Origin of the sequence: Streptomyces sp. NPDC056160 (assembly GCF_042268205.1) — a bacterium.
Classification (GTDB): Bacteria; Actinomycetota; Actinomycetes; order Streptomycetales; family Streptomycetaceae; genus Streptomyces.
Genome location: NZ_JBHJUW010000030.1, coordinates 20,336 through 75,984, shown reverse-complemented (window position 1 = coordinate 75,984; position 55,649 = coordinate 20,336). Strand labels below are relative to the sequence as shown.

At 73.3% G+C, this 55,649-nt stretch carries 50 protein-coding genes and 2 pseudogenes (1 of these 52 cut by a window edge); 14 read left to right on the top strand and 38 right to left on the bottom strand.

What is annotated here, in order from left to right; translation table 11 throughout:
• Positions 1 to 46: the end of a DedA family protein gene (locus ACFC02_RS14270; RefSeq protein ID WP_376356310.1), read on the top strand. 596 nt of this gene lie to the left of the window's left edge; only the last 46 of its 642 coding nucleotides appear in the window; its start codon lies off the left edge, out of view; the stop codon is at positions 44 to 46.
• 41 nt (positions 47 to 87) lie between these two features.
• Here the strand turns inward: ACFC02_RS14270 and ACFC02_RS14265 are convergent, their stop codons facing one another.
• The 3 genes from ACFC02_RS14265 to ACFC02_RS14255 form a co-directional block, all read right to left on the bottom strand.
• Positions 88 to 1,173 (bottom strand): MBL fold metallo-hydrolase, encoded by a 1,086-nt coding sequence (locus tag ACFC02_RS14265; RefSeq protein ID WP_376356308.1) that lies wholly within the window; start codon positions 1,171 to 1,173, stop codon positions 88 to 90.
• Positions 1,170 to 2,420 carry an aminotransferase class I/II-fold pyridoxal phosphate-dependent enzyme gene (locus ACFC02_RS14260; protein WP_376356306.1) on the bottom strand — a complete coding sequence of 417 codons (1,251 nt, stop codon included), beginning with the start codon at positions 2,418 to 2,420 and terminating at the stop codon, positions 1,170 to 1,172. Before ACFC02_RS14260 ends, ACFC02_RS14265 begins: the two co-directional genes overlap by 4 nt.
• Before the next feature lie 291 nt (positions 2,421 to 2,711).
• Positions 2,712 to 3,608 carry a hypothetical protein gene (locus tag ACFC02_RS14255; protein WP_376356304.1) on the bottom strand — a complete coding sequence of 299 codons (897 nt, stop codon included), beginning with the start codon at positions 3,606 to 3,608 and terminating at the stop codon, positions 2,712 to 2,714.
• Positions 3,609 to 4,033: 425 nt separating this feature from the next.
• Between ACFC02_RS14255 and ACFC02_RS14250 the strand changes: the two genes are divergently transcribed.
• Positions 4,034 to 4,435 (top strand): DUF2795 domain-containing protein, encoded by a 402-nt coding sequence (locus ACFC02_RS14250; RefSeq protein WP_376356302.1) that lies wholly within the window; start codon positions 4,034 to 4,036, stop codon positions 4,433 to 4,435.
• A 94-nt stretch (positions 4,436 to 4,529) separates the two neighbouring features.
• Complete coding sequence (locus tag ACFC02_RS14245) at positions 4,530 to 5,072, top strand: type 1 glutamine amidotransferase domain-containing protein (protein ID WP_376356300.1); 543 nt, start codon at positions 4,530 to 4,532, stop codon at positions 5,070 to 5,072.
• A gap of 164 nt (positions 5,073 to 5,236) precedes the next feature.
• Here the strand turns inward: ACFC02_RS14245 and ACFC02_RS14240 are convergent, their stop codons facing one another.
• Positions 5,237 to 5,515, bottom strand: coding sequence for a DUF6158 family protein (locus ACFC02_RS14240; RefSeq protein WP_360964609.1), 279 nt, complete (start codon positions 5,513 to 5,515; stop codon positions 5,237 to 5,239).
• A gap of 57 nt (positions 5,516 to 5,572) precedes the next feature.
• Here ACFC02_RS14240 and ACFC02_RS14235 point away from each other — a divergent pair, with 57 nt between their 5' ends.
• The gene (locus ACFC02_RS14235) at positions 5,573 to 6,691 is read left to right on the top strand and encodes a Vms1/Ankzf1 family peptidyl-tRNA hydrolase (protein WP_376356298.1); all 1,119 of its coding nucleotides are present in this window, start codon (positions 5,573 to 5,575) and stop codon (positions 6,689 to 6,691) included.
• Between the two features lie 40 nt (positions 6,692 to 6,731).
• Here ACFC02_RS14235 and ACFC02_RS14230 read toward each other — a convergent pair whose 3' ends face one another.
• The gene (locus ACFC02_RS14230) at positions 6,732 to 8,351 is read right to left on the bottom strand and encodes an ABC-F family ATP-binding cassette domain-containing protein (protein WP_376356296.1); all 1,620 of its coding nucleotides are present in this window, start codon (positions 8,349 to 8,351) and stop codon (positions 6,732 to 6,734) included.
• 141 nt (positions 8,352 to 8,492) lie between these two features.
• Positions 8,493 to 9,152: a histidine phosphatase family protein gene (locus ACFC02_RS14225; protein ID WP_376356294.1), complete on the bottom strand. Its 660-nt coding sequence runs from the start codon at positions 9,150 to 9,152 to the stop codon at positions 8,493 to 8,495.
• A 98-nt stretch (positions 9,153 to 9,250) separates the two neighbouring features.
• Here ACFC02_RS14225 and ACFC02_RS14220 point away from each other — a divergent pair, with 98 nt between their 5' ends.
• The 3 genes from ACFC02_RS14220 (at position 9,251) to ACFC02_RS14210 (ending at position 11,960) form a co-directional block, all read left to right on the top strand.
• A complete protein-coding gene (locus ACFC02_RS14220) occupies positions 9,251 to 10,756 on the top strand; it encodes a bifunctional phosphatase PAP2/diacylglycerol kinase family protein (RefSeq protein WP_376356292.1) in 1,506 nt (501 codons plus the stop codon).
• A gap of 151 nt (positions 10,757 to 10,907) precedes the next feature.
• Positions 10,908 to 11,750, top strand: a complete 843-nt coding sequence (locus ACFC02_RS14215) for a class I SAM-dependent methyltransferase (RefSeq protein WP_376356290.1) — start codon at positions 10,908 to 10,910, stop codon at positions 11,748 to 11,750.
• A 39-nt stretch (positions 11,751 to 11,789) separates the two neighbouring features.
• Positions 11,790 to 11,960, top strand: coding sequence for a hydrophobic protein (locus ACFC02_RS14210; protein WP_360964626.1), 171 nt, complete (start codon positions 11,790 to 11,792; stop codon positions 11,958 to 11,960).
• 43 nt (positions 11,961 to 12,003) lie between these two features.
• On the opposite strand, the gene ACFC02_RS14205 is transcribed toward ACFC02_RS14210, so the two are convergent.
• The 13 genes and pseudogenes from ACFC02_RS14205 to ACFC02_RS14145 all read right to left on the bottom strand — a co-directional run bounded on the left by ACFC02_RS14205 (position 12,004) and on the right by ACFC02_RS14145 (position 22,215).
• Positions 12,004 to 12,285, bottom strand: coding sequence for a gas vesicle protein K (locus tag ACFC02_RS14205; protein WP_189706113.1), 282 nt, complete (start codon positions 12,283 to 12,285; stop codon positions 12,004 to 12,006).
• The gene (locus tag ACFC02_RS14200) at positions 12,282 to 12,479 is read right to left on the bottom strand and encodes a gas vesicle protein (RefSeq protein ID WP_360964629.1); all 198 of its coding nucleotides are present in this window, start codon (positions 12,477 to 12,479) and stop codon (positions 12,282 to 12,284) included. The genes ACFC02_RS14205 and ACFC02_RS14200 overlap by 4 nt, the downstream gene beginning before the upstream one ends.
• Positions 12,476 to 13,324: a GvpL/GvpF family gas vesicle protein gene (locus ACFC02_RS14195; RefSeq protein ID WP_376356287.1), complete on the bottom strand. Its 849-nt coding sequence runs from the start codon at positions 13,322 to 13,324 to the stop codon at positions 12,476 to 12,478. The genes ACFC02_RS14200 and ACFC02_RS14195 overlap by 4 nt, the downstream gene beginning before the upstream one ends.
• The gene (locus tag ACFC02_RS14190) at positions 13,321 to 13,713 is read right to left on the bottom strand and encodes a gas vesicle protein (protein WP_376356286.1); all 393 of its coding nucleotides are present in this window, start codon (positions 13,711 to 13,713) and stop codon (positions 13,321 to 13,323) included. The genes ACFC02_RS14195 and ACFC02_RS14190 overlap by 4 nt, the downstream gene beginning before the upstream one ends.
• A complete protein-coding gene (locus ACFC02_RS14185) occupies positions 13,710 to 14,855 on the bottom strand; it encodes an SRPBCC family protein (protein ID WP_376356284.1) in 1,146 nt (381 codons plus the stop codon). Before ACFC02_RS14185 ends, ACFC02_RS14190 begins: the two co-directional genes overlap by 4 nt.
• Entirely contained in the window at positions 14,852 to 15,691 is an 840-nt protein-coding gene (locus tag ACFC02_RS14180; protein ID WP_376356282.1) for a hypothetical protein, read from the bottom strand. The genes ACFC02_RS14185 and ACFC02_RS14180 overlap by 4 nt, the downstream gene beginning before the upstream one ends.
• A complete protein-coding gene (locus tag ACFC02_RS14175; RefSeq protein ID WP_360964642.1) occupies positions 15,688 to 15,951 on the bottom strand; it encodes a gas vesicle protein GvpG in 264 nt (87 codons plus the stop codon). Before ACFC02_RS14175 ends, ACFC02_RS14180 begins: the two co-directional genes overlap by 4 nt.
• Before the next feature lie 4 nt (positions 15,952 to 15,955).
• The gene (locus ACFC02_RS14170) at positions 15,956 to 16,726 is read right to left on the bottom strand and encodes a GvpL/GvpF family gas vesicle protein (protein ID WP_376356279.1); all 771 of its coding nucleotides are present in this window, start codon (positions 16,724 to 16,726) and stop codon (positions 15,956 to 15,958) included.
• A complete protein-coding gene (locus tag ACFC02_RS14165) occupies positions 16,723 to 17,148 on the bottom strand; it encodes a gas vesicle structural protein GvpA (RefSeq protein WP_360964647.1) in 426 nt (141 codons plus the stop codon). Before ACFC02_RS14165 ends, ACFC02_RS14170 begins: the two co-directional genes overlap by 4 nt.
• 73 nt (positions 17,149 to 17,221) lie before the next feature.
• A pseudogene (locus ACFC02_RS14160) lies at positions 17,222 to 17,506 on the bottom strand (gas vesicle protein); the annotation flags it as partial.
• 298 nt (positions 17,507 to 17,804) lie between these two features.
• Positions 17,805 to 18,725 (bottom strand): non-homologous end-joining DNA ligase, encoded by a 921-nt coding sequence (gene ligD, locus ACFC02_RS14155; RefSeq protein ID WP_376356277.1) that lies wholly within the window; start codon positions 18,723 to 18,725, stop codon positions 17,805 to 17,807.
• The gene (locus tag ACFC02_RS14150; RefSeq protein WP_376356275.1) at positions 18,722 to 20,569 is read right to left on the bottom strand and encodes a transketolase; all 1,848 of its coding nucleotides are present in this window, start codon (positions 20,567 to 20,569) and stop codon (positions 18,722 to 18,724) included. Before ACFC02_RS14150 ends, ligD begins: the two co-directional genes overlap by 4 nt.
• Positions 20,566 to 22,215: an FAD-dependent oxidoreductase gene (locus tag ACFC02_RS14145; RefSeq protein WP_376356316.1), complete on the bottom strand. Its 1,650-nt coding sequence runs from the start codon at positions 22,213 to 22,215 to the stop codon at positions 20,566 to 20,568. Before ACFC02_RS14145 ends, ACFC02_RS14150 begins: the two co-directional genes overlap by 4 nt.
• A 188-nt stretch (positions 22,216 to 22,403) precedes the next feature.
• Here ACFC02_RS14145 and ACFC02_RS14140 point away from each other — a divergent pair, with 188 nt between their 5' ends.
• Positions 22,404 to 23,360: an LLM class F420-dependent oxidoreductase gene (locus ACFC02_RS14140; RefSeq protein ID WP_376356273.1), complete on the top strand. Its 957-nt coding sequence runs from the start codon at positions 22,404 to 22,406 to the stop codon at positions 23,358 to 23,360.
• A 125-nt stretch (positions 23,361 to 23,485) separates the two neighbouring features.
• Here the strand turns inward: ACFC02_RS14140 and ACFC02_RS14135 are convergent, their stop codons facing one another.
• Positions 23,486 to 23,887, bottom strand: a complete 402-nt coding sequence (locus tag ACFC02_RS14135; protein ID WP_376356271.1) for a phage holin family protein — start codon at positions 23,885 to 23,887, stop codon at positions 23,486 to 23,488.
• A 134-nt stretch (positions 23,888 to 24,021) separates the two neighbouring features.
• Between ACFC02_RS14135 and ACFC02_RS14130 the strand changes: the two genes are divergently transcribed.
• A complete protein-coding gene (locus ACFC02_RS14130; RefSeq protein WP_376356269.1) occupies positions 24,022 to 24,369 on the top strand; it encodes a VOC family protein in 348 nt (115 codons plus the stop codon).
• Positions 24,370 to 24,496: 127 nt separating this feature from the next.
• On the opposite strand, the gene ACFC02_RS14125 is transcribed toward ACFC02_RS14130, so the two are convergent.
• A complete protein-coding gene (locus ACFC02_RS14125) occupies positions 24,497 to 26,461 on the bottom strand; it encodes a DUF5107 domain-containing protein (protein WP_376356267.1) in 1,965 nt (654 codons plus the stop codon).
• 202 nt (positions 26,462 to 26,663) lie between these two features.
• Here ACFC02_RS14125 and ACFC02_RS14120 point away from each other — a divergent pair, with 202 nt between their 5' ends.
• Entirely contained in the window at positions 26,664 to 27,011 is a 348-nt protein-coding gene (locus tag ACFC02_RS14120) for a DUF6204 family protein (RefSeq protein WP_376356265.1), read from the top strand.
• On the opposite strand, the gene ACFC02_RS14115 is transcribed toward ACFC02_RS14120, so the two are convergent.
• From ACFC02_RS14115 to ACFC02_RS14090, 6 genes are all read right to left on the bottom strand, one after another.
• Positions 26,983 to 27,747, bottom strand: a complete 765-nt coding sequence (locus ACFC02_RS14115) for a GNAT family N-acetyltransferase (RefSeq protein ID WP_376356263.1) — start codon at positions 27,745 to 27,747, stop codon at positions 26,983 to 26,985. The two genes, ACFC02_RS14120 and ACFC02_RS14115, sit on opposite strands and share 29 nt — an antisense overlap.
• 82 nt (positions 27,748 to 27,829) lie before the next feature.
• Positions 27,830 to 29,611 (bottom strand): CocE/NonD family hydrolase, encoded by a 1,782-nt coding sequence (locus ACFC02_RS14110; protein ID WP_376356262.1) that lies wholly within the window; start codon positions 29,609 to 29,611, stop codon positions 27,830 to 27,832.
• 144 nt (positions 29,612 to 29,755) lie between these two features.
• A complete protein-coding gene (locus tag ACFC02_RS14105) occupies positions 29,756 to 30,679 on the bottom strand; it encodes an LD-carboxypeptidase (protein WP_376356260.1) in 924 nt (307 codons plus the stop codon).
• The gene (locus ACFC02_RS14100; RefSeq protein WP_376356258.1) at positions 30,676 to 32,685 is read right to left on the bottom strand and encodes a prolyl oligopeptidase family serine peptidase; all 2,010 of its coding nucleotides are present in this window, start codon (positions 32,683 to 32,685) and stop codon (positions 30,676 to 30,678) included. Before ACFC02_RS14100 ends, ACFC02_RS14105 begins: the two co-directional genes overlap by 4 nt.
• A 21-nt stretch (positions 32,686 to 32,706) precedes the next feature.
• Positions 32,707 to 34,011 (bottom strand): M20/M25/M40 family metallo-hydrolase, encoded by a 1,305-nt coding sequence (locus tag ACFC02_RS14095; protein WP_376356256.1) that lies wholly within the window; start codon positions 34,009 to 34,011, stop codon positions 32,707 to 32,709.
• Entirely contained in the window at positions 34,004 to 34,837 is an 834-nt protein-coding gene (locus ACFC02_RS14090; protein ID WP_376356254.1) for a M55 family metallopeptidase, read from the bottom strand. Before ACFC02_RS14090 ends, ACFC02_RS14095 begins: the two co-directional genes overlap by 8 nt.
• Before the next feature lie 145 nt (positions 34,838 to 34,982).
• Here ACFC02_RS14090 and ACFC02_RS14085 point away from each other — a divergent pair, with 145 nt between their 5' ends.
• Positions 34,983 to 36,017, top strand: a complete 1,035-nt coding sequence (locus ACFC02_RS14085; RefSeq protein WP_376356252.1) for an NlpC/P60 family protein — start codon at positions 34,983 to 34,985, stop codon at positions 36,015 to 36,017.
• A 46-nt stretch (positions 36,018 to 36,063) separates the two neighbouring features.
• Here the strand turns inward: ACFC02_RS14085 and ACFC02_RS14080 are convergent, their stop codons facing one another.
• The 8 genes from ACFC02_RS14080 to ACFC02_RS14045 form a co-directional block, all read right to left on the bottom strand.
• The gene (locus ACFC02_RS14080) at positions 36,064 to 36,933 is read right to left on the bottom strand and encodes a class II glutamine amidotransferase (protein WP_376356250.1); all 870 of its coding nucleotides are present in this window, start codon (positions 36,931 to 36,933) and stop codon (positions 36,064 to 36,066) included.
• 14 nt (positions 36,934 to 36,947) lie between these two features.
• Entirely contained in the window at positions 36,948 to 38,378 is a 1,431-nt protein-coding gene (locus ACFC02_RS14075) for a glutamate decarboxylase (protein WP_376356248.1), read from the bottom strand.
• A 66-nt stretch (positions 38,379 to 38,444) separates the two neighbouring features.
• On the bottom strand, positions 38,445 to 39,578 hold the full coding sequence (locus ACFC02_RS14070) for a glycosyltransferase (protein WP_376356246.1): 1,134 nt from the start codon (positions 39,576 to 39,578) through the stop codon (positions 38,445 to 38,447).
• Positions 39,575 to 42,457, bottom strand: coding sequence for a CDP-glycerol glycerophosphotransferase family protein (locus tag ACFC02_RS14065; protein WP_376356244.1), 2,883 nt, complete (start codon positions 42,455 to 42,457; stop codon positions 39,575 to 39,577). The genes ACFC02_RS14070 and ACFC02_RS14065 overlap by 4 nt, the downstream gene beginning before the upstream one ends.
• Before the next feature lie 226 nt (positions 42,458 to 42,683).
• A complete protein-coding gene (locus tag ACFC02_RS14060; protein ID WP_376356242.1) occupies positions 42,684 to 43,412 on the bottom strand; it encodes a class I SAM-dependent methyltransferase in 729 nt (242 codons plus the stop codon).
• A gap of 142 nt (positions 43,413 to 43,554) precedes the next feature.
• Positions 43,555 to 46,143 carry a SpoIIE family protein phosphatase gene (locus ACFC02_RS14055; protein WP_376356240.1) on the bottom strand — a complete coding sequence of 863 codons (2,589 nt, stop codon included), beginning with the start codon at positions 46,141 to 46,143 and terminating at the stop codon, positions 43,555 to 43,557.
• A gap of 245 nt (positions 46,144 to 46,388) precedes the next feature.
• Positions 46,389 to 48,809, bottom strand: coding sequence for an MFS transporter (locus tag ACFC02_RS14050; RefSeq protein ID WP_376356238.1), 2,421 nt, complete (start codon positions 48,807 to 48,809; stop codon positions 46,389 to 46,391).
• Positions 48,810 to 48,968: 159 nt separating this feature from the next.
• Positions 48,969 to 49,412, bottom strand: coding sequence for an SRPBCC family protein (locus ACFC02_RS14045; RefSeq protein ID WP_376356235.1), 444 nt, complete (start codon positions 49,410 to 49,412; stop codon positions 48,969 to 48,971).
• Between the two features lie 203 nt (positions 49,413 to 49,615).
• On the opposite strand from ACFC02_RS14045, the pseudogene ACFC02_RS14040 reads away from it, so the two are divergent.
• The 3 genes and pseudogenes from ACFC02_RS14040 to ACFC02_RS14030 form a co-directional block, all read left to right on the top strand.
• Positions 49,616 to 49,888, top strand: a pseudogene (locus ACFC02_RS14040) (radical SAM protein); the annotation flags it as partial.
• 538 nt (positions 49,889 to 50,426) lie between these two features.
• On the top strand, positions 50,427 to 50,657 hold the full coding sequence (locus ACFC02_RS14035) for a helix-turn-helix domain-containing protein (RefSeq protein ID WP_376356233.1): 231 nt from the start codon (positions 50,427 to 50,429) through the stop codon (positions 50,655 to 50,657).
• Between the two features lie 166 nt (positions 50,658 to 50,823).
• Positions 50,824 to 52,071: a glycosyltransferase gene (locus ACFC02_RS14030; RefSeq protein ID WP_376356231.1), complete on the top strand. Its 1,248-nt coding sequence runs from the start codon at positions 50,824 to 50,826 to the stop codon at positions 52,069 to 52,071.
• Here ACFC02_RS14030 and ACFC02_RS14025 read toward each other — a convergent pair.
• The 3 genes from ACFC02_RS14025 to rfbB are packed head-to-tail and all read right to left on the bottom strand — an operon-like array spanning position 52,064 to position 55,435.
• On the bottom strand, positions 52,064 to 53,191 hold the full coding sequence (locus ACFC02_RS14025) for a DegT/DnrJ/EryC1/StrS family aminotransferase (protein WP_376356229.1): 1,128 nt from the start codon (positions 53,189 to 53,191) through the stop codon (positions 52,064 to 52,066). The two genes, ACFC02_RS14030 and ACFC02_RS14025, sit on opposite strands and share 8 nt — an antisense overlap.
• Entirely contained in the window at positions 53,188 to 54,414 is a 1,227-nt protein-coding gene (locus tag ACFC02_RS14020; RefSeq protein WP_376356227.1) for an ATP-grasp domain-containing protein, read from the bottom strand. Before ACFC02_RS14020 ends, ACFC02_RS14025 begins: the two co-directional genes overlap by 4 nt.
• On the bottom strand, positions 54,407 to 55,435 hold the full coding sequence (gene rfbB / locus ACFC02_RS14015; protein WP_376356225.1) for a dTDP-glucose 4,6-dehydratase: 1,029 nt from the start codon (positions 55,433 to 55,435) through the stop codon (positions 54,407 to 54,409). Before rfbB ends, ACFC02_RS14020 begins: the two co-directional genes overlap by 8 nt.
• Between the last annotated feature and the right edge of the window lie 214 nt (positions 55,436 to 55,649).

Below are 55,649 nucleotides of genomic sequence, written 5' to 3'. Positions count from 1 at the left end.
GTGGCGCAGGATCCGCCGGTCGGCACCGGCGCACCGGTCGAACTGACCGGCCGGGGCACGTCGCTTCGGGGCGCCGTCGGCCCGGGCTCAGTCCAGCACCCGTGACGCGCCCACCGGGAGGTCCCACAGGTCCTGCCGGGCCAGGCCCGCCTCCGCCCAGGCCGCGCGGACGCGGGTGAGGGGCTCCAGGACCGGTTCGGCGGACAGGACGAACGTGCCCCAGTGCATCGGGGCCATGCGGCGGGCACCGAGGTCGCGGGCGGCCCGGACCGCCTCCTCGGGGTCGCAGTGGACGTCGCTCAGCCACCAGCGGGGGTCGTAGGCGCCGATGGGCAGCAGCGCGAGGTCGATGCCGGGGTAACGGCGGCCGATGCGCGCGAACCAGTGGCCGTAGCCCGTGTCACCGGCGAAATAGACGCGCTGACCGTCGGGAGCGGTGAGGACCCAGCCGCCCCACAGACTGCGGCAGGTGTCGGTGAGGGTGCGCTTGGACCAGTGGTGGGCGGGCACGAAGTCGAACCGGACCCCGGAGAGCTGGGCCGCCTCCCACCAGTCCAGCTCGGTGACGCGGGTGAAGCGCCTGCGGTGGAACCAGCGCCCGAGCCCGGCCGGGGCGAACACGGGGGTGTCGCGCGGGAGCCTGCGCAGGGTCGGGGCGTCCAGGTGGTCGTAGTGGTTGTGGCTGATGACGACGGCGTCGACGCGCGGCAGGGCCTGCCAGGCGACCCCGACGGGGGTGATGCGGGCCGGGGTGCCGACGATGCGGCGCGACCACACCGGGTCGGTCAGCACGGTCAGTCCGCCGATGCGCACGACCCAACTGGCGTGCCCGGCCCAGGTGACGGCGACGGTGCGGCTGTCCACACGGGGCAGCGGGCCCGGCTCGTAGGGCAGCAGGCCGATGTCGGCCAGCCCGTCCTTGCCCGGCCGGACCGCGCCTTCCCGGGCGAAGCGGGCGAGCGCCTTCAGACCGGGCAGCGGGGCGGTGAGCCGGTCGTGGAAGGCGCGCGGCCACACCCGCCGCTCCCACAGCGGCCGCGGTTCGGCCAGCGGCGGGGACGGCGCGGCCGGCGAGGCGAGCGCGGACGGGGCCGCGGCGCCGTCGGCGTCCCGCAGGGGCGCGGCCGCCGGGGCGGCGCAGGGGGGCGTGGTCGGCTCGGACTGCTGCGTCATCGGGGAGGCTCCCATCGCCGGGCGTCGTCACGGAGATCGTCGAAGACGGACCTCAAGGAGGCCAACGCGCGTCGCGGGTACGGCAGTTCCAGCGGCTCGGGGGACAGCAGGCACTGCGCCCGCTCCTCGTCCGTGCCGCCCAGCAGCTCCGCGCCGGCCAGCCGCACCCGCAGCGCGCCGAGGTCGTCGCCGAAACGGTGGCCGCCGGGCGCGCTCAGGCCCAGGCGCGCGCCGAGGAAGTCCTCCAGTTCCTGCGCGTCGCCGACCCCGTGGGCGGCGAGCGCGGGGCGCAGCGGACCGAGGTCGGCGTAGAGGTGGCGGCCGGCCTGGGGCGGCCTGGCCAGCGCGCCCGCGGCGACCACCGCGGCGTACAGGGCGGCGGCCACGCGCGCGTGCAGGCGCACCGTGGCTCTCAGGCGCGCGGTGACGGGCTCGGGTTCGGCCAGGGCGTAGGCGGCAGCGGCGGCGACGGGTTCGGCGAGGCGGGCGTCCAGCGCGGTGAGGATGTCGAGCACGCGCGCGTGGAGGGCGTCGCCGGTGGCGCCGGCCGGGAAGCGGGCGATCGCGGCGGGCCACCCGCCCGGCAGGAAGGCACCGGCGAGGTCGGTGACGACGGTGACCCGTTCGGGCAGCATCTCGGCGGGGCTGAGCAGCACGGTGGCGTGCGGTGCGTGCACGGTGTCGCGCCAGGTCTCGTCGCTGACCAGGTGCAGGCCCTCGCCCGCGGCGGCCTCGACGGTCTCGTGCAGCACCTCCGGCGGTGCGACGGTGGCGGTCGGGTCGTCGGCGACGGACAGCACCAGCAGCCGCGGGTCGCCGCCCTCGGCGCGGACCCTGCGTACGGTCTCCAGCAGGGCGTAGGGGTCGGGTACGCCGCCGCACTCGGCCGGTGTCACGACGGGGAAGGCGGGTCTGCCGAGCAGCCGTGCGTACGGTGCCCACCAGGCCGCGCAGGGCCGGGGCACGAGGACGTCGCCGCCCAGCGCGGCGGTCAGGGAGAGCAGCAGGGCGGGGGCGCCGGGCGCGGCGGCCACCCGGTCGGGCCTGGTGGCGAGCCCGCGTCGCAGCCAGTAGCCGGCCGCCGCGTCCAGGAGCGCCCTACCGCCGCCGACGGGGCGGTCCGGGCGGCGTCCCGCGGCGGCGGCGAGCGCGGCGGACAGTTCGGGGAGCAGCGGCAGCCCGTCGTCCGGCAGGGCGGACGGCCCGTAGCGGACGGGTCCGTGGCCTTCGGGGGCCGTCCGCCGCATGGGTACCTCCGCGCAGTTCCTGGTGCCGTGCCGTGCCGTCGCCGAGCCGTTCGGGGACGGGCGCCCTGCGCCGGGCCCGACGCGGGTCCGTCCGCGCCGGCGCCCCGGGGCGGTCGGTCGCCCGCTTCCGCCGATCGTGCGGTGGGCCCCGCGGTCGGTGCGGCGGCGCCGGTCGCCACCGGGGTCCCGGCGTGCGGGTACCCCGGCCGGCGGTGTTCCATGACCGCCGGGCCGGGTCGCCGGGGGCGCGGGTGGCCACGGCCGCGGACCCATGCGCTGTCCCGGGCCCGGTCAGCCGTCCGCTCTCCTGTGCCGCCACATCCGGTGCGCGGCGCCGCAGAGCGCGAGGGCGATGAGGGCGCCGCCGCCGATCAGTGCGGGCAGGGACGCGGTGAGGGAGCCGCCGGTGCCGGCCTGCACGCCGTGCTCGGCGGCCGTACCCGGGCAGTCCCCGCCGCCCGCCCTGTCTCCCGCTGCGCCACCCGCTCCCGCTGCGCCACCCGCACGGTCGCCGCAGGCGGAGCCGGAGTCGTGGGTGGCCGGGTCGCGGGGGGCCGAGTCGCGAGCGGCGGGGTCGCGGGTGGCCGGACCGCGCGTGGCCTCGCCCGGGGCGGGCGTGCGCGCCGGCGAGGCGTGCGTCGCCTGGTCGCGGCCGGAGGCGGCCGAGGGGGTGTCGCGAGAGGGCCCGGAGGAGGACCCGCGGGTGGGATCGTACGAGGAGATACCGCCGGCGGGGCGGTCCTGGAGGAGGGCCGGGGAGGAGGCACCGACGGCCGGGTCGTGGGCGAGCGCGTCCTGCAGCAGGGGGTCCTCGGCGGGGTCGAGGAGTACGTCGCCGCCTGGGCCGGAGGCGCGTGGCGCCGGGCCGGGGAGGGCGGGCCCGGCGGGTGCGTCACCCGGGGCGGGGTCGGCGGGAAACCCGGGGAGGCCGTCGCCGGGTACCGGGCCCGGTCCCGGTTCCGCCGCGCCGGGGCCCCGTCGCTCCGTGGCACGGACGGCGCCGTCCGCGCGCATCTTGCCCTCGGGACCTGCGGTCGGGAGCCGCCCGAGGGCGTCGGCGAGGGGGCCGGCGAGCGTCGCGGGGCGGTCCGCCGCCGGGGCGGCCGCGACGGCCGACGCGCCGGAGCCCGCTATGAGGCCGGCCAGGGCGACGGCGGACAGGGCGCGGGGGGCGGCGGTACGGCGCATGGGCGGGACTCCTCGGACCGGCGGACGGACGGCGGACGGCACATCGCGCGTGCCTTCCCCGCCATCACAGCCCCCGCGGTCACGGGCCGCGCGCGGCCGAGCCCCATTCGCGGGAAACCGGGGGCCTATCGGGTGACGGCCGGCCGCCCCCGCAGCCACTCCCCCTCCCGGCCCCGCACCCGCCCGAGCGATCCCGCCGCCGTCGCGCCACCGCCCGGGCAGTCGCCGTACGACCGCACCCGCCGGCCCGCACGGACCACCGCCCCGCGGCAGCCGTGGCGCACGCGCCCGAAGCCGTGCTCGAAGCCGGCCGGGCGCCGCACCGGTGTCCGAGTGGAGCAGGGGCCTCATCCGGCGCGGAAAGGCAGTGTCGGTCGCGCGTGCACGGGTACGCGGCAGCCACCCCCGACGATCTGGAGGGAGACATGCAGCGAGGCAGTGACCGGCTGAGTGTCCACCGTGACGACGAGATGAAGCACGAACTGCAGGGACTGCTCCGGTCCGGCCATCCCACGCGGAGCGAGGAGTGGCACGACCCGGAGCCGACCGCCGAGGACGACCCGGAGGTCTGGGGCGGACCGGTGGCCCCGGGCGGTTCCCGGGCCTCCCTGGAGACCGTGCGCCTTGAGCTGGCCAGGATCCTGGGCCGCAGCGCCTTCCCGGCGGGCCCGGCCGAACTGGCCCGCGTGCTGCGCCGCAAGAACGCCCCCGACGCGCTGACCGACGCGCTGGAGCGGTTGCCGCGCAAGGCGCAGTACGCCAACGTCCAGGAACTGGCCAAGGAACTGACCCACACCGAACGGCCCGCCCGCGAGGACCGCGCGTAGGCCCGGGCCGGGCTGACGCGCGCCGGGGGCACCCCCGGCCGACCGCGAACCGCCCTGCCCACGGGCGAGGGCGACGAAAGGACTCCGAACCATCATGCGCATCGCTTTTCTGACCGCACCCGAGGGCGTGGAGCAGGTCGAGCTGACCGAGCCCTGGAAGGCGGTGAAGGACGCCGGGCACGAACCCGTGCTGGTGTCCACGGCGCCGGGCGAGATCCAGGCGTTCGACCACCTGGACAAGGCGGACACGTTCCCGGTCGACGAGGTCGTCGGGAACACCACGGCCGAATCCTTCGGCGCGCTGGTCCTGCCGGGTGGCGTGGCCAACCCGGACTTCCTGCGCACGGACGAGAAGGCCGTGGCGTTCGTGAAGGGCTTCTTCGAGCAGGGCCGCCCCGTCGCGGCGATCTGCCACGCGCCGTGGACCCTGGTCGAGGCCGACGTCCTGCGCGACCGTGTGCTGACGTCCTGGCCGAGCCTGCGCACGGACATCCGCAACGCGGGCGGCACCTGGGTCGACGAGCAGGTGAAGGTGTGCGGGAACGGCCCGAACACGCTGGTCACCAGCCGCAAGCCGGACGACCTGAAGGCGTTCTGCGAGGCGTTCCTCGACGTGTTCGGACAGCGGACCGGCTGAGCGCGCCGCCACGCCGCCACGCCGCACACGTGCCCGCCGGCCCCCGCAGGAAGCGGGCCGGCGGGCACGACGACGTCACGGGCACGACGACGTGTGGAACCGGATGCGGGGCGGAGCCCGGCCGAGCGGCGTGCGGCGGAGCGCGCCGTGCGGCGGGGCGCGGCTCAGGTGCCCGGTGTCGCCGGCCCCCCGCCGCAGCGCTCCCTGGCGCCTTCCCGGGTCCGGCCGGCGGCGACCGGGCGCCGCGGATTGCGGCGCAGGTACTCGCCCTCCAACTGGGCCATGCGGTCGTTGTGCACCCGCAGCGCGTCGTTGGAGCCGTACAGCAGGGTGTCGTGGCGGGTGCGGTGGATGGTCTCCAGCTCCTTCATGAGCTGCTGATCGTCCAGACGGCCCGGGTCGACTCCGGTCATGGTGGTGCCCCGCTCGTCGTGTTCGTCCATGTCCTCCGGGTACCCGCCCGGCGTGCACTGCCACCGAACGGCACCCGGGAGGGAGCCATGGATCTCGCGTTTCTGCATCCACTGTACGAACACCCGGGTCCCTGGGCCTCCGTGTACGTGGACACCTCCCGGCCCGCGCAGGACACCGCCCGCGAGCTGCACCTGACGGCCCGGGCAATGGCGCGGGAGCTGGCGCAGCGGGGCGCCGACGAGGCGACCTGCCGCGCCGTCCGGGACGCGATCGAGGAGCTGCGGCACTCCCCCGACCCGCACGGGCGGGCCTTCTTCGCGCGGGGCGGGGCGGTCGTCCTCGACCCGCGCCTGGCGCGTCCGCCGCAGGGCGGCAGCCGGGCCGAGTGGGGTCCGCTGCCGCGGGTGGGGCCGCTGCTGGACCTGGCGGGCGAGGACCCGGTCGCGATCGTGGCCTATGTCGACCGCAAGGGTGCCGACTTCGAGCTGCGCAGCGCGCTGGGGCGTCGGGAGGCGGGCGCGGTGGTGGGCCGGCAGTGGCCCGTCCACGGCGCCGGCGGCGCCGACTGGTCGGAGCGGCACTTCCAGTTGAAGGTGGAGAACACCTGGGAGCACAACGCCGCCGAGATCGCGGACGCCCTCAGCGTCTGCCAGGAGGAGACGCGGGCCGATCTGCTGATCATGGTCGGTGACCAGCGGGAGCGGCACGAGGTGCGCGGACGGCTGCCCCGGCGGTTGCACGAGCGTGTGGTGGAGGCCACGCACGGCTTCGGCAGCAGGCTGCTGGACGAGGACGTGGAACAGCTGCGCGCCGAGCACGTGCGCGACCGGATCGACGAGGAGCTGGGCCGCTTCCGGGCCGCCCGCTCCCCCGACGAGGAGGGCCGGTCCGGCGCCGTGGAGGGCGTGCCCGCGCTGGTCGAGGCGGCCCGCGAACACGTTCTGGAGGAGCTGCTGATCCGGCCCGAGGCGGCGGACGCCCACCGTGAGGTGTGGATCGGCGAGGACCCGGACCAGCTGGCCGCGCGCCGTACGGAGCTGAAGGCGCTCGGCGAGCGGCACTCCTGGTCGACGCGGGCCGACGACGCACTGATCCGCTCCGCGGTCGCCACGGACGCCGCCGCCCTGTCGCTGGCCCCGGTGGCGCCCCTGACGGAGGACGACGCGCCGACCGGGGGGCTGGGGGCGATCCTGCGCCGCCGGTGAGCGCAGCGTCCGGTGACGCGCGCCGTCGAGCGCTCCGGCGCTACCGTGCCCGTTCCACCCGGCGTTCGTCCCATACCGGCTCGGGGGTCTCGCGGACCCGGCCGTCGCTGCCGAAGACCAGGTAGCGGTCGAAGGAGCGGGCGAACCAGCGGTCGTGGGTGACGGCGAGGACCGTGCCCTCGTAGGCTTCGAGGCCTTCCTGGAGGGCCTCGGCGGACTCCAGGTCGAGGTTGTCGGTGGGCTCGTCCAGGAACAGGGCGGTGACGCCCGCCAGTTCGAGCAGCAGGATCTGGAAGCGGGCCTGCTGGCCGCCGGAGAGCCGGTCGAAGGACTGTTCGGCCTGCCCGGTCAGCTCGTAGCGGCGCAGCCGGGACATGGCGGCGCCCCGGTCCTGCGCGTGCTGTGCCCACAGGATGTCCAGGAGGGTGCGGCCCTCCAGCTCCGGGTGGGCGTGGGTCTGGGCGAAGTGGCCGGGCACGACGCGGGCGCCGAGCTTCCACGCGCCCGTGTGCGCCACGTCCCCGCCGGCCAGCAGGCGCAGGAAGTGCGACTTGCCGGAGCCGTTGGAGCCCAGCACGGCGACCCGTTCGCCGTAGAAGACCTCCAGGTCGAACGGTTTCATCAGGCCGGTCAGCTCCAGGCCCTGGCAGGTGACGGCCCGGACGCCGGTGCGGCCGCCGCGCAGCCGCATCCGGATGTCCTGCTCGCGCGGCGGCTCGGGCGGCGGGCCGGCCTCCTCGAACTTGCGCAGCCGGGTCTGGGCGGCCTGGTAGCGGGAGGCCAGTTCATGGCTGACGGTGGCGGCCTGCCGCAGGTTCAGCACCAGCTTCTTGAGCTGGGCGTGCTTCTCGTCCCAGCGTCTGCGCAGCTCCTCGAAGCGCGCGAAACGCTCGCGCCGGGCCTCGTGGTAGGTGGCGAAGCCGCCGCCGTGCACCCAGGCGTCGGCGCCGGCCGGGCCGGGTTCGACGGAGACGATCTTCTGGGCGGCGCGGGCGAGCAGTTCGCGGTCGTGGGAGACGAACAGGACCGTCTTGCGGGTCTCCCCGAGCCGTTCCTCCAGCCAGCGCTTGCCCGGCACGTCGAGGTAGTTGTCGGGCTCGTCCAGCAGCAGGACCTCGTCGGTGCCGCGCAGCAGCGCCTCCAGGACCAGTCGCTTCTGCTCGCCGCCCGACAGGGTCCGCACCTGCCGCCACTGCGCCTTCTCGTAGGGCACGCCGAGCGCGGCCGTGGTGCACATGTCCCACAGCGTCTCGGCCTCGTAGCCGCGGGCCTCGGCCCAGTCGGCGAGCGCCTGGGCGTAGCGCAGCTGGGCGGCCTCGTCGTCGACGGTCATGAGGGCGTGCTCGGCCGCGTCGACGGCGCGCGCGGCCTGCCGGATGCGCGGCGGGGCGACCGACACGAGCAGGTCGCGCACGGTCGTCTCGTCCCGTACGGAACCCACGAACTGCCGCATCACGCCGAGGCCGCCGCTGACGGTGACGGCACCGCCGTGCGGTTTCAGCTCGCCGGAGATCAGGCGCAGCAGGGTCGTCTTGCCCGCTCCGTTGGGCCCGACGAGGGCCACGACGGCGCCCTCGCCCACCCGGAAGGAGACGTCGCCGAGCAGCGCCCTCCCGTCGGGCAGGTAGTACTCCAGGTGCGCCGCTTCCAGATGTCCCATGGTCAGGCATTCTGCTGGCGGTCTCACGACGGCGGCAAACCCTTATCCCCTGTCACCCGTCCCGGCGCCTCGCCCGCCCCCGTGCCCCGCCGCCCCCACGTCCCAGCCCCGTCCCCGCGGCGGGCGCTCACGCGCCGTCGCTCATCCCGCCTCGACGGCCCGTCCCGCCGGGCCGCCCTCGCGCGCTGGGGTCACGACGGCGCCCGCCCACGTCAGCGCCTTCCAGCCGTCGTCGGGCATACCCTCGAGGATCACCACGCCGGTGTTCCGCAGCGGGTGGGCGGCGGCGAAGTCCGCGTCGAGGTTGTGGGCGCGCACCGCGGTCCACAGGCGGATGGCCGCGCCGTGGCTGACCATGGCGACGCTCCGGGCACCGCTGCCCGCGGCCTCGGCGACGACGGCGTCGTACCGGGCCAGTGCCTCGGTGCCGCTCTCGCCGCCCGGCCCCGGCATCCGCAGGTCGCGGGCGCCGTCGGCCCAGGCCAGGACCGTACGCATGTAGCGCCGGCCGCGTTCGGTGCCGCCTGGTTCCCCCTCCAGGTCCCCGGCGGCCAGTTCGCGGATGCCGTCGCGGACGGTCACGTCGAGTCCGCGGGCGGCGGCCAGCGGGGCCGCGGTGAGCTGGGTGCGGACGAGGGTGGAGGCGTAGAGGGCGTCGATGTCCTCGTCGGCGAGTGCCTCGGGCAGCGCGGCGGCCTGCCGGGCGCCGAGTTCGGTCAGGCCTGGCCCCGGGGCGGCGGTGTCCAGCAGGGAGGCGACGTTGGACGGGGTCTCGCCGTGGCGGACGAGGATCAGGCGCATAGGACGTTCCCAGGTGGCTCAGGTGCGGTGTGCCGTGCGCGCACGGCCGCGTACAACCCGCGCACAAGAAACGGCCGCTTCAGGGTAACGGTGCCTGTATGAGCCCTGACGTCGACCTCACCACCCCGGACCACACACCGGGCAACGGTGGCCGCGCCGCCCTGACCCGCCTGCTCGCCGCGGACGCGTGGCTGTTCCGGACGGCGGCCGGACGCCGCTGGCCCGGCGCCGAGCCGGTCCTGCCGCGGCTGAGCCGCAGCGCCAACCACGGTGTGCTGTGGTTCGCTACGGCGGCGGCGGTCGCGGCGACCCGCACGCCGCGCGCCCGCCGCGCCGCCGTGCGGGGCCTGGCCTCGCTGGGTCTGGCCTCGCTGACCGTCAACACGCTCGGCAAGTGGTCGGTGCGCCGCCCGCGGCCCGCCCTGGACCCGGTGCCGCTGGTGCGCCGGCTGGGGCGGCAGCCGATCACCACGTCCTTCCCATCCGGGCACGCCGCCTCCGCGGCCGCCTTCGCGACCGGTGTCGCGCTGGAGTCCCCGGGGTGGGGCGCGGCGGTGGCCCCGCTGGCCTTCTCGGTGGCGGCCTCCCGCGTCTACACCGGCGTCCACTTCCCGAGCGACGTGGTGGCGGGCGCGGCCCTCGGCGCGGGGGCCGCGTTCGCCGTACGGGCGCTGGTGCCGGCGCGGGCCCAGATCGTGCCGCCGGCCCGGCCGCGGGCCGACGTGCCGGCGCTGCCGGAGGGCGAGGGTCTGGTGCTCGTGGCCAACAACGCCTCCGGCACCGCGGAGCGGGCCCGCGCGCTGCGGGACACGCTGCCGAAGGCGGAGGTCGTCGAGTGCGCACCGGACGAGGTCCCGGCCGCGCTGGAGGAGGCCGCCGGCCGGGCCCGGGTGCTCGGCGTGTGCGGCGGCGACGGCACGGTGAACGCGGCCGCCGAGGTCGCCCTGCGCCACGGCCTGCCGCTGGCCGTGCTGCCCGGGGGCACGCTCAACCACTTCGCGTACGACCTGGGGGTGGAGGACGCCCGGGACCTGGGCCGGGCCCTGGAGCAGGGGCACGGCGTACGGGTGGACGTGGGCCGTTTCAGCTCCGCGCGCGGGCAGGGCGTCTTCCTGAACACCTTCAGCCTCGGCGTGTACCCGGAGCTGGTGCGCGAGCGCGAGCGCTGGACGGAGCGGATCGGCGGCTGGCCGGCCGGGGTGCTGGCGGCGGTGCGGGTCCTGCGCGCGGACCGTCATCCGGTGGAGGCTGAGGTGCAGGGCCGCCGCCGCCCGCTGTGGCTGCTGTTCGCCGGCAACGGCACGTACCACCGCATGGGGCTCGCGCCGGGCCGCCGAATGGACCTGGCCGACGGGATGCTCGACGTCCGGGTGGTGCACGGGGGCCGCAGGCCGGCCCTGCGCCTGCTGTCGGCCGCGTTCGCGGGCCCGCTGACCCGCTCCCCCGCCCATGCGGCCGTCCAGCTGCCCCGGCTGCGCCTGAACGGCCTGGCACCGGGCACGCTCCTCGCCTACGACGGTGAGGTCACGGAGGTCGAGGGCGAGGTGCGGCTGGAGAAGCTGCCCGGGGCCCTGACGGTGTACCGGCCGCTGCCGGACGCGTGAGCCGACCCGGTCACCACTCCGCCGCCTGACATACCGTCAGTCCACATGGCAATACAGCGATCTCATCATTCGGCATACGCGCGTACCGTGATCCGTACCGCCCCGGGGCCGTGCGGCCCCACGGGGGCAGGGGACGAGAAGGGGTACCGCCATGCCGAAACCGCAGGAGAAGGCCGTCTACACGCACGGGCACCACGAGTCCGTGCTGCGTTCGCACACCTGGCGCACCGCCGCCAACTCGGCGGCCTACCTGCTCGGCTCGCTCAAGCCCCACATGAAGATCCTGGACATCGGCTGCGGGCCCGGCACCATCACCGCCGACCTGGCGGAACTCGTGCCGGACGGGCACGTCACCGGCGTCGACCGGGCGCCGGGCGTGCTGGAGCAGGCCCGCGCCACGGCGGCCGGGCGGGGACTGGACAACGTCGACTTCGCGGTGGCCGACGTGCACGCGCTGGACTACCCGGACGACACGTTCTGCGTGGTCCACGCCCACCAGGTGCTCCAGCACGTCGGCGACCCCGTGCGGGCCCTGCGCGAGATGCGGCGGGTGACGAAGCCCGGCGGGTTCGTCGCGGTCAGGGACGCCGACTACGCGGCGATGACCTGGTACCCGCAGGTGCCGGGGCTGGACGACTGGCTGGAGCTGTACCGGCGGGTGGCCCGGGCCAACGGCGGCGAGCCGGACGCCGGGCGCCGGCTGCGCTCCTGGGCGCTGCGGGCCGGCTTCACGCTCAGCGCCGTCACGGCCGGCTCCAGCACCTGGACGTACACCACCGCCCAGGAGCGCGCGTGGTGGAGCGGGCTGTGGGCCGACCGCACGCTGGCGTCCGCCTACGCCGAGCGGGCCACCGCGGGCGGCCACGCCACCGAGGAGCGGCTGCGGGCCGTCTCCGGGGCGTGGCGCGAGTGGGGCGAGCGGGAGGACGGCTGGTTCGCGGTCCTGCACGGCGAGATCCTGTGCCGCAAGGAGCTGGCCGACGAGCATGCCTGATTCCCGATTTCCGGGAAACCCGGCAAGCAGGAGGTCACGATGGTTCCCATTCTGCTCGTTCTGCTTCTCGCGATCGTCCTCTTCGGGATCGGCTTCGCCGTGAAGGTCCTGTGGTGGATAGCACTGGCAGTACTCGTCATCTGGCTGCTCGGCTTCCTGGTCCGCGGAACGTCCGCGTCCGGTGGCCGGGGCCGCTGGTACAGGTGGTAAAGGGAAAACCGGCAGTCAAGGGGAATGAGGACAAGGGTTTTCCTCATTCCCGGGGAAGCAGCGGTCCCAGCGGCCCGAGGTCCAGATTCAGGTCCTCGGGCCGCAGGCCGTAGCGGTCGCGCAGCTCCGCCATGCGGTCCTCCAGGAGCATCAGCGTCAGGCCGATCCGTTCCTCCTGCTCCTCGGTGAGGTCGCCCACGTCGAAGCGGCGCAGCGCCTGCCGCTCCATGAGCTGGCGCAGCAGTTCGACCACCGTGAGGACGAGCTTCACAAGGTCGCGCTCCACCGTGTCGGGTTCGAGTTCGAGACGCTTGCGCGCGGTCACGAGGGCTCCTTGAGGATCTCGAAAGGCGAGGGCACTTGTGCGTTCACCGAGCTGATCAGCGCGTTCAGGTCGATGCGGACGAGGTCGACGTCGGCGATGCGCAGGGTGAGGTCGCCCGTGATCACGACCCCGCCGGCCAGCAGCCGGTCGAGCAGGTCGACCAGGGCGACCTCACGCCGTTCGACGACCGTCATGTCCGCTCCTTCGACGACGGCGGTACGGCTGTGCCCCCCGCGCTTTCCTCTCCGCCTTCCTCCGCGCCGCCTGGGCTTTCCTCCGGGTTCTCCCCGGCGAAGGAGTACGCCGCCCAGGGCCCCGTGAGTTCCACGCGCAGCCCCGGTGCGTCGTCCTTGGTGCGGTCCACCAGTTCCACGAACTCCTCTGAATGGGCGCGCGGCACCAGATAGGCCGCGTTGAGTACGTTGCGCCCGGTGGCACCGGAGAGCGCGGGGTTCTGCGGGGCGTGCAGCCGGGACTCCTCGGCGAACGCCGAGAGTCTCGCGTGCAGCCGGGACGCGAACGTCTCGGCACGCTCCCACAGGTCCTCGTGCGCGCGGGTCTGCAGGCGGCGCCGGCGCAGGTAGTCACGGCCGGACGCGGGCTTCTGCGCCGGCCCGGAGGCCGCCGCCTCCTCGGACCGCTCGGGCTCCAGATACACCTTGACGCCCCACTCCACCCGGCCCTGGAGGCGCTCCAGGGCCCGGCGGAAGTGCTCCTCGCGGGACTCGATCATCGCGCGCACCCCGCTGTCGTCCCGGAAGACGGTGGCCAGCCGGAGCGGCAGCGGGGTCGTGACGACGGTGAGGGCGTCGATGACGCCCTGATGGGCACGGGCGGTCGCGGCGAGCCAGTCCAGGTCCTCCAGCCGGGCGCGCAGCGCCTCCTCGGAGAAGTCACGCTCCGGTACCTCGCTGACGACGGCGACCAGGCCGTGGTGGGCCAGCGGTTTGGCCGGGGCGCCCGCGACGCCGGTCAGCTGCACCTGCAAGGGTGCCCCGAGGGGGCGGCAGACGGCGTAGACGTACCGCAGTCCGGTCATGGTGCCTCCTTCGGGGCCGTACGGTCCGCACGGTCGGTACGGTCGCTGCGGCCTGTGGTGCCCGCGCTCGTGCCCCGGCCCTGCTCCAGCTCCTCCAACCGGGCCAGCCGCTCCCGCAACTCGGCGTTCTCCCGCGCGAGTTCGTCACGGCGTGCCCGGGAGGAGAGGGCGGGGTCGCTCTCCCACCAGTCGATGCCCATCTCCTTGGCCTTGTCGACCGAGGCGACGACGAGCCGGAGCTTGATCGTGAGCAGTTCGATGTCGAGCAGGTTGATCCGGATGTCACCGGCGATGACGACGCCCTTGTCGAGCACCCGCTCCAGGATGTCGGCGAGATTGGATCCACTGCTCGGGCCGTACGGATCCGGCAGCCTGCTCGGCATCGTCATCGACGGCTCCCGCCCTCGGCGTACTCGTACTCGGCCTCGTCCTCGTCGTCCTCGGGCTCCTCGTCGTCCTCGTACTCGCCCTCCTCGTCGTAGGGCTCGTCCTCGTCCTCTTCCTCGGCCTCCTCGCCGTTCCCGTCCTCGTCGTCGTCCTCGTACTCGTCCTCCGCCTCCTCGCCGTTCTCCTCCTCGTCGCCGTCCTCGTCCTCGTACTCGTCCTCCGGCTCCTCGCCGCCGTTCTCCTCTTCCTCTTCCTCCGCGACCGCGTCCTCGTGGCTGCGGACGACCTCGCCCTCGCGGATCTCGCCGCGCCAGCCCTCGTCCGCCTCGCCCTTGAGAGTGATGAAACGGGCGAAGTTCTTCAGGTCGAGCCGGACCCGGCGGCCCTGCGACCGCCAGATGTTGCCGGTCTTCTCGAACAGGCCACTGGGGTAGTACTCGATGACGAGCAGGACGCGGGTGAGGTCGTCGTCCAGGCGGTGGAAGGACACGACGCCCTTCGTGGTGCCCTTGGCGCCCTCCGAGGTCCACTGGATGCGGTAGTCGGCGATCTGTTCGGTGGTGTGGGCCTTCCAGCTGCGGCTGGACCAGAAGATCTTCGCCTGCCAGTCGGAGTGGGTGTCGTCGGCGCGGCTCGCGCTCTTGACCCCCTTGGCGAAGGTGCTGAAGTCCTGGAACCGGGTCCACTGGTCGTAGGCCGTGCGCCGGGAGACGCCGACGTCGATGGACTCGATGATGACGGTGGGCTTGTTGCCGCCGCCGCTCTTGCGGGAGCCCTTGCCACCGCCGCCGAGGCCCTTGAACGCACCCATCACCTTGTCCTTGGCGTGCGAGGCGCCGACCTCCAGCGCGGAGCGCACCGGCCCCTTGCCCTCGGCCAGCTTCCGGCCGCCTTCGAGGGCCAGTTTCGCGAAGCCCGGGCTGTTGCCCTCGGCGATGTCGTTGAGCTTCCCGGTGGTCTCGCCGAGCTTGCGGCCGAAACCGGCGAGCAGCCGCTCGGCCTGGGCGGAGAGATACTCCTGCGCCTCCTCCTTGAGCCGGTCGGCGGCCTCGCTGTGGGCCAGGTCGCTCAACGGACTGCTCTTGGCCGCTTTGCCCGCCGTCCTGCCCGCGGCGGAGGTCACGGATCCCAGGGCCTCGGTCATCGGTCACCGCCACCCTTCGCCGTCCCGTGGGCCGGCGTCGTCTTCCTGGCCGCCGTCTTCTTGGCGGCTGTCTTCTTGACCGCCGTCTTGCCGGCGGGAGCCTTCTTCGCCGCCTTCCTGGCCGGCGCGCCGGGCTGTGCCTTCTTCACGGCCTTCCGGGCGCCGTGCTCGGCGGTCTTCTTCGCTGGCGCCTTCCCCGCGGCCGCCTTCTTGGCGGGCCTCCTGCCGGGGGGTGCCTTGCGCTCCGTCCGCCCGCGGTCGGACCCGCGGCCCTCACCGGACCTGGAACCCTTGTCCGCGGAACGGGAGCTCTTGTCCCCGTCCGCGGAACGGGAGCCCCTGTCCCCGGCCCCGGAGCCCTCGTCGGCCTCGCGGCCCTCCCGGTCCTCGTACTCGTCCTCGCCCTGGTCCTCGTCCTCCTCCTCGTACCGGTCCTCCTCGTCGGAGCCCTTACGGGAACCGTCCTCGGACTCCGGCCGGCCACCGTCCCCGGCGTCCCGGCCGCCGCCCTGGGGCACGACGCCGGACAGTTCGTCGCGGACCTGCGAGGTGCGCGAGTGCAGCCGGTCGGCGAGCGCGGTCATCTGCCGCTCGACCATCGCCCCGGAGGCCGCCTTGCCGACGCCCCGCAGGTCCTGGCGCAGCTGGTCCCCTATCTCCTTGAACTGAGGGTTGTCCTTCAGCTGCTGGTTGAGCAGGTCGGCGATCGCGCGCGGCCCGAGGTTCAGTTTCTTTCCCGCGACCATGCTGCCGACGGCGAGGGCGAATTTCGCCTTCTTCGTGCGTCCCAGCAGATAGCCGGCCCCTATCGCGAGGCCGAGTCCCATCCGATTCATCGTGCTGTCCCCTCACCCGTCCCCGCGCCGCCGTGCATGCCGGTCTCCAGCCGGTCCAAAAGCGCGTCCTCCTCGCGGTCGAACTCCTCCTCGGTGATCTCTCCCGCCTCCAGACGCTCCTCCAGCCGTGCGAGTTCGGCCCGTACGGTGGCCGGGTCGTAGTAGATGCGCTCCGCCTCGCGCAGCACCTGTCTGATCGCCCAGGCGCTGCCGCGCGCCGGTGCGAACGGCAGCAGCAGCACCTCCGAGATCAGTCCCATGGCCTCACTCCGCTCCCGCGTCCACTCCCGCCGCGCTGCCCGCGGGCTCGGCCGGGCCGGGCTCGACGAAGCTGTAGGGCGGCAACGGGCCGTTGACGCGCAGTTCGAGATGCGGCATGTCCTTGCGGACCTGCTCGACGGCTTCCAGGAACCCGGCCGCCTCGTCGCGGTCGACCAGGAAGGAGGCGTTGACCAGCCAGCCGGTGGACTCCGGGCCCGCGCTGACCGCCGCCGCCTGCGGTTCGACCGCCTGCACCACCAGGGCGCCGTCCTCGGCCTCCCGGGCCTTGACGGCTGCCGCGACCAGCTCGCCCAGCCTGATCTTGTCCTCGTAACTCCCGCCGCCCGCCTGGCGGTTTGCCTCTGCCTGGGCCCTGATGTCCGGGTTCTCGGACATCACACGGTGCAGGACGGCCTCTTCGACGTGGCTGCCCTTGACGTTGTACTCGACCTTGCCGTCCAGCGCCCGCAGGCGTTCCTTGTAGTGCTCGGCGCGCTCGGAGAGCACGCCGGTGACGGCGTCGTCGTCGGGGGCGAGGCTGCCGAACCGCATGGGCAGCACGCAGCCGGCCGCGCCGACCGCGCCGAGCACGTTCTGGTGGGCGAGCAGGTCCCTGCGCTTGGGGCGCAGCCCCTCGGGGGCGTCGCTGACCACGGCGGCCAGTTCGCCCGCCGTGAGGACGCGGAGCGGCAGGGGCGGATCCCCGACGCCGCCGAGTTCCTCGGGCAGGGCAGGGTGCGAGGTGGCGGTGATGCCGTAGACGTACGTGCTCACTCCTGCTCCTCCTTACGGCGCGCCGAGGCGGACTTGCGCGGCCGCGGCCGGGACTCGGACTCGCTCTCGGAGCGGGCCTGCTTGAAGGCGTCGGAGACGGTCTGGGCCGCGCCGGACAGCGCGCCCTTGGACTTGCCTCGCGCGCCGGACTCGGTGACCTCGCCGACGATCTCGGGCAGACCGGGGCTCTTGCGGGGACCGGCCTCCAGGTCGAGGCGGTTGCACGCCTCGGCGAAGCGCAGATAGGTGTCGACGCTGGCGACGACGACCCGCACGTCGATCTTCAGGATCTCGATACCGACCAGGGAGACCCTCACGAACGCGTCGATCACCAGGCCCCTGTCGAGGACGAGTTCCAGTACGTCGTAGAGACCGCTGCTGCCGCCTCCACCGCCGGATGTCTGTGCCGGGACAACGGTCATGCCGACCGTGCCTCCTTGTCTGTGTGTGGGTTGCGTGTCTGTGCGACTTCGGGTGCGCCGCGCGGCGGACGGCCTACCGGCCGCCGGACCTGTGTGCGTCGGCCCGGCCCCGTTCGTAGCGGCCCAGCCGCCGGTACCCGGCGAGCTGTCCCTCGGGGTCGAGTTCCACCAGGTAGCTCGCCATCAGGCTCATCGTGTCGGGCACGCGGGCGAGTTCGAGGACCTCGACCTCCAGCGACCAGCCGTCCTCGGTCCGCTCGAAACTCGTGACGGACTCGGGGGCCAGGCCGGTCAGCTCCGTGAACTGGGCGCGCGCCTCACGCAGCACCTCCATCGGCCGGGGCCGCCGCGCGGTCGCACGGTTGTCGCTGTTGCCGGGGTCGCTGTCGTTGTTGCCGTTATCGCCGTCGTAGTCGGTGTCGGTGTCGGTGTCGGATTCGGTGTCGGATTCGGTGTCGTAGTCGTTTTCGTAGTCGGTGTGGGTGTCGGTATCGCTGTGTGACTCTCGTGATTCGTGAGAGCTGCGGGATCTCTGAGACTTCTGTGAGCGGTGTGATTTCTGCGGCTTGCGTGATTCCTGCGGCTCTTCAGAGCTTTCTGTGTTCGCCATGGCCACCTCTTCCTCTCCGTGTGGCCGCAGGTGCGTTGGCCAAACCTCAACCACGCAGCGCGTCCAGCCGCCGCCGGGCCGGGCGCAGGGAGCGGCCCCGGCCGGGCACATCGGCCCACGGACGCTTCCGCGCCTGGTCGGCCGCGTCGGCGATGGACCAGCGCCGGGGGCCGAGGCGGGGGTCGTCCAGCTGGTCCCAGGAAAGGGGTACGGCCACGGGCGCGCCCGGCCTGGCCCGGACCGCGTAGGGCGCGACCGCGGTCTGGGCGTAGCCGTTGCGCTGCACGTCCAGGTAGAGGCGCTCGCCCCGGTCCTTCTTGCGGGCGGCCGTGGTGAACCGGTCTGGGTGGCGGGCGGCCAGCACGTCGGCGACGTCCCGGGCGAACTCGCGCACCGGGTCGAAGCCGAGCCGGCCGTCGAGGGGCACGATCACGTGCAGGCCGCGCGATCCGGTGGTCATGAGGGCCGAGGGCAGCGCCAGCTCGTCGAGCAGTTCGCCCAACAGCCGGGCCGCCGTGCGCACCGGCGCGAAGTCGTCTCCGGCCGGGTCGAGGTCGAAGACCATCCGGTCCGGCCGCTCGACGTCGGGCGTCCGCGACAGCCAGCGGTGCGGGGTCAGGCAGGCCTGGTCGGCGAGGAGGACGAGGGTGGCGGTGTCGTCACAGACGGTGTGCGTGACCGTGCCGCCCTCCTTGGCGACCTCCACGCGCGAGACCCAGTCCGGGTAGTGCTCCGGCGTGTTCTTCTGCATGAACACGGGGCCGTCCAGACCGTCCGGGCGGCGCTCCAGCATCAGGGGCCGGCCGCGCAGGTGCGGCAGCATGAAGGATGCGACGGAGCGGTAGTAGTCCACCAGGTCGCCCTTGGTGTACTCCTCGTCGTGGGTGGAGGGGAAGAGGACCTTGTCCGGCCGGTGCACCTGGACGGTGCGCCGGCCGGCCCGTACCGTGCGCGTATCGCCGCTCACGGCACCACCGCCTCTTCCACCAGCAGCCGGGCGGAGGCGGCGATGGACTCCGCGTCGATGCCCGCGGCGTGCAGTTGCTCGGCGGGCGTGGCCGAGCCGGGCATGGTGCGGACGGCGAGCCGGACCAGGCGGGGCACCGGGCGCCCGTCGAGGAACGCGTCGAGGACCGCGTCGCCGATCCCGCCCTCCTCCCGGTGGTCCTCGACCGTGAGCAGACAGCCGGTCTCCTCGGCGGCCCGGCGCAGCGTGGCCCGGTCGACGGGCTTGACGGAGTACAGGTCGATCACCCGGACGTCGATGCCCTCCGCGCCGAGGGCGTCGGCGGCGGCCAGCGCCTCGTGCAGGGTGACGCCCGCGGCGACGATCGTCAGCCGGTCCCCGGTGGAGGAGCGCAGCACCTTGCTACCGCCGACGGAGAACTCCTCGTCGGGGCCGTAGAGCACCGGGCTCCCGCCGCGCGAGGTGCGCAGGTAGCGGATGCCGTCCAGCTCGGCCATGGCGGCGACGAGCTTCGCGGTCTGGTTGGCGTCGCACGGGTAGAGCACGGTCGAGCCGTGCACCGTCCGCATCATGGCCAGGTCCTCCAGGCCCATCTGGCTGGGCCCGTCCTGGCCGATCGACACGCCCGAGTGCGAGCCGTTGAGGTTGATCCCGGAGCCGCTGACGGAGGCCATGCGGACGAAGTCGTAGGCGCGGGTCAGGAACGCGGCGAAGGTGGACGCGTAGGGCACCCAGCCGCGCCGGGCCAGCCCGACGGCCGTCGCGACCATCTGCTGCTCGGCGATGTAGCACTCGAAGTAGCGCTCGGGGTGTTCCTCGGCGAAGAACTCCGAGCGCGTGGAGTCACCGACCTCGCCGTCCAGTGCCACCACGTCGGCCCGTGCGGTGCCGAGCGCGGCGAGGGCGCGGCCGTAGGCGTCACGGGTGGCGACCTCCTCCCCCTGTTCCCAGCGGGGCAGGTCGAGAGTGCTGTCCCCGACGGCGTGCAGCGAGCGCACGGACGGCGGCTCGTGCACGCGCACGCGCAGGTCGCGCAGGCCGCCCAGCTCCTCGATGGCCTCGTCGGCGTCCTTGAGCGGCTTGCCGTGCAGCCCCTCGCGGTCCTCGGTCGCCTTGACGCCCTTGCCCTTGAGGGTGCGGGCGATGATCGCGGTGGGCTGGCCCTTGGTGGAGGCCGCCTCGCCGTAGGCCCGGTCGATCGCTTCCACGTCGTGGCCGTCGATCTCGACCGTGTGCCAGTCGAAGGCGCGGAAGCGGCGGGCGTACGCGTCCAGGTCGTGGCCGTGCCGGGTGGGGCCGCGCTGGCCGAGCCGGTTGACGTCCACGATCACGGTCAGGTTGTCCAGGCGCTCGTACCCGGCGTGCTCGGCGGCCTCCCAGATCGAGCCCTCGGCCATCTCGCTGTCACCGCACAGCACCCACACCCGGTAGCCGGCGTGGTCCAGGCGCTTGCCCGCCAGCGCGATGCCGACGCCGATGGGCAGGCCCTGGCCGAGCGATCCCGTGGCCGTCTCGACCCAGGGCAGCCGCTGCGGCGTGGGGTGCCCTTCGAGGCGGCTGCCCAGTTCGCGGAAGGTGAGCAGTTCCTCGTCGTCCACGGCACCGGCCGCCTTGTACGCGGAGTACAGCAGCGGGGAGGCGTGTCCCTTGGAGAGGACGAAGCGGTCGTTGCCGGGGTGCTCGGGCCGGTCGAAGTCGTAGCGCAGGTGGTGGGCGAGGAGTACGGCCATCAGGTCGGCGGCGGACATGGACGACGTGGGGTGCCCGGATCCCGCCGCGGCGGCCGCCCGCACGCTGTCGACGCGCAACTGCTGTGCGAGGTCGACGAGTTCGGCGTGGTTCATGAGTCTCCCTCCGCTGGGATGTCGGCACGCTTGACCGGGCCGGGGGCGGGGTGGTGCTCGTGAGGTGGGGCGGGCTCCGGCCCCGGCCGGCTCTTCGCGGGCTCCGGGCCCGGCCGGCTCCTGGCGGCTTCGGGGGCGGGGCTGCTCGACGCGGTCTGCGTGCCGTCGCCCTCGTCCTCGCTTGCACCCGCGCGCGAGGGCCGCTCCGCGGGCTCCGCGCCCGCAAGCTGCATCTTCTCCGTGGTGTCGATGACGTCGGTGATGTCGGTGATCCTTTCGCTCTTCGGCTCGGCGGCCGATCCCGGTCCTGCTCCCGCGCGCGTACCGCCGTCCGCTTCCGCACCCGCCCGCTCCCGCGGCCCGCCCCCCACGCGCGCCAGCTCCGGTGACGCCGTGTCCAGGGGTACGGACCAGGACCGCACGAGCCCCAACTGGACTGCCTGGCGGGGCAGTACGCCGCTCAGCAGCCAGTCGGCCGCCACCCTGAGCCGGTTGCCGGGCATGGCGGCCAGGTGGTAGCCGCGGGTGACCGCGGCGGCCGGCGGCCCCGACAGCGGCACGCCCAGCGGGTTGGCGGCGGCCTGCGCGCCGCCGAGGTCCACGATGAACCCCAGGTCCCGGTGGCGGTAGGGGCGCCGCGCGCAGACCCCGAGCGAGGCGGCGACGTTGATCGCGGCGATCCGGCCGTGCCGCCACGCGTGCTGGGCGGTCATCGGGGTGAAGCCGCCGGGGTTGTACGCGTCGGGCACGGCCGCCGCGTCCCCGCAGGCGAACACCTCTGGCCGCCCCGGAACCTGGAGGTAGGGGTCCACGACGATCCGGCCGCGCTCCAGGGGCCGGCCGGTGCTCTCCACCAGCGGGTCGGGCCGTACGCCCACGCACCACACCAGGGTCCGGGTCGGTACGAACTCACCGTCGGTGAGCAGCACCCCTTCGTGCGTGGCCTCCTTCACGGAGGTGCCCATGCGCACGTCGACGCCGCGCCGTCGCAGCACCCGGTCCGCGGTGCGCGACAGCCGCTCGTCCAGCTCGGGCAGGACACGGGGCGCGACGTCCAGGAGCATCCAGCGGGGCCGCATGCCCTGGCGCAGCGGGTGCTCGCGCACCTGCGCGTCGGTGTACGTCTTCCCGTGCGCGGCGACCTCCGTTCCCGTGTAGCCCGCCCCCACCACGACGAAGGTGCAGCGGGCGGCGCAGCTGTCGCGGTCGCCGGCCACTGCGGCCAGCTCTATCTGCCGGGTGACGTGGTCGCGCAGGTACAGCGCCTCGGGCAGTCCGCGGAAGCCGTGCGCGTACTCGGCGACGCCGGGGATGGGCAGCAGCTTGTTGACACTGCCGACCGCCAGCACCAGCCGGTCGTAGGCCAGCGTGTCGCGGGCCCCCTCGGGGCCGGTGCAGGGCACGAGGCGCGCGTCGAGGTCGACGCGGTCGGCCTCGCCGAGGACCAGGCGGACGCCGGGCAGGCCCGCGGAGAGCGAGACGGCGACGCGGCGCGGTTCCAGGACGCCCGCGGCCACCTGCGGCAGCAGCGGCACGTACAGGAAGTAGTCGGTCGGGTTCAGCAGGGTGATGTCGGCCTTGTGGCGCGACATCCGGGAGAGGGTCCGGGCCGCGTGGTAACCGGCGAAACCGGCACCGACGATCACGATGCGGGGTCCACTCACGGTTCGCCTCCGGCGCTGTCGCGTGCCTGGTACGGAGCTCTCCGCGTCCCCCGGGCCCCGGCACCCAAACGTCGGCCCGGCTCCCGGACCGGCGCGGCACCGCCGGTTTCCGGCCCCGCCGCCGGGTACTCGGGCCGCGACCCCGTCCGCCCCGTCGTGGAGGTTCCCCCATGCCCGAGTACGGCTACTTCCTGTCCTGCGAGCAGTACGGCCCCGCGGAACTCGTCGAGCAGGCCAGAATGGCCGAACAGGCCGGTTTCGAGGCACTGTGGATCTCCGACCACTACCACCCGTGGAACGACGCGCAGGGCCAGAGCGCGTTCGTGTGGTCGGTGATCGGCGCGCTCTCCGAGGCGGTGTCCCTGCCCATCGAGACGGCCGTCACGTGTCCGACGGTGCGGATGCATCCGGCGGTGGTGGCGCAGGCCGCCGCGACCAGCGCGGTGATGACGGAGGGCAGGTTCCGGCTCGGGGTCGGCAGCGGGGAGGCGCTCAACGAGCACATCCTGGGCGACCGGTGGCCGCCGGCGCACGTGCGTCTGGAGATGCTGGAGGAGGCGATCCAGGTCATGCGCCGGCTGTTCACGGGCGAGGAGGTCGACCATCACGGCACGTACTACACGGTGGAGAACGCGCGTCTGTACACCGTCCCCGACGAGCCGGTGCCGATCGACGTCTCCGGGTTCGGTCCCAAGGCGACCTCGCTCGCGGCGCGGGTCGGCGACGGGTACATCACGATGATGCCGGACGAGGAGATGGTCACGCAGTACCGCAAGGGCGGCGGTGGGGCCAAGCTCGTCAGCGGCGGGACGAAGGTGTGCTTCGGCGCCGACCGCGAGGAGTGCGTCCGCACGGTGCACGAGCTGTGGTACAACGAGCAACTGCCCGGCGAGATGGGCCAGGTGCTGCCCACGCCCCGCCACTTCGAGCAGTTGGAGCCGCTGGTCACCGAGGACATGGTGCGGCAGAACGTGGTGTGCGGCGACGACGCGGACCAGCACGTGGCCACGTTGCGGGAGTTCGCCGACGCGGGCTTCGACCGGGTCTACGTCAACCAGATCGGTGCCGACCAGCGCGGCTTCTTCGACTTCTACCGCACGAAGGTGCTGCCGCAGCTGCCGCGGTGACCGGCCCGGGACCGGCGGGACCCGAGCAGGGCACCGGTCCCGCGCAGGGCACGTAAGACGGCGCCTACCCCGGCGAAGAGTGCCGGGGCGGGCGCCGTCGTACGTGTGGTGTGCGCGCGGGCCGTTCAGGACTCCTCGTCCCGTGGGCGCGGCACGGCGGGCGGGCTCTGCGGCATCGGCGGTACGGACGGCGCCGGCGGGCGTGCGGACGACCCGTGCGCGGACGGACCGTGCACGGACGGCCGGGCCGCGCGGCGCAGCGCGTACGCCGCCGCGCCCAGGACCGCCGCCGTGACCAGCGCGGCGGCCCAGCCGGGCAGCCCGATCGCGAGGGCCAGCCCGGCGGCGAGCGCGACGGCCGCGCCCGCGTACAGGGCGACGGCGCCCGACGCCGCGTACAGCAGGGCCGTACGGCGCTGCCTGCGGGTCTGCTCGCGCAGTTCGTCGCGCACCGTCTCGCGTGCCACCTGCGCCAGTTCGTCGACCAGGTGCTTGTCCAGATGCTCCAAGTGATCCAAGCGCTCCATGCCGGACGGGTACCCGCACAGGTGTGCGTATAACTGACTGTCGCTGCTCGTGCCCCAGCGGTACACCGCGGCACGCCCTGCTGATCACCGCGTACGATCTCCGTACGGCACTGCTCCCAACTAGGCTCGTGCGTATGGAGATTCTGGGAACCAGCCTGCGCGTCTGCGTCGACGACCTGGAGACCGCGGTCCCCTTCTACGAACGTCTCGCGGGCGCCGAAGCCCTTCAGTTCGAGCGCGGCGGGGTGAAGGTGGCGGCTGTCGGCTGCTTTCTGCTGATGAGCGGCCCCGAGGCCGAGTTGGAGGTGTTGCGCAAGGTGGCGGCGACCATCGCCGTGGCGGACGTCGACGAGGCCCACCGGGTGCTGACCGAACTGGGGGCCCGCGTCGTCGCGGGCCCGGTCGCGACACCGGCGGGCCGCAATCTGATCGCCGTGCACCCGGACGGGGCGGTGTACGAGTACGTGGACCGCCGCGGCTGACCGTCGCGCGACCCGCCGGGGCCCGCAGGCCCGCGCGGCCCCCACGACCGGCCGCCGGGCCGCCGCCGGCCTCGGCGCGACGCGGGCCGAACGAAGCTCTCAGCGCGACGCGGGCCGACCGCCGGACTCAGCGCGACGGGGGCCGCATCCGGAAGTCGTGACGCTGCGGCAGCGGGCCGCCGACGGCCCGCTCCCACACCCGGCCGATCCGCTCGTCGCCCTCCCTCAGGTCGGCGACCTCGAAGCCGCCCTCGAAGACGGCCCGGGCCCGGTCGCGGTGTCCCTCCGCGAGCAGCAGTTCCGCTTCGAGCAGCCGGAACCGGCCGCGCTCGCGGATCTCGGGGTGCAGCCGGTCCCACACGGAGCGCGCGCCCGCCGCCCGGCCCGCCCGCAGCAGCGCCTCGATCGCCTCCCGGCCGAGCGCGGCGGTGGCGGCACTCCACTGCTCGCCGTGGTCGCGCCGCTCGTGGCAGAGGTCGTCGAAGGCCTCGGCGTACCGGTCGGCGGCCCGCTCGTGGTGGCCGGACTCCTGATCGGCGACGGCCAGGCAGCGCAGCAACGGCCACAGCGACGGCGCGAGTCCGAGCGCCCGCTCCCAACTGCGCACGGCCTGCGCGCGGTCACCGGCGTGCCACTGGGCGACACCGAGGTGGTACTCGGCGAGCGGCGTGGCGGGCGCCGTCTCCAGCAGGTCGCGCCAGTGCGGAGCGACCAGTGTCTCCCCGGGCGGGTTCACCCGGCGCGGCTCGGGGAAGGTGCCGGTGCGCAGCAGTTCCCGCCAGGGTTCCTGCGGCGCGCCGAGCGTGGTCTCGGGAAATGGCGTGCCGGGCAGTTTCCAGCCGGCGCGCAGCACTTCGAGTGCGCCCCAGCCGGACCCGGTGGCCAGGATCTCGGCGGGTTCCGCGTCGGCGTACGGCTGCCAGGCTGCGTAGGCGGCCTCGACGTCCGCGCGTGGCAGGACGGTCTCCAGCCGCTCCTCGGTGCGCCGTACGGCGGTGCCCCACTCCCCCGCCGGGGGCGGCGCGTCGAGCGGGCCGTAGGACTCCAGCCACGCCACCTCGCTCTCCGCCTCCAGCCGTACGTGCTCCAGTTGGGTGCGGGCGAGTCCGGCCTGGATCTCGCAGTAGCCGCCGGTGCCGGGCTCGGTGAGCCACTGCTGCCAGCGGCGTCCGCCCGGGCCGGAGCCCCAGACGAACAGCTTGCGGCCGCGCAGCACGTCGGTGGAGGTCTGTACGAGTCCGGTGCCGTCCTCGTCGAGGGCGGCGATCCAGCGGCGCCGGTCCGCGGGCACCTCGTAGAAGTAGTCGGCGGCGTACGTGCTGTTGAGGGGGTAGGTGCGGTCGGTCCCCTCGTGCACGGGGACCGGGACCCGGGTCAGGCGGCGGTCGTAGCCGAAGTGCCAGGCTTCCTCGGCGGGGGCGAGCACCCGGCGTTCCTCGGGGACGGCGATGTTGGACCACCAGTAGGTGGGGACGGGCCGCTCGTGCGGGTTGCGGACGCGGACGCCGACGTGCAGGAAGTCGGAGCCCTCCGGCAGCCACAGGTCCACCTGGAAGGGCAGGTCGCGCAAGCGTTCCCACTCCCACAGGCGCAGCATGACGCCGCCGTCCGGGGCTGGGACGCGGGCGGCATGCAGGGGCGAGCAGGAGAGGGCGGTGTGGCCGGTGGCGCCGATGTTCCATTCGATGCCGCCCGAGAACCAGGCGCCGTTGAGGGCGAAGTCGGCAGGCTGGAACACCGGGTTGCGGTAGAGGAGTTCGCGGCCGGTGCTCTTGTGGACGAGGGAGGCGATCCGGCCGCCGAGGCCGGGGAGCACGGTGGCGCGCAGCCGGTCGTTCTCCAGGACGAGGGCGTCGATCCCGGCGGGTCGCCGTGTCCTGCCGTAGCCGTCGCGGATCCGTGCGGGCAGCAGGCTGTTCAGGGGGGCGTAGCCGATCTGCCGGGCCATGTCGTGCGGCAGGTCCGCCTTGTCCCGGTCCTCGATGCAGTGGGCCTCGTCGAGCGGACGCAGCGCGGGCAGCGGGTTGTCGGGGCCCACGGGAGCGCAGGGAAGCGTCAGTACGTCGCGTCGGATCGTCGTCACGATCACCATGGAACCCGGTCACCGGGGAGCTGACCAGGGGCGCTGCCGGTCAGGATTGCGCAAAGGCGCCCGGCGGGCCGGCGGGGCCGCCGGGCGGAAATGCCGTGGGCGGCGCCCCCTGGACGACGTACAGTCGGTCCTTCGACCATGACCGCGGCGATGCGCCGGTGCGGTGGCGTGCCGGGGCGGTGGCGAAGGAGTACGAGTACCGATGAGCGAGCAGCACACCTACCGGGTCATCGTCCGGGGCACCTGGGACGGGCTGACCGACGAGTCGCGGGCGCGGCTGCTCGCCGGGGCGGCGGACCACGGGATGACGAGCATGCGGTTCACCGAGGAGGGGTCGCTGTCCTACGAGGCGGCGCCGCTGAAGCACTTCTCGATGCGCTTCGTCGTGGTGTCGGACGCCCGGGACGGTGAGGAGATGGCGGCGGCGATCGCGGAGGACCGGGCGGAGAGCGCTCTGCGCGGCCTCGGCCACGGTTTCCGCGACCTGCGCTCCACCGTCACCGACCTCGACACGATGAAGGTCAACCGGAAGTCCGCGTCCCGGCGGTGAGCGCCCACCGCTGGTGGTCGCGCCAGGCCCCGTCGACGTGGAGCATGTCCGGGGAGTAGCCCTCCAGGCGGAAGCCGCAGGAGCGGGCCAGGGCGATGGAGGCGGTGTTGCCCGGCTGGACGTTGATCTCCAGCCGGTGCAGGCCCATCGGGCCGAAGGCGTGCTCGATGACGAGGCCGAGGGCTTCCCGCATCAGTCCGCGCCCGGCCGCGTGCGCGAAGGCGCCGTAGCCGAGCGCGCCGCTCTGGAAGGCACCCCGCACGATGTTGTTGATGTTGATGTAACCGGCGATGGCCCCCGCCCGCGGTCCGTCGCCGGGCCCCTCGTCCGCTCCGGTGATGACTCCTTCGTCCGGTCCGCCGATGAGCCCTTCGTCCGCTCCGGTGATGACTCCTTCGTCCGGTCCGCCGATGAGCCCTTCGTCCGCTCCGGTGATGACTCCTTCGTCCGGTCCGGTGATGATCCCCTCGCCGGGGCCGGCCGTGGCCCCCGCGCTGCCGGCCGTCCCCTGGCCGCCCTTCTCGCAGACCAGGAAGCCGGCCCTGTCCTGGCCGTCGATCAGCCGCTGCGCGTAGGCGGTGTACGCCTCGGCCGTGGCAGGCGGGAACAGCCACGGGCGGTGCAGGCCGGTGCTCTCCCGGACCCGGGCGGTGAACTCGGGGCCGTCGTCCTGGGTGAAGTGACGGATGCCCACGCGGGGCCCCTCGGCGAGGTAGCGGGATGCGGTGTGCGGCATGTCCGCCACCCTATGCGAGGCGCGCGCGCCTTACTCCGGGGCGCGGCTCACTCCGGGGCGCGGCCCACTGCGGTCCCGCGGCTCACTCCGGTACGACGGGCAGGCTCAGCGTTCCGGTGTCTTCGGGGGAGCTGACCACGGTGACCGGCTTGATGCCGCGGTTGCCGAAGTAGGCGTCGTCGCTCGCCGCGATCACGAACCGCAGCCGGTGCCCCTGGGCGAAGCGGTGCACGATGCCCGGCAGCGTCACGGTGAAGGCGCTGGTCGCGTCGGGCACGCGGACGGGTGCGACCAGCCGGTGCACGAGGGTCCGGGTGCCGTCGGGCGCCTCGTCGTACAGCTTGGCGAACAGGACGAGCCGGTCGGCGGCGTCGGGCGAGCCCTGCGCGCGTTCGGCCTTCGGGGAGACGACCTTGAGCGTGGCGCGGGGCGCGCCCACGACGTCCATGGCCTGCGTCAGCGGCGCGCTCGTCCAGTCGAGGTGCGTGCCCTTGACGTCGTACGGCGCGGGGTCGGGGAGTCCGATGACGCCCGCCAGTGAGCTTTCCGAATGACTCGTGGCAACGAGCCAGTTGGTGTAGGTGCGGCTGCCGCGGGTGACCTGGCCCGGGTGGTCGACGAGGGTGCCGTCGCCGGAGAGGTAGAGGGTCCGGCCGGGTGCGGGCAGGCGGTCGGCGGTCGCGTAGGTGTGGTCGGGGTCGCTGATCCAGTCGCGGTAGTAGGCGAAGTCGGGGCCGGTGCCGGTGTCCCGGTCGCGGTGCAGGTAGCGGTCGAACCAGGCGAGGACGCGCCGGCCGACGTAGCTGGTCTCCAGGTTGCCCTGGGCGAGGTTCAGTTCGCCGGCGGCGGGGTCGGTCATGCCGCCGCTGTGGCCCCAGGACTGCCAGATCATCTTCGTCTCGGTGCCCTGGGCCTTCAGGGTCCGGTAGGTCGCGGTGGCCTCGTTGAGGTTGAAGAGGGTGTCGGCCTGGCCCTGGACGAGCAGGGTGGGTGCCGTCACCCGGTCGAGGTAGGAGACCGGGGAGACGCTGCGCGCGTAGGAGAGCAGGCGCCGGGTGGCGTCCTCGGGGTAGCGGCCCGAGTCGAGGGTGCGGACGGTGTCGCAGGCCTGGCTGGTGAAGTGCAGGCAGGTGAGGGAGTTGATCCGGCTGGGGTCGAGGGCCGGCCGGGTGAGCGGCTGGCTCTCGCCCATGAGGTAGAAGCCGTTGGTCCACTGCCACTTGAAGGCGCCGGGCACGCCGGTGGCGCCGCCTGCGTTGTTCGGGTCGAGGGAGTAGGCGAGGTCGTTCCAGGTGATCATCGGGACGAGGGCGTCTACGCGGTGGTCGACGGCGGCGGTGGCCAGTTGCACGGCGCCGCCGTAGGAGCCGCCGATCATGCCGACGCGGGGGTCTCCGGCGCCGTCCTGGGTGACGTAGTCGGCGCGGGTTCCGTCGTCGGCGGCGCGCCGGCCGGCCAGGAAGTCGACGAGCTGCGAGGCGGCGCGGCCGTCGACGGCCGGGTCGTCCAGGGAGACCAGGCAGCCCGACGCGCCGAAGCCGAGACCGGAGTAGACGAGGGAGACGTATCCGCGGGCGGCGAAGGCCTTGCCGACGGCGTCGGTCGAACCGTCGTCCTTGCTGCCGCCGAACCCGTTGGTGGCGAGCACGGCGGGCGCGGGGTGGGCGCTGTCGACACCGGCGGGCCGGTACAGGTCGGCGTCCACGGTGCAGGTCCGCGCACCCGCCCGGACGGTGAACTTCAGCGGCGTGACGCCGTACTGGCCGCCGGCCGCCGCGGGGGCGGTGAGGGCCAGGGGCGAGCCGAGTGCGGCCGCGAGGGCGAGGACGAGGGTGGTGCGGGCTCTGGGAACACGACGGGACACGAGACCTCCACACTGAGGACAACCCGACTTACCGACCAGTAAGTACCAGCCGCAAGTCATGGTGTGACACGTGTCAGGACGCGTCAATCACTGCGACAGAGGTTTCTTGACGGAGATTCAGTGAACGAGACCACGCACCGCCTCTCAGCGCAGGGCGGGCGCCTCCAGCGTCAGCGTGCCCGCGTCGGCGTCGAGTTCGGCGGCGACACCGAAGGGAATCGTGGACGCCCCCGCGCAGTGCCCGAAGCCGAAGTCCTCGGCGACCGGCACACCCAGCGGGCCGAGCCGGTCGGCGAGCAGGGCCCGCACCCGGGCCGGCTCGCCGCACTCCTCCCACGAGCCGAGCAGCACCCCGCGCACCCGCTCCAGCCAGCCCGCGCGCAGCAGTTGGGTGAGGTAGCGGTCCAGGCGGTACGTCTCCTCGCCCACGTCCTCCAGGCACAGCAGGCCGCCGGCCGCCGAGGACCGCGCGTGCGGGGTGCCGAGGTCGGAGGCGAGCAGGGCGAGGCAGCCGCCGAGCGTGACGCCCCTGGCCCGCCCGGGGACCAGGGCCGTGCCGCCCGAGGTGATCACGCGGACCGTCTCGGGCGCGAACAGGGTCGCCCGGAGGTGCTCCTGGGCGCGGGCGTTCTTGACGAAGTCGACGCCCGCCGCCATCGGGCCGTGCAGGGTGACCAGGCCCAGCCGGACGGCGAAGGCCTCGTGCAGCGCGGTGATGTCGCTGAAGCCGACGAACACCTTCGGTCCCGCCGCGCGCATCGCCTCCCAGTCGAGCAGGTCGGCCATGCGCTGCGCGCCGTAGCCGCCCCGCGCGCACAGCACCGCGTCCACGGACGGGTCGCACCACGCCTGCTGGAGGTCGGCGGCCCGCTGGGCGTCCGTTCCGGCCAGGTAGGCGAACTCGCCGTGGCGGTGGAGCACATGGGGTGCGGCGACCGGGTCCAGGTCCCAGCCGCGCAGCACGTCGAGGCCGGCCTGGAGGCGCTCCTCGGGGACGGGTCCGCTGGGGGCGACGACGGCCACCTTGGCGCCGGGGGCGAGCCGGGCGGGGCGCAGCAGTTCCTTCACGCGCCCAGCTCCAGAGTGGGGACGCCGGCCGGTTCGAGGCCGAACACCTGGGCGTACAGGGAGAGTTCCGCCTCCAGGGCGCGGACCATGGTGTCGGCGCGCCGGAAGCCGTGTCCCTCGCCCTGGAAGGTGAGGTAGGCATGCGGCACGTCGCTCCCCTGGAGCCGGTCCAGGAAGCGTTCGCACTGGGCGGGCGGGCAGATGACGTCGTCCAGCCCCTGGAGCAGCAGGAACGGCGCCGTGATCCGGTCGGCGTGCCGGGCGGGCGAGCGCTCGGCGTACCGGCCGGGCACCTCGGCGAGCGGGCCGACCAGGCTCTCCAGGTACTGCGACTCGAAGTCGTGGGTCTCCCCCGAGCCCCATGCCGTCAGGTCGAGGATCGGGTACAGGATGGTGCCGCAGGCGTAGACGTCGGTGCCGGCCAGGGAGGCCGCGGTGGTCCAGCCGCCCGCGCTGCCGCCGCGGATCGCGAGCCGGTCCCGGTCGGCGGTGCCCTCGTCGGCGAGGGCGAGCGCGACGGCCGCGCAGTCCTCGACGTCGACGACGCCCCACTGTTCGCGCAGCCGGTCGCGGTACTCCCGGCCGTACCCGGTCGAGCCACCGTAGTTCACCTCGGCGACGCCGATGCCCCGTGAGGTGAAGTAGGCGATCTCCAGGTCCAGGACGAGCGGGGAGCGGCTGGTGGGCCCGCCGTGCGCCCACACGACGTAGGGGGGCAGCTCCCCTTCGGGCGCGGTGCAGCCGGGGTGGTGCGGCGGGTGGATGTGCGCGTGCACGTCGCGGCCGTCCGGGCCGGTGAAGGTGCGCACCCGCGGCTCGGGGTAGTACGCGGGGTCGACCGGGTCGTGGTGGGCGGCGCCGATCACCCGCGCTCGGCCGGTGCGGGTGTCCAGTTCGACGACCTCGTGGGAGCCGCGCGGTCCGGCGCCGACGGCGACCACGCGCTCGCCGTGCACCGCGAGCGTGGCGTCGAACTCGCTCCAGGGGCCCGCCGCGTCCACGACCTCGCCGGTCTCCGGGTCGAGTATGCCGAGGGCGGCGGCGCCCCGGCCGTGCACGACGGCGACGAGACCGCTGTCCAGGGGTGCGAACCAGCGCTGCCCGAGCTTCCACAGCGGCCCGGCGAACTCCTCCTCACGGGGACAGAGCGGGTGCCCGTCGCGGTAGAGGTTCCACCAGCCGCCGCGGTCGCTCGCGTACAGCAGGGAGCCGTCGGCCGCCCACTCGACCTGGGCGACGGACTCCTCGGGGCCGCCGGCCACGGTGCGCGGGCCGGCGAGGCGGCCGTCCCCGTCGACGTCGGCGACCACGAGTTCCGTGCCGTCCCAGGGCATCCTCGGGTGGTCCCAGGCCAGCCACGCGGCCCGCCGCCCGTCGGGCGAGAGGCGGGGGCCGGTCACGAAGCGGTGCCGCTCGCCGGTCAGTTCCCGCACGGCGCCGCGGTCCTCGGCCGCCGAGCCGTCCAGCGGTACGGCGACGGGCACGCGGCGCACGTCGGTGGGTGACTCGCCGGTGAACTCCTCCATGATGCACCAGACTTCACCGCTCTGCGCCCGCACCTGCGGCTCCGCCCAGCGCAGTCCGCCGCCCACCGTGGACAGGGGGGTGAGCGGAACCGGTTCGCCGGCGCCGGGCTCGTAGCGGTAGAGCCGCTGGTCGGCGAAGTGCACGAAGACGACCAGGACCGTGCCGTCCACGACGGTCCCGGTCCAGGGCCGGCCGCCGTACTCGATGACCCTGCTGCGCACGTTCCACGGCGGCGGCAGGACGGTCTCCTCGGCGCCGCCCGCCCGTCGCCCGCCACCGCCCTTGCGGGGAGGCGCTTCGCGCCCCATCTCCTGGTTGCGCCGCCGCACGAGCGCCCGCCGGCCGCCCTCGGCGGGCCGTGGCTCGGTCCACCACACCTCGTCGCCGACGAACCCGGCGAACTCCGGCTTGCCGTCGTGCGCGGCGGCCAGGGCCGCGTCGATCGGCGAGGGCCAGGAACCGTACGGCAGGGTCTCCACTGTTTCCTTCTCCCAACTCGCTCAGGACGTCCGCAGGAAGCGGTCGAGCACGCGGACACCGAAGTGCAGCGCCTCCACGGGGACGCGTTCGTCGACTCCGTGGAACAGGGCGTCGTAGTCGAAGCCCTCGGGCAGCTTCAGCGGCGAGAAGCCGTAGCCGGTGATGCCGAGGCGCGAGAACTGCTTGGCGTCGGTGCCGCCCGCCATGCAGTACGGCACGACGTGGCCCTCGGGCGCGAACTCCTGGACGGCGCTGCGCATCGCGGCGAACGTGGGTGAGTCCACGGGTGCCTGGATGGCCACCTCGCGGTGGTGGAACTCCCAGTCCACGTCCGGGCCGGTCAGCAGGTCCAGGGTCGTGCGGAACTCCTCCTCCCCGCCGGGCAGGTACCGTCCGTCGACGTGGGCGACGGCCTCGCCGGGGATGACGTTCACCTTGTAACCGGCGTCCAGCATCGTCGGGTTGGCGCTGTTGCGCAGGGTGGCCTCCACCAGGCGGGCGGCCGGGCCCAGCTTGTCGAGCAGCGCGTCCACGGTGTCCGGGTCGGCCTCCAGGCCGTACAGGGCGGCCAGTTCGGTGAGGGCCGCGCGGACCGTCGGGGTGAGCCGCAGGGGCCACTGGTGGGCGCCGATCCGGGCGATCGCGGCGGCAAGCCGGGTCACCGCGTTCTCCGCGTTGACGCGGGAGCCGTGCCCGGCCCGGCCCCGCGCGGTCAGCTTCAGCCAGGCGGTACCGCGCTCCCCGGCGGCGATCGGGTAGATCTGCCGGCCGGCGCCGTCGTGGAAGGTGTACGCACCGGACTCGCTGATGCCCTCGGTGCAGCCCTCGAAGAGGTGGGCGTGCTCGTCGGCCAGGAACCCGGAGCCGTCCTCGGCGCTGGCCTCCTCGTCGGCGGTGAACGCGACGACGAGGTCCCGCCGCGGCCTGAGCCCCTGCCGGGCCCAGGAGCGGACCACCGCCAGGATCATCGCGTCCATGTTCTTCATGTCGACCGCGCCCCGGCCCCAGACGACGCCGTCGCGGACCTCGCCGGAGAACGGGTGCACGCTCCAGTCCGCGGCCTGCGCCGGCACGACGTCCAGGTGACCGTGGACAAGCAGCGCGGGCGCCGACGGGTCGGTGCCGGGGATCCGGGCGACGACGTTGGTCCGGCCCGGGGTCCGCTCCAGGAGCACCGGTTCCACACCACTCGACGCGAGCTGCTCGGCGGCGTACTCGGCGGCCGGGCGCTCACGGCAGTCGCCGCCGCCCCGGTTGGTGGTGTCGATCCGGATCAGGTCGGAGGTGAACCGGACGACCTCGTCCAGCGCCTGCGCGTCAGCCATACTGCTCCTCGATGGCGGCCGAAGCGATCGTGGTGACCGCCTTGAACGTGCGGATTGCCTCGTACATGGTGGCGCTCGTACAGACCACCTTGCGCTCGCCGACGCGGGCCACGCCGGGCACCACGGTGACGGCCATGGCCAGGTGCTCGGCGTCGAACTCCACCGCCACGGTGAACGGCCCGCCGTCCACGGGCTCGGCGCGGACCGCCAGGGACGCGGCCCGCCGGGCAGCCGCCCGGATGTCGGCGGCGGTACGGGCGGGCGTACGGCACACCGCCGCGTAGCGCGACACGTGGTCCTTCACCGCGACCTTCAGTGCCCCGGGCGCGTACCCCAGCGCGTCCTCGCAGGCCACGTCGTCGCCGGTGACGAGGACCACGGGCACGCCGTACTCGGCGGCCACGTGCGCGTTGAGCAGTCCCTCGCTGGCCCGTACGTCGTTCACCCACACGCCCGTGATGGAGTTGGCGAGGTAGGTGTGAGCGAGGACGCCCTCCATGCCGGCGCCCGCGTGGTAGCCGACGAAGGCGATGCCGTCCACGTCACCGTGCTGTACGCCCTCCACCATGGAGAGCGACTTGTGCCGCCCGGTGAGCATCTGCGCCCGCTCGTCCAGCTCCTCCAGCAGCAGGTTGCGCATGGTCCAGTGCGCCTCGTTGACGAGGACCTCGTCCGCCCCGCCGTCGAAGAACCCGAGCACGGCCGCGTTCACGTCCGACGTGAACATCGACCGGCACCGCTCCCACTGCGGTGTCCCCGGCAGCACGTCGGCGGGCCAGGTCACACCGGTGGCCCCTTCCATGTCGGCGCTGATGAGGATCTTCATGGTGCGCCACGTTACGCGCCGGGGCGGCGCCCCGGAACCGCCGCACGCCGAGTTCCCCGAAGCCGTGGCGCCACGGCACCAAGGTCACTAGGTTTAAACTCGAACTCCCGAACGGGAGTTCACCCAGAAGAAGGAGTTCGCTTCCGTGGCGTCCCACCGTCGACCGAAGAAGCCCAGCCGCACCCGCGTCACCGTGCTGACCACGGCGGCCGCCGCCGCTGTGGCGATCAGCGCGCAGGCGGCCAACGCGGCGCCGAGCGAGAAGCCGAGCAAGGACGAGGTCAAGTCCGAGGTCGACAAGCTCTACGAGCAGGCGGAGCAGGCCACCGAGAAGTACAACGGCGCCAAGGAGAAGCAGCAGAAGCTCCAGAAGGAGATCTCCACCATCCAGGACAACGTCGCCCGCGGCCAGCAGGAGCTGAACAAGCTGCGCGACGGCCTCGGTGCGATGGCGGCCGGCCAGTACCGCTCCGGCGGCATCGACCCCGCCCTCCAGCTCTTCCTCTCCTCCCACCCGGACGACTACCTGGACAAGGCCGCCACGCTCGACCAGGTCAGCGGCCAGCAGGCCGACGCGCTGAAGAAGATCCAGGACAAGCAGCGCCAGCTCGCCCAGCAGCGTGCCGAGGCCACCGCGAAACTCAAGGACCTCGCGGCCACCCGCACCGAACTGGGCAGCAAGAAGAAGGAAGTCCAGGGCAGGCTCGCCGAGGCACGGCAACTCCTCAACACGCTCACGGCCAAGGAGAAGCAGCAGCTCGCCGCCGCCGAGCAGACCCGCGCCACCCGCGGCACCGAGCGCGTGGACCTGGGCAAGATCACCCCGGGCAGCGGCCACGCGGGCGCCGCGTTCGCCGCCGCCCAGAGCAAGATCGGCAGCCCGTACGACTACGCCCACAACGGCCCGACCTCCTTCGACTGCTCGGGTCTGACCTCCTGGGCGTACGCGCAGGCCAACGTCTCCATCCCGCGCACCTCCGAGGCGCAGGCCAACATCGGCCAGCGGATCTACTCCCAGAGCCAGCTCCAGGTCGGCGATCTGGTCTTCTTCTTCGGCGACCTGCACCACGTCGGCCTCTACGCGGGCAAGGGCATGGTCCTGCACGCCCCGCACACCGGCGCCTTCGTGCGCTATGAGCCGATGAGCAACATGCCCTACCAGTTCGGCGTCCGCGTCTGACACGCCGTCCGGCCGCCGCCGGCATCCCGGCGGCGGCACGGGACGGTCAGGCGGCCGTCTGGGACGCGGCGGCGTCGGGGCGCAGATCGGCCAGGGTGAGCCGGTGTGCCGGGGGGTCGGGCAGGACCGTGCGTCCGGTGGTGCGCAAGTCCGGTCCGACATGGAGGAGTTCACCCGGTGCCAGGGGGCGCCAGTCGTGGTTGTCGTCCATGCGTTCGCTGGCGACCACCACGGCGGGCCGGTCGGCCAGGTTCGCCGAGTGGACCCGCACCCGCCCGCCACTGCCGCTGTGGTCGAGGTGGCGGGCGCCGTGCGGGCCGCCCGCGGGACGCTGGAGCACGTACAGCCCGTGGGTGTCGGGATAGCGCAGCGCCCACAGTTCGTCCGGGGTGATCAGGACGAGGTTCAGGGCGTAGACGGGCAGGTTCGCGGCGATCCAGCGGGCGGCCTCGGCGATACCCGCGCCGACGTCGCCGCCGTGGTCGCGGGTCTCGCGGGTGACGAGGGCGAAGAACCGCTCGGAGTCGGTGTCGCCCCTGACCCGTGACCGGTCCTCACCCAGGTGCTCGTCGAGCCTGCCGAGGTCCTCGACGACCCCGTTGTGCGCGAACAGCCGGCCCTCCTGCTCGAACGGGTGGGTGTTGCGGGCGTCCAGGCCGCCCGTCGAGGCGTAGCGGATGTGCGCGAGGAAGGTGGCGGACTCGGCCTGCCGGGCGTCCTCGGCGAAGGCCCGGTCCTCGTACGCGGCGATCGGGGCCTTCTCCACGCGCGGGGTGCCGTCCGGGGCGAAGTAGCCGAGGCCCGTGCCGTCGGGCTCGTGGCGGCTCTGCCGGCTGAGGCTGTCGGGGGCGTCGAGGAGCCAGAAGGTGGCGTGGGTGCGCTGCGGGGCACTGCTGAGGCCGAACAGGCGGCACATCGAGACCTCCTGGGTCAGTCGCGGCCAGGGCTGTGCGGGTTCTTGGTCTCGGCGCCGTGGGCGAACCCGCCGGCGTCGTCGGCGCTGCGGTGCGGCTCGTGCTGCTTGTCCAGCCGGGGCAGGACGCGGCGCAGGTCGGCCAGGAGCAGATCGGCGAGGTCGTGGCTGAAGCCGTTGCGCACCACGACCCGCAGCGCGGCCAGATCGGTGCGGTTCTTCGGGAAGGTGTACGCGGGCACCAGCCAGCCGTTCTCGCGCAGCGCGGCGGAGACGTCGAAGACGCTGAAGTGCTCGGTGCCCTTGCGCATCCGGAAGGCGAAGACGGGGATGTCGCTGCCGTCGGTGACCAGCTCGAACGGGCCGAGCCGGGCGATCTCGGCGGCGAGCCGGGTGGCGACGTCGCGGCAGGTCTGCTGGACCCGCCGGTAGCCGTCGAAGCCCAGGCGCAGGAAGTTGTAGTACTGGGCGACGACCTGGGCGCCGGGCCGGGAGAAGTTCAGCGCGAAGGTCGGCATGTCGCCGCCGAGGTAGTTGACGTGGAAGACGAGGTCGTCGGGGAGGGCGTCCTTGTCCCGCCACAAGGCCCAGCCGACGCCGGGCATGACCAGGCCGTACTTGTGGCCCGAGGTGTTGATGGAGGCGACCCGCGGCAGCCGGAAGTCCCACTCCAGGTCAGGATCGAGGAAGGGGGCGATCATCGCACCCGACGCCCCGTCGACGTGGACGGGGACGTCCAGGCCGGTGCGGGCCTGGAGGTCGTCCAGGGCGGCGACGATGTCGGCGACGGGCTCGTAGCTGCCGTCGAAGGTGGAGCCGAGGACCGCGACCACCCCGATGGTGTTCTCGTCGCACAGCTCGACCGCCTTCTCCGGGGTGAGGTGGTAGCGGTCCCCCTCCATCGGCACGTAGCGCGGCTCGACCTCGAAGTAGTCGGCGAACTTCTCCCAGCAGATCTGGACGTTGATGCCCATGACCAGGTTGGGCCGGTCCGCCGGCTTGCCCTCGGCGCGGCGCCGGTGCTGCCAGCGGCGCTTGAGCGCGAGACCGCCCAGCATCGCCGCCTCGCTGGAGCCGGTGGTGGAGCAGCCCACCGCGCGGCGGGGGTCCTCGGCGTGCCAGAGCCGGGCGAGCATGTGGACGCACCGGGTCTCGAGTTCCGCGGTCTGCGGATACTCGTCCTTGTCGATCATGTTCTTCTCGGCGCACTCGTCCATCAGCCGCCGGGCCTCCGGCTCGGCCCAGGTGGAGACGAACGTCGCCAGGTTCTGCCGGGCGTTGCCGTCGAGCATCAGCTCGTCGTGGACGATCTGGTAGGCCGTGTCCGGGTCCATCTCCGACTGCGGCATCGCGTACCGCGGGATCTCCAGCGGCTCCCGGCTGAAGACCGGGTTGACCGCCAGGTCACGGCTGGTGCCGTGGCCGCCTCGGGGGTGCCTCACCGTCATGCGCGCTCCGTCCTCCGCCTGTCGTCGGCCTACCTGTACCCGGGCAACGCCGGATGGATCCTCGCGTCACCGCTCCAGGAAGTCGAACAGCTCTTCCCAGCGGCGGGTGATGGTGTCGGGGTCGAAGCGCTGCACGCTGCGCAGGGCCTGCTCGCCCATCGTGTCCCGCAGCTGCTCGTCGGACATCAACCGTACGAGGTGGCGGGCGAGTTCGGAGGTGTTGCCGGGCCGGGCCAGCAGTCCGTCCTCGTCGTGGGTGACGATCTCGCGGACGCCGGGCGCGCAGTCGAAGGCCACGCACGGCACCCCGCTCGCCATCGCCTCCAGCAGCACGAGCGGGAAGCCCTCGCCGCGGGAGGACTGGACGAAGACGGAGGAGGCGCGCAGCGCCCCGGGCACGTCGTCGGTCTGCCCGGCGAAGTCCACCGAGTCCTCGATGCCCAGCTCGGCGCACTGCCGGCGCAGCTGCGCCTCGGCCTCTCCCCTGCCGTAGATCCGCAGGGTCCAGCCGGGCTGCCGCGGCGCGGCCTCGGCCCAGGCCTCCAGGAGCAGGTCGACGCCCTTCTCGTGGGAGAGCCGGCCGATGCTCGCCACCACCTTCTCGGTGCGCGGGGACGGCGTGCCGGGCTCGATGGGCAGCGGGTTGGGCATGAAGTCGAGGTTGTTCATCCCCTCGCCGACCCAGCGGTCGGCGTCCTCCTGGGTGAGGGCGAGGAGCCGGTCGACGTCCGCGTAGTACTTCTTCACCCGGGCGAAGCGGGAGGACTTGCGGGCCGTCTCGAAGGACTCGTGGGTCATGCCGATGACGGTGTGGCCGGCGGTGTCCGCGAGGGCCACCCACTCCATCGCCCACACCTGGGGGACGATGATCACGGCGCCGGGCGCGGCGGCGCGGAACAGTGCCGTGAGCCGTCCGGCGGCGGCGCGCATGTGGGCGTCGTGGCGGCGCAGGGCGGGGTCGGCGGAGCCGAGCAGGCGGCGCGGCCTCGGGCGGCCGGGCGGGCGGCGGGCGTAGAGCGTCACCGTCCTGAACGGCGGGTTCTCACCGAGGTCCATCGGGTGCCCCGCCGGTGCGACACCGGCGATCGTGACCCGGTGGCCGCGGCCGGCCAGCAGGGTGGCGAGCTGGGCCTGCCAGCGGCCCACGCCGCCGAGTTCGTCGACCTCGTTGGCCACGAAGAAGATGTCGCGCTGGGTCATCGGGCCTCTCCCGCGGGGCCGAAGAAACGGTCCACGATCTGTGCCGCGGCGTCCCCGCGGTCGTACTCGCCGTACTTGTCCACGAACTCCTTCAGCCGGGCCTCGTACGTCGTGTGCACGGCGGTGAGGTCGCCGAGCGCGGCGAAGAGGTCCTCCGGGGTGCGGGGCACGGGGCCGGGCGCCTCGGCGAGCAGGTCGAAGTACGTGCCGCGGGTGTCCTCGGCGTACTCCTCCCAGTCGTGGACGTAGAACACGATGGGGCGCTGGAGCAGCGCGTAGTCGAACATCACCGAGGAGTAGTCGGTGATCAGGGCGTCGGCGAGCAGCATCAGCGGGGTGATGTCCGGTTCTGCGCTGACGTCGACGACGCGTCCGGCCACCGAGGGGGGCAGGGTGAGCCGGTTGAGGTAGTGCGCGCGGACGAGCAGGACGTGGTCGTCGCCGAAGCGGTCGGCGTACTCCTCGACGTCGAAGGGGAACGCGAAGTCCCGTACGCGGCCGTCGGGGTGGGCGCGGAACGTCGGCGCGTACAGCAGCACCCGCTTGTCCGGGTCGATGCCCAGGCGCTCGGCCAGCCGACGCGCCGCCGGGTCGGGCGTGTCGGACTCGCGGGCGCGCACGAGGGCGTCGTTGCGCGGGTAGCCGGTGCGCAGCAGCTTGTGCTCGGGGATGCGGTAGGCGCGGGCGAGGGTGCGCACGTCGTGCTCGCTGCGGACCACGAAGTGGTCGAACCGGTCCAGGGCCTGCTGGTAGGCGAGCTGCTCCTGTTCGGACTGCGTCCGGTGGGTGGGCTCGTCGAAGCCCATCCGCTTGAGCGCGGAGCCGTGCCAGGTCTGGATGTACGTCGTCTCGGGGCGCTTGTTCAGGCGCAGCGGGTAGCCCTGGTTGTCGATCCAGTACTCGGCCTGGGCGAGCGCCTTCAGGTACCGCCACGACCAGCGGCGCACCAGCTCGGCGTCCTCGGGGAAGCCCTTGGGGCGGTCGCCGGCGTAGGACCAGACGGGGGTGATGGGCACGCCGCGGCGGCGCAGCTCCTCGTAGATCGCGCGGGGGCTGTCGCTGTACTGCTTGCCGAGGTGGCTCTCGAAGACGACGCTGCCCTTGCGGACCGGGAGCTTGCTCAGCATGCGGTCGTAGACCTGGAGCTTGCGGGCGCCGGAGTTCAGGTCGCGGCGCACGGCGCGCAGCTTGCGGTAGGCGCCCTTGGCGGCGCGGGCGGGGCGGCCGTGCAGGTTGCGCTGCACGGCGGCGCGGCCGGTGCGGGCGGCCTGGCCGTGCTGGGCGAGCCGGAAGGCGAGGTGGCCCTTGGCGGAGACCTGGGCCTCGATGCGGTCGGCCATCAGCCGGGTCAGCCGCGGCCGGACGCGGAGGGCCTCGGCGTGCTCCAGGTCGACGGTGCCGACGGTGAGGCGGCTGGTGGTCAGCGCGCCGTCCGCGGTGAGGTGCAGCCGGACGTCCCAGACGTCGTCGATGATGCCGAGCGGGCGCAGGCGCCGGGTCAGGGGCACTTCGGCCCGCCAGGCGATCGTGTCGCCCTCGTGGGTGAGCGCGGAGACCGGGAAGCGGAAGGTCTGCAGGCTGCGCCGCCTGGCCCGGAACTCCAGCTCGGCGGTGAGCTTCGCCTCGGGGGCGATGGTGTGCAGCGGGTTGACGATCTCACCGGCGAGCCGTACGTCGCCGCCGTGCGCGGCGTACTCGGTGAGCTGGTTGCGCAGGAACATCTGGTTCAGCCGCTTGGCGTGGTAGCCGAGGGGCGTGACGTCCAGGACGGCGCGCATCTCGGGGTCGTCGAGGTAGCGGTCGGTCCAGTAGATCCGGCCGTCCCGCTCGACCAGCGGCGTGGCGATCTTGTGCCGGTTGATCAGGGTGTCGATGGCCGGCATCAGGTCCGCCCAGTCCTCGCGCAGCAGCAGCTGGGCGCAGATGGCGTGGACGCGGTCCAGTTCGGCGTAGGCCGCCTCGGGGAAGTCCTGGACGTAGCCGCGGGCGAGCTCGGCGAAGCCGTGCCGGTAGTCGTCGTTGAGGAAGGGCAGTTCCCGCAGGTAGAGCACGAGGTCGTGCTTGAGGAACTTGATGTCCTTCCACAGCTTCAGCCTCTCCTGGCCCTGGCGGTCCAGGAGGGCGTCGATGCGGCGGTGGATCTCGACCCGGTCGGCGAAGTTGCGGATCTCGCCGCGGCGGTTGCTGATCGACTTGGCCTCGGTCTTCTCCACGACGTTCCAGTGGTAGACCGTGTTGGGGATGAGGGTGATGCGCCGCGCCGCCAGGTAGGCCTGGGCGGAGAAGAGCAGGTCCTCGTAGTGGATGCCGCGGGGGAAGGCGAGGTCGTTGTCGAGCAGGAACTCGCGCCGGTAGCACTTGTTGGTCGACAGGGTGTCGAAGACGAACAGGTCCGGCAGTTCGGCGACGGAGTCGAGGGTGCGGGTGCTGCGGTACAGCCAGGGGTACCAGGCGACGCGCTTGCCGTGCCGGTTGTCGGTGTACACCCGCACGCACAGGCCGGAGACGAGGTCGGCGTCGCTGCGGTCGGCGGCCTCGACCATGTTGCGGCAGGCGTTGCGCTCCAGCGTGTCGTCGCTGTCCAGGAACATCACGTACCGGCCGCGGGCGACCTTGACGCCCTGGTTGCGGGGCTCTCCGCAGCCGCCGCTGTTCTCGGCGAGCCGGATCGCGCGGACCTTGCCGGGGTGGGCCGCGGCGAGCGCCTGCGCCACCCCGTAGGAGCCGTCCGTCGAGCAGTCGTCGGCGATGATGACCTCGACATTGCGCAGAGTTTGCTCGAGTACGGAACCAACGGCCGCCGGAAGTCGCTCTTCGTCGTTGTAGACGATGACGACAACGCTGACGTCCGGCTCGGGCACGACGCTCGACACGGCCACCTCTTGTCTCTGTACGGTGGGGGATGCGGTGGGGTGGACGCAACCCTACAGGCTGTAGTGAGCACCCCCACTCCGCACCCCTCCTGCAAACTACGTCAATGCGACAATACGCCGCCCTTCTGACACGCTGGGCCGGGGCGGGGCGGGCCCCGGGGACGTGGGGGCCGGTGGGCGGTCGCAGGCGCCGTGGCCGTTCGAGCGGCGGCAGCAGCCGGGCGCGGTGGTGTCAGGCCGCGCGGCCTGCCGCGACCAGCCATCTGGACGGCAGTTCTATACGCGTGCCGTCGGATGCGGACTCCGTGGTGGTGAGCGGGGCCTCACCGCTCGCCAGGACGGTGAGGCCGGCCGAGCGGAGGTATCGCGGCACTGCGGCGTCGGCCACCTCGCCGGGGGCTATGCCGTGCCGGAGGACCGGGGCGAGCTTGGGCGGCGGCCCCGCCGGGCCCTGTGCCAGCCGGCCCAGCACCGGCCGCGCGGCCTCGGACAGCTCGACCAGGAAGACCCGGCCACGCTCGCCGACCAGGACGGCGAGCGCGTCCACGAGCGACTGCCGGTCGTCCGGCTCGCACTGGTGCAGCACACCGCGCATGTAGACGTTCACGTCACCCAGCTCGGCGTGCAGGGCCTGTGCCTCGGCCTTGTCGGCGGCGTCCAGCACCCGGTACGCGGCCCGCCCGGCGGGGTCCGCGTGCCGGGCGCGCCCCACGGCCGCCGCGGCGATGTCCGCGCCGACGACCCGCGGGAAGCGGCCGGCCAGGAACCGGGTCTGCGTACCGTTGCCGCATCCGAGATCCACCAGGGGCAGTCCGCTGTCGGCCAGGTGCGGGGCGAACAGCGGGACGTGCAGACCGGCGGTCACCTCGGGTGCGGCGTCCCAGAACACCGCCTGCGGCCCGTCGGGCGCCTCCCGCCAGAAACCTTCCCAGGCCTGCCGGTACCGACTCGTCACGCTCATGCCCAACTCCCCAGTGTGCAGCGGTGATCCGTCGTGAGCGACGGGCGGGAACGGTCTATCGCGCCCCTCTCCCCCGGGCAAGATCCCTGCACACACACCTTCGAACCCGGGCGGGTACGCCTCGGGCGGTCCCGGGCCCTTGTCAGCGCGGGGGCAGCGTCAGCTCGCACCAGACCGTCTTGCCCGTCCTCGTGCGGCTGGTGCCCCACTCACGGGCCAGGGTGCTGACGACGCGGAGGCCGCGGCCGTACTCGTCGGTGGGGCCGGCGCTCAGGAGCGTGGGCAGGTCGTGGTCGTCGTCCTCCACCTCGCACAGCAGGGTGTCGCCCCGGACGAGCCGCAGCGCGACGGGGCGCCCGCGGGAGTGCCGTACGGCATTGGTGACCAGCTCGCTGACCATCAGCTCCGCGGGGTCGGCCAGCCGCTCCAGCCCCCACGCGTGCAGCTGCTCACGGAGCACGGCGCGGGCCCGCCCCACCTGGGCCGGATCGCGGGCGAGCCGCCACTCGGCGACGTCGTGCGGCGCGATGCCGTTGAGGCGCGCCATCAGCAGGGCCACGTCGTCCTTGCGGCCCCCGCGCGGGTTCAGGGCGCGGATGATCGTGTCGCACGCGTCGTCCATGGAGGCGGCCGGATGCGCGGCGAACGCGCACAGCGTGGCGAGGCCGGCCCCGATGTCCTCGCCGCGCACCTCGACCAGCCCGTCGGTGCACATCACGAGCCGGTCGCCGGGCTCCACCCGCACGCGCACCGCCTCGAAGGGCACCCCGCCGACGCCGATCGGCGCGCCCGTGGGCAGGTCCAGCAGCTCGCTGCGGCCGTCCGCGGCGTGTACGAGGACCGGTGGGATGTGGCCCGCGTTCGCGAGGTGCACTTCGCCCGCGACGGGGTCGTAGACGGCGTAGAGGCAGGTCGCCAGGTGGGTGTCACCGAGCCGCTGGGCGAGGTCGTCGAGGTTGCGCAGCAACTGCGCGGGCGGCAGGTCGAGCGCGGCCATGGTCTGCACGGCGGTGCGCAACTGGCCCATCATCGCCGCCGAGTTGAGGCCGTGCCCCATGACGTCGCCGACGACGAGCGCCGTGCGGGCGCCGGGCAGCTTGACCGAGTCGAACCAGTCGCCGCCGACCCGGCCGAGCAGGGTGCCGGGCAGGTAGCGGGTGGCGATGTCGCAGCCGGTCATCCGGGTCGGGATGTGCGGCAGCATGCTGTCCTGGAGGGTCTCGGCGACGCTCTCCTGGTACGTGTACATGCGCGCGTTGTCGAGCACGAGCCCGGCCCGAGCGGCGAGTTCGGCGCCGGTGACCCGGTCCATGTCGTTGAACTCGGCCCGCTCGGGGTGGCGCAGCAGGATCATGAAGCCGAGCACGACGTCACGCGCCTTCAGCGGGACGACGAGCATGGAGCGCCGGCTGATCAGCGGCCGGATGTCCCGCTTCTCGAACTGCGAGGCGATGGCGTGGCCCATCTCCTCGCTGATGCGGGGCACGAGCACGGGCTCCCCGCTCGTCATGCACTGGAAGAAGGGGGTGTGCGCGGGGAAGGGCATCGCCTCGCCGATCGGCACCACGTCGTCCCAGCGGCCCGGTTCGTCGGTGTGCTCCAGGGCCACCCGGTGCCACATGGTCGTGGTGTCGGACACGCCCGCGGCAAAGCCCTCACCTGCGACGACCTGTTCGCGCAGATAGGTGCCGGCGACGTCGGTGAAGCGCGGGACGACGGCCCGGCTGACCTCGACGATGGTCTGCGCGAGGTCGAGCGAGGTACCGATCCGGCCGCTGACCTCGTTGAGGAACTCCAGGCGCTCCCGGACGGCGGCGTACTCCAGGTCGACGGGCTCGTCGTCGGACCCCTCGCCGGGCCCGTGCGGCGCGGGCAGGCCCAGGGCGGCGGCCCGCGCGGCCCGCTCCCGGCGCGCCCTGCGCCCGGCCCGTCGGGGCACACCCCAGTCGGGCGTGACGGGGACCCGGTCGTTCTGGCTGAACTCCAGGACCGGGTAGCCCAGTTCGAGGACCTGCGCGACGATCCGGGCGCTCTCGCCCACGCTCATGCTGGGCATGATCTCCGGCAGCCTGCGGGCGAGTTCCTCGGCGCCGGGGAAGTCCGTGTGCAGCGCGAAGGCGGGCGCGATGCGCTCGAAGGCGCCGAACCCGGCCGCAGTCCCGCGAACGGCACCGGTGCCGCCCGCACCGTGGCCGTCCTCGCGGCGGCCGTCGGCGCCATGGCCGTCCTCGCCCTGGCCGTCGGTGTCGTGGCGCAGCGCGTCCGCGTCGGCCGCGAGCACCAGCAGCCGCTCCGGGCCGGGACCCACCAGCGGGTACGCCCACCACAGGACGTCGAGCCGGTCCCGTCCGGGCACGGTGATCCGGGCGCGGCCCGCGGCGGGGTACGACAGGCCGCCGTCGAGGGAGGTCTCCAGGCCGGGCCCGAGCCCGTCGTGGGCGGCGTACTCCGGGTGCGGGAGGCGTCCGGCCGCGGCTGCCGTGCCGGTCGGGCCGGCCTCGTCGGGCAGGGCGCCGGAGACGGGCAGCAGGTCGGCCGCGGCCCGGCCGATGGCGTCCTCCTTGCCGGTGGCGAACATGCGCCGGGCGCCGGTGCTCCAGTGCGACACGAGGCCGTCCTGGTCGACGACGACCACGGCCAGCGGAACCCGTCCGGCCACGGCTCGCGCCGCCCCGGCCCCGCTCCCGGCCGCGTGGCCGAAAGGCGCGTCCCCGTCGGTGCCACGGTCCATGGCCCAGGCCCCTCTCCACGGCTCCGCAAGATCTGTTCGTCGGCCACCACGGTACGGGGCGGTCCGGTCACGATGTGCGGCAAACCCGGGAATTGGGCCCCGCGATCCCGCGCGGTCCGGGCGGTCCGGGCGGTCCGGTACGACCCTGCGCGGGTCCCGTGCGGACCAGCCCCCGGACGGCCCGCGGCCGGGGCACACCGCTCACCGGCGTGCCCCGTGCTCCGGCGCCCCGTGCCGCGCTCCGCTCAGTCCTCGTGGCCGAGCTGGAGGTCGCGTTCCGTGCGTCCGCCGCCCGCGACCTGCAGCACCGTGGCGACCGGCGGGTAGCCGGCCGCGATGACGGTGTACTCGCCGGAGGACAGGTCCACGAACCGGAACGTTCCGTCGGGTCCGGTGGTGAGCGTGTCGACGACGTTGCCCGCCGCGTCGAGGAGCGTCACGCGCGCGTCCTCGACCGGCCGTCCGCCGCCCGCCCGCACGGTGCCGCGCAGGACTGCGCCGCCCGCCAGTTCGACGTCCTGGCGGGTCTCGCGGGCGGCCTGCACGCTGACGGGCAGCGCGGCCGGGCGGAAGGCGGGCGCGCTGGCGGCGAGGGTGTACTCCCCCGCGACCAGTTCGGTGATGACGTAGCCGCCCTCGCGCCCGCTGCGGGTGCTGGCGACGACCTCGCCGTGCACGTTGGTGAGGGTGACGGTGGCGTCGCGCACGGGCGTGCCGTCCGCGGTGCACACGCTGCCCGCCAGGCGCCCGGCGCCGCCGAGGACGACGTCGAGTTCGACGGGCCGCTCGCCGACGGTCACGGAGACGGCCTGCGGCTGGTGGCCGCCGGCCGCGGCGATCAGGACGTACGAGCCGCTGCCGGGCGTGGACAGCGCGTACCGTCCGTCCTCGCCGCTCGCGCCCCGCCCGATCTGCTGTCCGCCGACGTCGATCAGGGTGAGCGCCGCGCGCGGTACGACGGTCCCGTCCGCGTGCTGCACCGTGCCGCAGACGGGGACGCCGGCGGGGTACGGCGCCCGGGTCGGCGGCACGGTGTGGTTCAGGGGGGCCGGCTCGGTCTCGAAGACGGTCGGGGCGGGGGTGTTGTGGGACACCAGCGGTTTCTCCTTGAGGAAGAAGGCGATGATCAGGCCGAGGGCGAGCACCGGCACCAGGTAGAGGAAGATCCGCGGCATGGCGTCCGCGTACGCCCGGATGTAGGCGTCGCGCAGGGCCGGCGGCAGCGCGTGCACCACCTGCGGGGTGATCGACTCGGGGTCGGGGAGGGCGGCGCCCGCGCGCGCGGGGACGCGGTCGCGCAGGGCGGCGGAGAGCCGGTCGGCGAACAGGGTGCCGAAGACGGCCGCGCCGACGCTGCCGCCGATCTGGCGGAAGTAGTTGTTGGCGCTGGTCGCGGTGCCGAGGTCGGCGGGGCGCACGGAGTTCTGCACGGCGAGGACGAGGACCGGCATCACCAGGCCGATGCCGGCGCCGAGGACGGCCATCCAGATGCTGTACTCGAGGCGGGAGGTGTCGACCTGCATGCGGGACAGCAGCCACATGCCGACGACGGACAGGGCGCTGCCGAGCAGTGGGTGGATCTTGTAGCGGCCGGTGTGGCTGATGAGCTGCCCGGAGACGATGGAGGCGACGACGATGCCGCCCATCATGGGCAGCATGAGCAGCCCGGACTCGGTGGCCGAGGCGCCGTCGACCATCTGCAGGAAGGTGGGCAGGTAGCTGGCCGCGCCGAACAGGGCGACGCCGATGACCAGGCCGACCAGGCCGCTGACGGTGAAGACGGAGTCGCGGAAGAGCCGCAGCGGGATGAGGGGCTCGGCGGCGAAGCGTTCGGCGACGACGAAGAGGACGGTCGCGACGGCCGCGCCGGCGCCCAGGCCGAGGATGACGTGCGATCCCCAGGCGTACTCGGTGCCGCCCCAGCTGGTCAGCAGAACCGCGCAGGTGGAGGCGGTGCCGAGCAGCAGCGTGCCCAGGATGTCGAAGCGGGCCCTGGTCCGCGGCCTGGGCAGTTTGAGCACGACGGTGACGACGACCAGCGTGACCAGGCCGAAGGGCACGTTGACGTAGAAGCACCAGCGCCAGGAGAGGTGGTCGGTGAAGTAGCCGCCGAGGAGGGGCCCGGCGACGGAGGCGAGTCCGAAGGCGGCGCCGATGAGCCCCATGAACCGGCCGCGCTGCCGGGGCGGCACGATGTCCGCGATGATGGCCTGCACGCCGATCATCAGGCCGCCCGCGCCGAGCCCCTGCACGGCGCGGAAGGCGATCAGCTGGTCCATGGTCTGCGCCCGGCCGGCCAGCGCGGATCCGATGACGAAGACCGCGATGGCGAACTGGAAGACGCCCTTGCGGCCCACCAGGTCGCCGAGCTTGCCGTAGACGGGCAGTCCCACGGTGGCGGTGAGCAGGTAGGCGGTGATCGCCCACGACATCTTGTCCAGGCCGTGCAGCTCCCCGACGACCTTGGGGAGCGCGGTGGCGACGATCATCTGGTCCAGGGCTGCCAGCAGCAGCGCGAGCATCAGGCCGACGAAGACCAGGCGGACCCGGCGCGGGGTGAGCGGTTCGGGGCCGGCCGGGAGCACGGCGGTGCTCCCGGCGGGCGCGGCGCGGGACTCCGGTGGCGCCGTGACCGGTTCGTCCTGCGCCAGAGTGATCCCGCCCACTTGACCTCTCCCTCGTCGCACTGCCGCGCAGTTTCCGCGCGTAAAGCGACAACTACGGACAGGGCCCCGGGTTACGCCGGAACGGGGGGCGGTGCGGAGATCACTCGAACCGGTGATGCGGCCAACGCGGGCCGCTGGGGGGCGAGTTGCCCGGCCGGACTACTTCTCGACCTCGGCGGCGAGCCGGGCGAGCAGGTCGTCGTAGATCCGGCCGAGGCCCTTGGGGGCGAACGTCTTCTCGAAGAAGCCGCCGATACCCCCGGCGCCCTGCCAGGTGGTGGTGACGACGACGCGGGACCTGCCCTCACCGGCCGGAGTGACCCGCCAGGTGGTGACCATGGAGGAGTTGCGGTCCTTCTCGACCAGCTCGCCGTCGGTGGGTTCGCTCACCTCCAGGAGGCAGTCGCGCACGCGCTTGCTGGTGGCCTGCAGCTTCCAGTGGACGAGGGTGCCCTCGCCGTCGCCGCCCTCGCGCACCTCGTACTCGCTGAAGTGCTCGGGCAGCAGCCTCTCGCGGGTGCCGCTGTAGTCGGCGAGGGCGTCGAACACCTTCTCCGCGTCCGCCGCGACGACCCGCTCCGTAGTGGCCTCGACCTGCGCCATGGGGTTCCTCCAGGACATCCGTTCTCAGGGTTGGGGCAAGCCAACCACCCCGCCCGTCGGGCCCCCAAATCGGGGTGCGGCAAGTGGTCGGAACCGGCACGGCGGGCGGTCGGGAACGGCAGCGGAACGGGTCACCCGTGGTCGCCCGCACGATCATGGGAACATGTGTTCTATTCTGGGGGCAGTGCTACCTAGGAGGCGTCATGCGCTGGGACAACCTCACAGCGGACTCGGGGAACGCCGGGGAAGCCGGGTACTCCGCACACTCCGGGGACGACGGACACGGCCGGGCCGACTCCGCGCTCTTCGGCGCGGACGCGGTCACCGTCCGCACCTTCGACACGCCCGAGTTCCGCGGGATCACCTTCCACGAGGTCCGGGCCCGCTCGATCATCAACCGGGTGCCCGGGGCCTCCCGCATGCCGTTCGAATGGACGGTCAACCCCTACCGAGGCTGCACGCACGCGTGCGTGTACTTCTCTCAATGACCCTATTAACGATTCGGCACGGACGCGGCGACCACCCGCACCTTCGACACTCCGGAGTTCCGCGGGATCACCTGGGAGGTCAAGTGATCAGCCCACCAGACGCGGACAAGGCATGGAAGGCCATGGCGCAGTCCGTCTCCTACCGACTGGCGCCGCGCGAAGCCCCCTCGCGGGAGGCGGGGCGTATCGCCTACGCCGCGCTCCTCCGTGAGGACGACAGCGGCTCCCCAGGCCCACCGCGCCCCGAGCCATGGCTACTGCTGCGTGACCGGCCAGCGCGGAGCCCCGAAGTTCACTGACTCCCGCCGCACCCCAGGCGCCGCAACCTGGAGCGCGACAGGCCTTTCCGTCGGTGAGCGAACCGTCACCACCGAACGGGCGAAGAAGAAACCCGCCCCTACTGGAGGCTTGCGGACCTCCAGCAGGGGCGGGCGTTCAGGTCGCCACCTGCGAATTTTGACAGTGTGTCAGGAAAAGCATCAGCCCTGGTGCTGACATCTGAACATGTGCACTCCACTTTTGTCGAGTGCCTCGCGATCACCCGGACTGGATCATCGAACGGCGTCGCGACCTGGGCGAACGCATCGCCGACCTGCGGTCGGCCGCGCACCACACCCAGGACACGCTCTGCGCGGCCACAGGCCTCAGCCGCAGCAACTTGCAGCGCATCGAACGAGGGGAAGCTGACATCCGCTACAGCGACCTGCTCAGGATCGCTGCCGCGCTCGACACCCGGGTGTCGGTCCTCGTCGACTGACGGCCTTGGACGACCCCGCCCGTCCGGGCAGTCACACCTCCCAGTGGACTGACGCCGCGTCTTGCCGGCAGCGTTCCCGGACTCGCCGTGCCGAACATCCGCGCCCCGGGAATCGGCTACCGTACGAGGCGAGTCCCGAAGCGGCCGAGATGGGAAACCCACTTTCGTGAACAGTGCTGACGTCCTCAGTGTCCAGGCCGGCACGTCCCCGACCTTCCGCCTGGCGGTGACCGGCGGCGGCACCGGCGGCCACACCTACCCCGCACTGACCGCGATCCGTGCTCTGCAGGCACGCCTGCAGCCCTCCGGCCGGAAGCTGGAAGTGCTGTGGATCGGCACGGCTGAGGGGCTGGAAGCCCGCGTGGCACCAGCCGAGGGCATCCCGTTCACTTCGGTCGCCACCGGCAAGATCCGCCGCTCCAGCAACCCCCTGAAGCTGGTCTCCCCCGCGAACGTCAAAGACATGGCGCGCGTCCCCCTCGGTGTCGCTCAGGCCCGCAAGGCGATCGCAGGTTTCCAGCCGGACGTCGTCCTGGCCACCGGCGGATACGTTGCCGTCCCAGCCGGACTCGCGGCCCGCATGTGCCACCGGCCCTTGGTACTTCACGAGCAGACAGTGCGGCTCGGACTGGCGAACCGGAAACTCGCGTCAGCGGCGGCGCGGATCTGCGTGTCGTCGGAGTCGACGCTGGAGTTGCTGTCAGAGCCGGCGCGCGCGATCGCCGTGGTGACCGGCAACCCAGTGCGGCCGGAAGTGCTGTCCGGGCACGGGGACAGGGCTGTCCAGGCGCTGGGCCTGTGGGGCTTCAACAGGCAGCTGCCGACCGTGTACGTCACCGGCGGCGCGCAGGGCTCACAGCAGATCAACGAGCTGATCGGCGAGTCCCTGCCGTGGCTACTGCAGTACGCCAACGTCATCCACCAGTGCGGCCCGGCCAACGAGAAAGGCCTACGGGCGCAGGCGGCCAGGCTGCTGCCCGAGCTGGCGGCCCGCTACTACCTGGCAGGGTTCGTTGGCCCAGAGCTGCCCGACGTGCTCGCGCTCGCCGACATCGTGGTGTCGCGGAGCGGGGCGGGGACGCTGGCGGAGCTGACCGCGCTCGGCAAGCCGGCCGTCTTCGTGCCGCTGGCGTCGTCGGCCGGGAACGAGCAGGTCCACAACGCCCGGCACCTGGAGCAGGCCGGGGCGGCGGTCGCGCTCACCGGTGAGGTGACGGCGGCCCGGCTGCAGGAAACGGTGGGCCCCCTCCTGGCCGATGCCCAGCTGCGGTCGGGCATGGCGGAGCGGGCCCGGGCGTACGGCCGTCCGGACGCGGCGGACAGGCTCGTGGATGAGGTCCTGTCCGCCGCGTCGGGTCAGCCGGTCACTGCACACAACCGGCAGCGGGGCGGAGAGCCGTCCCTGCCTAGTTGAGGGCCTGGCCGAGGGCGGTGACGACCTGGTCGATGTCCGCCTCGGTGAGGTGCTGGTGGAAGGGCAGCGTCAGGATCTGTGCGCCGGCTTGCTCGGTGGCGGGCAGGTCGCGCCGCCAGGGGGAGAATGCGGGCTGCAGGTGGTTGGGCGGGTAGTGGACGCCGACGCCGATGCCTTGGGCACGCAGGTGTGTGAAGACCTTGTCGCGGTGGGGGATGCGGACCTGGCACAGGTGCGGTACGGAGCGGTCGGGGTCGACGTCGACGAGGGTGAGGCCGTCGAGCTGGGCGAGCGCGCGCCGGTAGGAACGCCACAGGTGGCGGCGGGCGCGGGCGGTGTCCTCGAAGTGCGGGAGCTGGGCCAGGCCGATGGCGGCGTTGATGCCGGACATCTGGTAGCGCAGGCCGAAGCCTTCCACGCGGTAGCTGGTGGTTGTGGCGCGTTCGGCCTGGGACTGGACGACGCCGAGGAGACGGATGCGGCGGATCGTGTCGGCCTCCTTGCGAGTGCGGGGGATGACGATGCCGCCCTGGCCGCAGGTGAGGTTCTTGATCGGCCCGAAGCTGAAGCAGGTCAGGTCTCCGGTCGCGCCGACGCGGCGGGTCCCGTGGCCGGAGCCGAAGGCGTGCGCGGCGTCCTCCACGATGACGATGTTCCGGGCGGCCAGCTCCTTGCGGACGCGGGTCAGGTCGACGGGCCGGCCGCCGAACAGCACCGGCATGACGGCGGCCGTCCGGTCGGTGACGGCTTCCATGACGAGCTGGTCGGTGACGCACAGCGTGGCCGGGTCGATGTCCACGAACCTCGGGGTCGCGCCGACGGCGAGGACCGCCTGGACGGTTGCGCAGAACGTCATGCTGGGGACGATCACCTCCCGGCCCGGGCCGACACCGGTGGCGAGCAGCGCCGTGTGCAGGGCGGCGGTGCCGGAGGTGACGGCCACGGCGTCGCGGACCCCGAGGAACTCGGCGACCTTCCGCTCGAACCGTTCGGTGACGTCCGTGTGCCCGTACTGCCCGGACTTCAGAACGTCGACCACCGCAGCGGCTTCTTCCCCGTACAGGTACGGGCTCGCGTTGCGCCGGGCATCCGGCCTCGACGAGTCGGTATGCGTGATCACTTCGCCTCCGTGAGCGGCCGAACGACCGGGCGGATCAGCGCGCTGGCTGCTTCCAGGGCCGAGGACACGTCCGCCACCGACGGGCCAGTGGCGATGAGCATGCCGATCTTGTGGCCGGACTGAACATGCGGCCTCACAAGGTCGCCCGGCCCGGCGTACAGCTCGACGTCGGAGATCCCGGGGATGCTGCGCGCCGCGGTGACGCCCTCCCACGCGACCAGCTCGCCGTCCACGGTGAGCGGCGATCCGATCAGCTCAACCCCCGCATGCGCCTTGCGCGTCGGCGCCAGGTATTCATCGAACGGCTCACCGAGCGCGAGTGCGACGAGTGCACCCACAACGTTCACGCCGTAGGCGGCTGCGTGCAATCGCGGGATGCTGTCACCGCTGAGACGCGGGTTGGCCTCGATGATGCGCGCCTGGCCGTCTGCGCCGAGGACTAGGTCGAAGTTCGCCGGCCCATCGACGATGCCGAGCGCACGGCACAGTCGCTCGGCACTCGCCTCAAGGTGGTCGTGTTCCGCTGACGACAGTTGCGCCGTGCTGATCCGCCTGACGACGAACCCCCCGGTGACGAGCTCTTGGTCCTTGACGCAGGTCATCATCGACTTGCCGTCTCGCAGGAACAGGTCGATGGTCAGCTGCCGGCCCTGGATGAACTCCTCGGCGATCACGGTTTGAGAGGCGGAGTGGGCGCGGGCGTGGGTGACGGCGGCGGGGATGCCGTCGGGGCAGGTGACGAGTGTGACACCCTTACTGCCGCACCCGTCCACAGGCTTGACGATGAGTGGGAAGAGCAGTCCCGCCGCCTTCGCGGCGACCTCGTCCGGGTCATCCGACGCGGCCCATCCGTATCGGACGATGCCGCAGGACGCGGCGATCTCATGGAAGGCGGCCTTGTCGAGAGCCGCGAGTGCGTTCTCGGGGTACACGTAGGGGGTGCCGTACCGCAGGCCCAGGGCGTGCCAACTGGCCAGCGCGGCGTCGCTTGCGCCGACTACGATCCCGGCGGGACGTGCGTCACCCAGCGCATCTGCGATGGCGTCGGTGTCCCGGGTCGAAATCTGCAGAGCGGTGTCGGCGAACGGGAGCGCGGGAGCGTCCGCCCGCATGTCAACCGCGACGGTCGGGATTCCGCGATGCCGCGCCTCCTGGTAGAGCGGGATGTGCTCCTCCGACGCGCCGAGCACGATCAGCGCGTCCTGTGGCCAGTGCTCAGACATGCTGCGGCTCCCTGCCCGTGTCGAGGGTGACGCGCGGGGAGGGCATGGCCGGGAGCGGGCTGCGGACCAGCGGCGCCCACCGCTCCGGGTGGCGCCGGTACCAGTCCGCTGTGCGGGCGATGCCCTCGGCCAGGTCGTGCGTGGGCTGGTAGCCGAGAGTGTCGGCGATCTTCGACCACACCATGGAGTACCGGATGTCGTTCGCCTGCCTGTCCGGGATGTACGTCACCGCGTCCCAGTCGGCGCCGCACACCCGCAGCAGCATCCCGGTCAGTTCCTGGTTCGTCAGGTCCGTCCCGCCGCCGATGTTGTAGACCTCGCCGGGGACACCGCTGCGCATGACCAGCTCGATGCCCTGGCAGTTGTCCTCCACGTGCAGCCAGTTCCGCACGTGCTGTCCGCCTCCGTGGAGGGTGACCTTCTCACCGCGGACCAAGCGGGTGACGAACAGCGGGATGATCTTCTCCGGGTACTGGGCCGGACCGTAGTTGTTCGACGAGCGGGTCACGCAGACGGGCAGCCCGTACGTGCGGAAGTAGCTGAGGGCCACCAGATCACTGGCCGCCTTCGACGCCGCGTAGGGCACCGAGGGCAGCAGCGGGAAATCCTCCGTCGCGGACCCCTCCGCCAGTGGCCCGTACACCTCATCCGTGGACACGTGGACGAACCGCCGGACTCCATGGCGGGCCGCTGCGTCCGCGAGGACCTGAGTGCCCAGCACGTTCGTCTGCACGAACGGGCCGCCGGCCAGGAGCGACCGGTCCACATGGGATTCGGCGGCGAAGTGGACGATGACCGTGTGTGCGGCGGCGAGGCTTTCCACCAGGGCCGTGTCCAGGATGTTGCCTCGGACGAAGGTCAGCCGGGGGTCGAGGAAGGCCTCGCCCAGGTTCTCAATGTGTCCGGCGTAGGTGAGGGCGTCGAGCACCGTCACCTTGGCGATGTCGTCCGAGCGCAGGAGGCGCTTGACGAAGTGCGAGCCGATGAATCCTGCGCCGCCTGTAACAAGCACAGCTTCCATAACCTTCTTCCCCCTTTTTGGGAGTGCCTGAAGGTGCTGATGGGTCCGTCCGGGCCGGAGGTCTTGCGGGGCCTCCGGCCCGGACGGGAGGGGCTCGGCGCCGGGGCGGGGGGGGGGGGCGGCGCCGGGCGCGCGGGGGGGGGGGGCCGGGCCCCCGCCGGCGCCCCCGGGGGCCCCGGGGCGCCGGGGGGGGGGGGGGGCGCGGGGGGGGGAA

Coding starts and splice junctions, on each gene's coding strand:
- ACFC02_RS14095 (WP_376356256.1), bottom strand. CDS start 34,011: ATGGCTGACGCGCAGGCGCTGGACGAGGTCGTCCGGTTCACCTCCGAC.
- ACFC02_RS14080 (WP_376356250.1), bottom strand. CDS start 36,933: ATGTGCCGCCTGTTCGGCCTCAGCAGTGCCCCGCAGCGCACCCACGCC.
- ACFC02_RS14165 (WP_360964647.1), bottom strand. CDS start 17,148: ATGACCGTTGTCCCGGCACAGACATCCGGCGGTGGAGGCGGCAGCAGC.
- ACFC02_RS14075 (WP_376356248.1), bottom strand. CDS start 38,378: ATGACGGTGAGGCACCCCCGAGGCGGCCACGGCACCAGCCGTGACCTG.
- ACFC02_RS14195 (WP_376356287.1), bottom strand. CDS start 13,324: ATGACCGGACTGCGGTACGTCTACGCCGTCTGCCGCCCCCTCGGGGCA.
- ACFC02_RS14220 (WP_376356292.1), top strand. CDS start 9,251: ATGAGCCCTGACGTCGACCTCACCACCCCGGACCACACACCGGGCAAC.
- ACFC02_RS14230 (WP_376356296.1), bottom strand. CDS start 8,351: ATGGGACATCTGGAAGCGGCGCACCTGGAGTACTACCTGCCCGACGGG.
- ACFC02_RS14115 (WP_376356263.1), bottom strand. CDS start 27,747: ATGCCGCACACCGCATCCCGCTACCTCGCCGAGGGGCCCCGCGTGGGC.
- ACFC02_RS14185 (WP_376356284.1), bottom strand. CDS start 14,855: ATGACCGAGGCCCTGGGATCCGTGACCTCCGCCGCGGGCAGGACGGCG.
- ACFC02_RS14245 (WP_376356300.1), top strand. CDS start 4,530: ATGCGCATCGCTTTTCTGACCGCACCCGAGGGCGTGGAGCAGGTCGAG.
- ACFC02_RS14070 (WP_376356246.1), bottom strand. CDS start 39,578: ATGACCCAGCGCGACATCTTCTTCGTGGCCAACGAGGTCGACGAACTC.
- ACFC02_RS14225 (WP_376356294.1), bottom strand. CDS start 9,152: ATGCGCCTGATCCTCGTCCGCCACGGCGAGACCCCGTCCAACGTCGCC.
- ACFC02_RS14260 (WP_376356306.1), bottom strand. CDS start 2,420: ATGCGGCGGACGGCCCCCGAAGGCCACGGACCCGTCCGCTACGGGCCG.
- ACFC02_RS14125 (WP_376356267.1), bottom strand. CDS start 26,461: ATGGTGATCGTGACGACGATCCGACGCGACGTACTGACGCTTCCCTGC.
- ACFC02_RS14140 (WP_376356273.1), top strand. CDS start 22,404: ATGCCCGAGTACGGCTACTTCCTGTCCTGCGAGCAGTACGGCCCCGCG.
- ACFC02_RS14190 (WP_376356286.1), bottom strand. CDS start 13,713: ATGACGATGCCGAGCAGGCTGCCGGATCCGTACGGCCCGAGCAGTGGA.
- rfbB (WP_376356225.1), bottom strand. CDS start 55,435: ATGGAAGCTGTGCTTGTTACAGGCGGCGCAGGATTCATCGGCTCGCAC.
- ACFC02_RS14130 (WP_376356269.1), top strand. CDS start 24,022: ATGGAGATTCTGGGAACCAGCCTGCGCGTCTGCGTCGACGACCTGGAG.
- ACFC02_RS14135 (WP_376356271.1), bottom strand. CDS start 23,887: ATGGAGCGCTTGGATCACTTGGAGCATCTGGACAAGCACCTGGTCGAC.
- ACFC02_RS14240 (WP_360964609.1), bottom strand. CDS start 5,515: ATGGACGAACACGACGAGCGGGGCACCACCATGACCGGAGTCGACCCG.
- ACFC02_RS14060 (WP_376356242.1), bottom strand. CDS start 43,412: ATGAGCGTGACGAGTCGGTACCGGCAGGCCTGGGAAGGTTTCTGGCGG.
- ACFC02_RS14210 (WP_360964626.1), top strand. CDS start 11,790: ATGGTTCCCATTCTGCTCGTTCTGCTTCTCGCGATCGTCCTCTTCGGG.
- ACFC02_RS14055 (WP_376356240.1), bottom strand. CDS start 46,143: ATGGACCGTGGCACCGACGGGGACGCGCCTTTCGGCCACGCGGCCGGG.
- ACFC02_RS14250 (WP_376356302.1), top strand. CDS start 4,034: ATGCAGCGAGGCAGTGACCGGCTGAGTGTCCACCGTGACGACGAGATG.
- ACFC02_RS14020 (WP_376356227.1), bottom strand. CDS start 54,414: ATGTCTGAGCACTGGCCACAGGACGCGCTGATCGTGCTCGGCGCGTCG.
- ACFC02_RS14180 (WP_376356282.1), bottom strand. CDS start 15,691: ATGAATCGGATGGGACTCGGCCTCGCGATAGGGGCCGGCTATCTGCTG.
- ACFC02_RS14265 (WP_376356308.1), bottom strand. CDS start 1,173: ATGACGCAGCAGTCCGAGCCGACCACGCCCCCCTGCGCCGCCCCGGCG.
- ACFC02_RS14045 (WP_376356235.1), bottom strand. CDS start 49,412: ATGGCGCAGGTCGAGGCCACTACGGAGCGGGTCGTCGCGGCGGACGCG.
- ACFC02_RS14255 (WP_376356304.1), bottom strand. CDS start 3,608: ATGCGCCGTACCGCCGCCCCCCGCGCCCTGTCCGCCGTCGCCCTGGCC.
- ACFC02_RS14090 (WP_376356254.1), bottom strand. CDS start 34,837: ATGAAGATCCTCATCAGCGCCGACATGGAAGGGGCCACCGGTGTGACC.
- ACFC02_RS14150 (WP_376356275.1), bottom strand. CDS start 20,569: ATGAACCACGCCGAACTCGTCGACCTCGCACAGCAGTTGCGCGTCGAC.
- ACFC02_RS14200 (WP_360964629.1), bottom strand. CDS start 12,479: ATGACGGTCGTCGAACGGCGTGAGGTCGCCCTGGTCGACCTGCTCGAC.
- ACFC02_RS14120 (WP_376356265.1), top strand. CDS start 26,664: ATGAGCGAGCAGCACACCTACCGGGTCATCGTCCGGGGCACCTGGGAC.
- ACFC02_RS14235 (WP_376356298.1), top strand. CDS start 5,573: ATGGATCTCGCGTTTCTGCATCCACTGTACGAACACCCGGGTCCCTGG.
- ACFC02_RS14175 (WP_360964642.1), bottom strand. CDS start 15,951: ATGGGACTGATCTCGGAGGTGCTGCTGCTGCCGTTCGCACCGGCGCGC.
- ACFC02_RS14215 (WP_376356290.1), top strand. CDS start 10,908: ATGCCGAAACCGCAGGAGAAGGCCGTCTACACGCACGGGCACCACGAG.